At 30.0% G+C, this 57,671-nt stretch carries 62 protein-coding genes, 1 tRNA gene, 1 other RNA gene and 1 pseudogene (1 of these 65 running past the window's edge); 60 read left to right on the plus strand and 5 right to left on the minus strand.

Annotated features, from left to right (window positions below; all coding sequences use genetic code 4):
* The first annotated feature begins 191 nt into the window (after positions 1-191).
* The 24 genes and pseudogenes from P695_RS06430 (at position 192) to P695_RS05810 (ending at position 21,942) form a co-directional block, all read left to right on the plus strand.
* Positions 192-827: pseudogene (locus P695_RS06430) on the plus strand (SAV1803-related protein).
* 185 nt (positions 828-1,012) lie between these two features.
* Complete coding sequence (rpsB, locus tag P695_RS05210) at positions 1,013-1,873, plus strand: 30S ribosomal protein S2 (RefSeq protein ID WP_084331577.1); 861 nt, start codon at positions 1,013-1,015, stop codon at positions 1,871-1,873.
* A 17-nt stretch (positions 1,874-1,890) separates the two neighbouring features.
* Complete coding sequence (gene tsf / locus P695_RS0100770) at positions 1,891-2,790, plus strand: translation elongation factor Ts (RefSeq protein WP_028126419.1); 900 nt, start codon at positions 1,891-1,893, stop codon at positions 2,788-2,790.
* A gap of 1 nt (position 2,791) precedes the next feature.
* A complete protein-coding gene (locus tag P695_RS0100775; protein ID WP_028126420.1) occupies positions 2,792-3,469 on the plus strand; it encodes a hypothetical protein in 678 nt (225 codons plus the stop codon).
* A 179-nt stretch (positions 3,470-3,648) separates the two neighbouring features.
* Positions 3,649-4,362, plus strand: a complete 714-nt coding sequence (gene pyrH, locus P695_RS0100780) for a UMP kinase (protein WP_028126421.1) — start codon at positions 3,649-3,651, stop codon at positions 4,360-4,362.
* 10 nt (positions 4,363-4,372) lie between these two features.
* The gene (gene frr / locus P695_RS0100785; RefSeq protein ID WP_028126422.1) at positions 4,373-4,927 is read left to right on the plus strand and encodes a ribosome recycling factor; all 555 of its coding nucleotides are present in this window, start codon (positions 4,373-4,375) and stop codon (positions 4,925-4,927) included.
* An 87-nt stretch (positions 4,928-5,014) separates the two neighbouring features.
* A complete protein-coding gene (argS, locus tag P695_RS0100790; protein ID WP_035026090.1) occupies positions 5,015-6,673 on the plus strand; it encodes an arginine--tRNA ligase in 1,659 nt (552 codons plus the stop codon).
* 11 nt (positions 6,674-6,684) lie between these two features.
* Positions 6,685-8,208: an MFS cation transporter gene (locus P695_RS0100795; protein ID WP_028126424.1), complete on the plus strand. Its 1,524-nt coding sequence runs from the start codon at positions 6,685-6,687 to the stop codon at positions 8,206-8,208.
* A gap of 100 nt (positions 8,209-8,308) precedes the next feature.
* Positions 8,309-8,572 carry a hypothetical protein gene (locus tag P695_RS0100800; protein WP_028126425.1) on the plus strand — a complete coding sequence of 88 codons (264 nt, stop codon included), beginning with the start codon at positions 8,309-8,311 and terminating at the stop codon, positions 8,570-8,572.
* 272 nt (positions 8,573-8,844) lie between these two features.
* Complete coding sequence (locus P695_RS0100805) at positions 8,845-9,699, plus strand: hypothetical protein (RefSeq protein ID WP_028126426.1); 855 nt, start codon at positions 8,845-8,847, stop codon at positions 9,697-9,699.
* An 18-nt stretch (positions 9,700-9,717) separates the two neighbouring features.
* On the plus strand, positions 9,718-10,548 hold the full coding sequence (locus tag P695_RS05215; RefSeq protein WP_051437273.1) for a segregation/condensation protein A: 831 nt from the start codon (positions 9,718-9,720) through the stop codon (positions 10,546-10,548).
* Positions 10,532-11,170 (plus strand): SMC-Scp complex subunit ScpB, encoded by a 639-nt coding sequence (gene scpB / locus P695_RS0100815; protein ID WP_240005810.1) that lies wholly within the window; start codon positions 10,532-10,534, stop codon positions 11,168-11,170. The genes P695_RS05215 and scpB overlap by 17 nt, the downstream gene beginning before the upstream one ends.
* Complete coding sequence (locus P695_RS0100820; protein WP_035026092.1) at positions 11,170-11,925, plus strand: pseudouridine synthase; 756 nt, start codon at positions 11,170-11,172, stop codon at positions 11,923-11,925. Before scpB ends, P695_RS0100820 begins: the two co-directional genes overlap by 1 nt.
* Before the next feature lie 30 nt (positions 11,926-11,955).
* Positions 11,956-12,570, plus strand: coding sequence for a deoxynucleoside kinase (locus P695_RS0100825; protein ID WP_028126429.1), 615 nt, complete (start codon positions 11,956-11,958; stop codon positions 12,568-12,570).
* Between the two features lie 23 nt (positions 12,571-12,593).
* Positions 12,594-13,205 (plus strand): deoxynucleoside kinase, encoded by a 612-nt coding sequence (locus tag P695_RS0100830; RefSeq protein ID WP_028126430.1) that lies wholly within the window; start codon positions 12,594-12,596, stop codon positions 13,203-13,205.
* A 161-nt stretch (positions 13,206-13,366) separates the two neighbouring features.
* The gene (locus P695_RS0100835; protein WP_028126431.1) at positions 13,367-14,338 is read left to right on the plus strand and encodes an NAD-dependent epimerase/dehydratase family protein; all 972 of its coding nucleotides are present in this window, start codon (positions 13,367-13,369) and stop codon (positions 14,336-14,338) included.
* 21 nt (positions 14,339-14,359) lie between these two features.
* Positions 14,360-15,505 carry an AEC family transporter gene (locus P695_RS0100840; protein ID WP_028126432.1) on the plus strand — a complete coding sequence of 382 codons (1,146 nt, stop codon included), beginning with the start codon at positions 14,360-14,362 and terminating at the stop codon, positions 15,503-15,505.
* 28 nt (positions 15,506-15,533) lie between these two features.
* On the plus strand, positions 15,534-16,529 hold the full coding sequence (locus P695_RS0100845; protein ID WP_028126433.1) for a dihydroxyacetone kinase subunit DhaK: 996 nt from the start codon (positions 15,534-15,536) through the stop codon (positions 16,527-16,529).
* A 159-nt stretch (positions 16,530-16,688) separates the two neighbouring features.
* Positions 16,689-17,684 carry a dihydroxyacetone kinase subunit DhaK gene (gene dhaK, locus P695_RS0100850; protein WP_028126434.1) on the plus strand — a complete coding sequence of 332 codons (996 nt, stop codon included), beginning with the start codon at positions 16,689-16,691 and terminating at the stop codon, positions 17,682-17,684.
* A gap of 2 nt (positions 17,685-17,686) precedes the next feature.
* Positions 17,687-18,283: a dihydroxyacetone kinase subunit DhaL gene (dhaL, locus tag P695_RS0100855; RefSeq protein WP_028126435.1), complete on the plus strand. Its 597-nt coding sequence runs from the start codon at positions 17,687-17,689 to the stop codon at positions 18,281-18,283.
* On the plus strand, positions 18,283-18,681 hold the full coding sequence (locus tag P695_RS0100860; protein ID WP_028126436.1) for a PTS-dependent dihydroxyacetone kinase phosphotransferase subunit DhaM: 399 nt from the start codon (positions 18,283-18,285) through the stop codon (positions 18,679-18,681). The genes dhaL and P695_RS0100860 overlap by 1 nt, the downstream gene beginning before the upstream one ends.
* A gap of 158 nt (positions 18,682-18,839) precedes the next feature.
* Positions 18,840-19,550, plus strand: coding sequence for a YebC/PmpR family DNA-binding transcriptional regulator (locus P695_RS0100865; RefSeq protein ID WP_028126437.1), 711 nt, complete (start codon positions 18,840-18,842; stop codon positions 19,548-19,550).
* A 38-nt stretch (positions 19,551-19,588) separates the two neighbouring features.
* Entirely contained in the window at positions 19,589-20,368 is a 780-nt protein-coding gene (locus P695_RS0100870; RefSeq protein WP_028126438.1) for a hypothetical protein, read from the plus strand.
* 131 nt (positions 20,369-20,499) lie between these two features.
* On the plus strand, positions 20,500-21,942 hold the full coding sequence (locus P695_RS05810) for a BspA family leucine-rich repeat surface protein (RefSeq protein WP_051437275.1): 1,443 nt from the start codon (positions 20,500-20,502) through the stop codon (positions 21,940-21,942).
* Positions 21,943-22,019: 77 nt separating this feature from the next.
* Here the strand turns inward: P695_RS05810 and P695_RS0100880 are convergent, their stop codons facing one another.
* Positions 22,020-22,580, minus strand: a complete 561-nt coding sequence (locus tag P695_RS0100880) for an inorganic diphosphatase (RefSeq protein WP_028126439.1) — start codon at positions 22,578-22,580, stop codon at positions 22,020-22,022.
* An 83-nt stretch (positions 22,581-22,663) separates the two neighbouring features.
* Between P695_RS0100880 and P695_RS0100885 the strand changes: the two genes are divergently transcribed.
* The 7 genes from P695_RS0100885 to P695_RS0100915 are packed head-to-tail and all read left to right on the plus strand — an operon-like array spanning position 22,664 to position 28,241.
* Positions 22,664-23,347 (plus strand): ECF transporter S component, encoded by a 684-nt coding sequence (locus P695_RS0100885; protein WP_028126440.1) that lies wholly within the window; start codon positions 22,664-22,666, stop codon positions 23,345-23,347.
* Positions 23,348-23,403: 56 nt separating this feature from the next.
* Positions 23,404-24,222, plus strand: a complete 819-nt coding sequence (locus P695_RS0100890; RefSeq protein WP_028126441.1) for an ECF transporter S component — start codon at positions 23,404-23,406, stop codon at positions 24,220-24,222.
* A gap of 54 nt (positions 24,223-24,276) precedes the next feature.
* Complete coding sequence (locus P695_RS0100895; RefSeq protein ID WP_028126442.1) at positions 24,277-24,978, plus strand: hypothetical protein; 702 nt, start codon at positions 24,277-24,279, stop codon at positions 24,976-24,978.
* A 10-nt stretch (positions 24,979-24,988) separates the two neighbouring features.
* Positions 24,989-25,663, plus strand: coding sequence for a (d)CMP kinase (gene cmk / locus P695_RS0100900; protein WP_028126443.1), 675 nt, complete (start codon positions 24,989-24,991; stop codon positions 25,661-25,663).
* Entirely contained in the window at positions 25,656-26,966 is a 1,311-nt protein-coding gene (der, locus tag P695_RS0100905) for a ribosome biogenesis GTPase Der (protein WP_028126444.1), read from the plus strand. Before cmk ends, der begins: the two co-directional genes overlap by 8 nt.
* A complete protein-coding gene (locus tag P695_RS0100910) occupies positions 26,966-27,976 on the plus strand; it encodes an NAD(P)H-dependent glycerol-3-phosphate dehydrogenase (RefSeq protein WP_035026095.1) in 1,011 nt (336 codons plus the stop codon). Before der ends, P695_RS0100910 begins: the two co-directional genes overlap by 1 nt.
* Positions 27,969-28,241, plus strand: a complete 273-nt coding sequence (locus P695_RS0100915) for an HU family DNA-binding protein (protein ID WP_028126446.1) — start codon at positions 27,969-27,971, stop codon at positions 28,239-28,241. Before P695_RS0100910 ends, P695_RS0100915 begins: the two co-directional genes overlap by 8 nt.
* 39 nt (positions 28,242-28,280) lie before the next feature.
* Here the strand turns inward: P695_RS0100915 and P695_RS0100920 are convergent, their stop codons facing one another.
* Positions 28,281-28,772: a Holliday junction resolvase RecU gene (locus tag P695_RS0100920; RefSeq protein ID WP_028126447.1), complete on the minus strand. Its 492-nt coding sequence runs from the start codon at positions 28,770-28,772 to the stop codon at positions 28,281-28,283.
* A 50-nt stretch (positions 28,773-28,822) separates the two neighbouring features.
* Here P695_RS0100920 and P695_RS0100925 point away from each other — a divergent pair, with 50 nt between their 5' ends.
* The 10 genes from P695_RS0100925 to ffh all read left to right on the plus strand — a co-directional run bounded on the left by P695_RS0100925 (position 28,823) and on the right by ffh (position 40,112).
* On the plus strand, positions 28,823-29,179 hold the full coding sequence (locus P695_RS0100925; RefSeq protein ID WP_028126448.1) for a DivIVA domain-containing protein: 357 nt from the start codon (positions 28,823-28,825) through the stop codon (positions 29,177-29,179).
* Between the two features lie 108 nt (positions 29,180-29,287).
* Positions 29,288-29,923 carry a type II toxin-antitoxin system death-on-curing family toxin gene (locus P695_RS05815; RefSeq protein WP_051437277.1) on the plus strand — a complete coding sequence of 212 codons (636 nt, stop codon included), beginning with the start codon at positions 29,288-29,290 and terminating at the stop codon, positions 29,921-29,923.
* Between the two features lie 473 nt (positions 29,924-30,396).
* An RNA gene (gene rnpB, locus P695_RS05975) (RNase P RNA component class B) lies at positions 30,397-30,728 on the plus strand.
* Positions 30,729-30,755: 27 nt separating this feature from the next.
* A complete protein-coding gene (locus tag P695_RS0100945) occupies positions 30,756-31,235 on the plus strand; it encodes a CinA family protein (RefSeq protein ID WP_035026097.1) in 480 nt (159 codons plus the stop codon).
* A gap of 22 nt (positions 31,236-31,257) precedes the next feature.
* Complete coding sequence (gene recA, locus P695_RS0100950) at positions 31,258-32,307, plus strand: recombinase RecA (RefSeq protein WP_211227784.1); 1,050 nt, start codon at positions 31,258-31,260, stop codon at positions 32,305-32,307.
* A gap of 810 nt (positions 32,308-33,117) precedes the next feature.
* The gene (locus tag P695_RS0100960) at positions 33,118-34,266 is read left to right on the plus strand and encodes a hypothetical protein (RefSeq protein WP_028126451.1); all 1,149 of its coding nucleotides are present in this window, start codon (positions 33,118-33,120) and stop codon (positions 34,264-34,266) included.
* Positions 34,244-35,068 (plus strand): ABC transporter ATP-binding protein, encoded by an 825-nt coding sequence (locus P695_RS05230; protein ID WP_051437279.1) that lies wholly within the window; start codon positions 34,244-34,246, stop codon positions 35,066-35,068. Before P695_RS0100960 ends, P695_RS05230 begins: the two co-directional genes overlap by 23 nt.
* Before the next feature lie 263 nt (positions 35,069-35,331).
* Entirely contained in the window at positions 35,332-36,825 is a 1,494-nt protein-coding gene (locus tag P695_RS0100970) for an ABC-2 family transporter permease (protein WP_146063673.1), read from the plus strand.
* 347 nt (positions 36,826-37,172) lie between these two features.
* A complete protein-coding gene (gene rny, locus P695_RS0100975; RefSeq protein ID WP_028126453.1) occupies positions 37,173-38,684 on the plus strand; it encodes a ribonuclease Y in 1,512 nt (503 codons plus the stop codon).
* Positions 38,685-38,750: 66 nt separating this feature from the next.
* On the plus strand, positions 38,751-40,112 hold the full coding sequence (gene ffh / locus P695_RS0100980) for a signal recognition particle protein (protein WP_028126454.1): 1,362 nt from the start codon (positions 38,751-38,753) through the stop codon (positions 40,110-40,112).
* 234 nt (positions 40,113-40,346) lie between these two features.
* Here ffh and P695_RS0100985 read toward each other — a convergent pair whose 3' ends face one another.
* From P695_RS0100985 to P695_RS0100995, 3 genes are all read right to left on the minus strand, one after another.
* Complete coding sequence (locus tag P695_RS0100985) at positions 40,347-40,625, minus strand: hypothetical protein (protein ID WP_028126455.1); 279 nt, start codon at positions 40,623-40,625, stop codon at positions 40,347-40,349.
* Between the two features lie 121 nt (positions 40,626-40,746).
* Positions 40,747-41,337, minus strand: a complete 591-nt coding sequence (locus P695_RS0100990) for a hypothetical protein (protein ID WP_028126456.1) — start codon at positions 41,335-41,337, stop codon at positions 40,747-40,749.
* A 208-nt stretch (positions 41,338-41,545) separates the two neighbouring features.
* On the minus strand, positions 41,546-42,076 hold the full coding sequence (locus P695_RS0100995) for a phosphoribosyltransferase (RefSeq protein WP_028126457.1): 531 nt from the start codon (positions 42,074-42,076) through the stop codon (positions 41,546-41,548).
* Between the two features lie 91 nt (positions 42,077-42,167).
* On the opposite strand from P695_RS0100995, the gene P695_RS0101000 reads away from it, so the two are divergent.
* From P695_RS0101000 to obgE, 19 genes are all read left to right on the plus strand, one after another.
* Entirely contained in the window at positions 42,168-42,635 is a 468-nt protein-coding gene (locus P695_RS0101000; RefSeq protein WP_028126458.1) for a 23S rRNA (pseudouridine(1915)-N(3))-methyltransferase RlmH, read from the plus strand.
* A gap of 89 nt (positions 42,636-42,724) precedes the next feature.
* Positions 42,725-43,066, plus strand: a complete 342-nt coding sequence (gene rpsP, locus P695_RS05235) for a 30S ribosomal protein S16 (protein WP_035026100.1) — start codon at positions 42,725-42,727, stop codon at positions 43,064-43,066.
* 9 nt (positions 43,067-43,075) lie between these two features.
* Positions 43,076-43,567, plus strand: coding sequence for a ribosome maturation factor RimM (locus tag P695_RS0101010; protein ID WP_028126459.1), 492 nt, complete (start codon positions 43,076-43,078; stop codon positions 43,565-43,567).
* Positions 43,567-44,289 carry a tRNA (guanosine(37)-N1)-methyltransferase TrmD gene (trmD, locus tag P695_RS0101015; protein WP_028126460.1) on the plus strand — a complete coding sequence of 241 codons (723 nt, stop codon included), beginning with the start codon at positions 43,567-43,569 and terminating at the stop codon, positions 44,287-44,289. The genes P695_RS0101010 and trmD overlap by 1 nt, the downstream gene beginning before the upstream one ends.
* Positions 44,290-44,291: 2 nt before the next feature.
* Positions 44,292-44,708: a 50S ribosomal protein L19 gene (gene rplS, locus P695_RS0101020; RefSeq protein ID WP_028126461.1), complete on the plus strand. Its 417-nt coding sequence runs from the start codon at positions 44,292-44,294 to the stop codon at positions 44,706-44,708.
* A gap of 169 nt (positions 44,709-44,877) precedes the next feature.
* Positions 44,878-45,168: a hypothetical protein gene (locus P695_RS0101025; RefSeq protein WP_028126462.1), complete on the plus strand. Its 291-nt coding sequence runs from the start codon at positions 44,878-44,880 to the stop codon at positions 45,166-45,168.
* 100 nt (positions 45,169-45,268) lie between these two features.
* Positions 45,269-45,586: a lipoprotein gene (locus tag P695_RS05240; RefSeq protein ID WP_035026103.1), complete on the plus strand. Its 318-nt coding sequence runs from the start codon at positions 45,269-45,271 to the stop codon at positions 45,584-45,586.
* 206 nt (positions 45,587-45,792) lie between these two features.
* Positions 45,793-46,716, plus strand: a complete 924-nt coding sequence (ylqF, locus tag P695_RS0101035) for a ribosome biogenesis GTPase YlqF (RefSeq protein ID WP_028126463.1) — start codon at positions 45,793-45,795, stop codon at positions 46,714-46,716.
* Positions 46,706-47,314, plus strand: a complete 609-nt coding sequence (locus P695_RS0101040; RefSeq protein WP_028126464.1) for a ribonuclease HII — start codon at positions 46,706-46,708, stop codon at positions 47,312-47,314. Before ylqF ends, P695_RS0101040 begins: the two co-directional genes overlap by 11 nt.
* A gap of 71 nt (positions 47,315-47,385) precedes the next feature.
* The gene (locus P695_RS0101045) at positions 47,386-47,688 is read left to right on the plus strand and encodes a single-stranded DNA-binding protein (protein ID WP_028126465.1); all 303 of its coding nucleotides are present in this window, start codon (positions 47,386-47,388) and stop codon (positions 47,686-47,688) included.
* A complete protein-coding gene (locus P695_RS0101050; RefSeq protein WP_028126466.1) occupies positions 47,688-48,455 on the plus strand; it encodes a DNA-processing protein DprA in 768 nt (255 codons plus the stop codon). The genes P695_RS0101045 and P695_RS0101050 overlap by 1 nt, the downstream gene beginning before the upstream one ends.
* A 113-nt stretch (positions 48,456-48,568) precedes the next feature.
* Entirely contained in the window at positions 48,569-50,458 is a 1,890-nt protein-coding gene (locus P695_RS0101055; protein ID WP_035026106.1) for an ABC transporter ATP-binding protein, read from the plus strand.
* 12 nt (positions 50,459-50,470) lie between these two features.
* Positions 50,471-52,333: an ABC transporter ATP-binding protein gene (locus tag P695_RS0101060; RefSeq protein WP_028126468.1), complete on the plus strand. Its 1,863-nt coding sequence runs from the start codon at positions 50,471-50,473 to the stop codon at positions 52,331-52,333.
* 1 nt (position 52,334) lies between these two features.
* Complete coding sequence (trmFO, locus tag P695_RS0101065) at positions 52,335-53,651, plus strand: methylenetetrahydrofolate--tRNA-(uracil(54)-C(5))-methyltransferase (FADH(2)-oxidizing) TrmFO (protein ID WP_035026108.1); 1,317 nt, start codon at positions 52,335-52,337, stop codon at positions 53,649-53,651.
* A 77-nt stretch (positions 53,652-53,728) separates the two neighbouring features.
* Positions 53,729-53,805: transfer RNA gene (locus P695_RS0101070), tRNA-Arg, on the plus strand.
* A gap of 59 nt (positions 53,806-53,864) precedes the next feature.
* Positions 53,865-54,590, plus strand: coding sequence for a DUF3196 family protein (locus P695_RS0101075; protein ID WP_028126470.1), 726 nt, complete (start codon positions 53,865-53,867; stop codon positions 54,588-54,590).
* On the plus strand, positions 54,583-54,900 hold the full coding sequence (locus tag P695_RS0101080) for a hypothetical protein (protein ID WP_028126471.1): 318 nt from the start codon (positions 54,583-54,585) through the stop codon (positions 54,898-54,900). The genes P695_RS0101075 and P695_RS0101080 overlap by 8 nt, the downstream gene beginning before the upstream one ends.
* Entirely contained in the window at positions 54,890-56,410 is a 1,521-nt protein-coding gene (locus P695_RS0101085) for an APC family permease (protein ID WP_169728732.1), read from the plus strand. Before P695_RS0101080 ends, P695_RS0101085 begins: the two co-directional genes overlap by 11 nt.
* On the plus strand, positions 56,410-57,671 hold the 5' portion of the coding sequence (obgE, locus tag P695_RS0101090; protein ID WP_028126473.1) for a GTPase ObgE. The gene runs 37 nt beyond the window's last position; only the first 1,262 of its 1,299 coding nucleotides appear in the window; the start codon lies at positions 56,410-56,412; its stop codon lies beyond the right edge, outside the window. Before P695_RS0101085 ends, obgE begins: the two co-directional genes overlap by 1 nt.

Genomic DNA, 57,671 nt, shown 5'->3' on the forward strand with positions numbered 1-57,671 from the left:
ATCCTCAAACAAGACTATCATAACCAATTTTTTTTACTTGACGGTTTCAACGTAGAATACTATCTCTGCTAATATTGTATTTTTTAGCAATAGTAGAAGCATTAGAACTTGATAATTCAGATAATATTTTAATTTTTTCTTCTTTTGTTCATTGTTTTGCCATATAAAAAACATCCTTTCTAAAGTATTTTATTACAAAAAATGTTGTTTTTTTGTGTCTACTTTATTTTAGATGTTCAGTGCTTGGTAATTACTTTTTAGATCAAGAATGAACTAAAAAAAATACAAAAATAACAAGGGGCAAAGATGGTTTAAATATTCACCATTTAGATGAAGACAAAGCTATTATGTTATCAACTTCTGCTTTTGCACAAGAAAACCCCTATGATTGGCAAAAAGCAGAACGATTGGTTTATTGTAATCTTTTAGAGCATCTAGTTTTGCATATAAAAATATTTGAATTGCACATGTGGGCGGCAAGAACTAAAGCTGCTAAGAAAATGAAAGTTAAAAGTGCATAATCTCTTGTTTTGGTTGGGGTGTATGAAAATTGCCATTTGGGAATTGGTGGAATATATACCTTTATTGTTCCTGAATTAAATGATATTTATTCAGGAATCAAATATAAACAGCCATGAAAACAAAAAGTTATTGAAATGGTTTTGCCACATAAAAATGATTATTTAAAATGCATCAAAAGACTAGTTGATTGAAATTTTTCAGAAAACTTATTAACTTCTTTTGTGTACAATCAACCACTAGGTTGGTATAAGAATAAAAATCAAGAGCTTTTCGAAGAGATGAAAAAGCTTGGTGTAAGACACTAAAATTCTCAAAAAAACCTTCCAAAACGAGGGTTTTTTTGAGAATTAAGGTATAATGGTTTTATTGTGTATGACTTACAAACTATATACAAGACACACTTAGGGATTCATTAATCCAGTGCCCGAATTCAATAAAAAGGGTGATTGATGTTCGAACTATTTGGAAGAATAACGAAAGGGGACATTATATGTCACAAATTTTAACAAGAGATGAATTATCTCAAGCAGGTGTTCAATACGGACACCAAACTAAACGTTGAAACCCAAAAATGGCACCATACATTTTTGGTTCAAACAAAAAAAATCATATTATTGATTTACAAAAAACAATGGATCAATTAGCTGTTGCTAATGCTCTAATTGAAGACCTTGCCAAAAAAGATGGAAAAATTTTATTTGTTGGAACTAAAAAAACTGCTAAATTAGCAGTTAAAGAAGCCGCTTTACGTTCAGGAAATTTTTATGTTAATGAACGTTGATTAGGTGGAACTTTAACTAACATGAAAACAATTTCATCAAGAATTAAAGCTTTATGAATGATTGAAAAAGATGAGGCTGATGGAAAATTAGCTTTAAGAACTAAAAAAGAGCAAATTATGATTTTGAAGGAAAAAGCAAAATTAGAAAGAACTCTTGGTGGAATTAAACAAATGCGTAAATTACCAGCAGTCTTAGTTGTTGTTGATCCAAAACAAGACGAAATTGCAGTTAAAGAAGCAAGAAAATTAGGTATTCCCGTGATTGCTTTAGTTGATACAAACATGGACCCAGATACAGTTGATATTCCAGTACCAGCAAATGATGATATGGCTGAATCTGTGAATATTCTAATTAACAACTTTGTTGATACATTTGCAGCAGCGACTAACTTAACACTTGTGCCTTCGGCTTTAAAAGTTGTGGCAACTTTTAAAACAAGAGAAGAAGGAGAAGAAGGTGAAAGAAGACCTTACTTCAAAAAAGATGGTGAATTCAAAAGAGATGGTGAATTCAAAAAACAATGAAAAAAACCAAATCAAGGTTTTCACAAACCAACTAATAAAGAATAATTAAGGAGATATTAAAGATGGCAATTGATGTAAATAAAATTAAAGAATTGCGTGAAATCACTCAAGCAGGGATGATGGACGCTAAAAAAGCTTTAGAAGAAACAAACAATGATATTGATGCTGCAATCATTTGATTAAGAGAAAATGGTTTAGCCAAAGCTGCTAAAAAATCTGATCGAGTGGCTGCTGAAGGAGTAACATTAGCAAAACAAAATGATAAATATGCAATTATTCTTGAAGTCAACTCTGAAACTGATTTTGTTGCTAAGAACAAAGATTTCTTAGCATTAATCGATGAAATCGCTGATGCTTTATTGGCTGCTAATGTCCAAACTGTTGAAGAAGCCCATGGTATTGAAACTGTGAAAGGAATTACAATTAAAGAAGCGCTAATTCATGCCACAGCAACAATTGGTGAAAAAATTGAATTAAGAAGATTTGAACTAATTGAACTTAAACCAAACCACACAGCGGCTTTTTACAACCATGCAAACAGTCGTATTTCAGTTTTATTAGATTTCGAAGGGAATCTTGATAACAATGATGCTTACAATGTGGCAATGCATGTTGCTGCAATGGCACCAAAATACCGTTCAATTAATGAAATTCCAGTCGAATTCAAAGAAGCCGAATTACATGTGATTAGTGAAAATGCTAAAGAAGATCCAAAATTACAAGGAAAACCAGAAAATGTTTTAACTGGAATTTTACAAGGTAAATTATCAAAACGTTTAGCTGATGTTAACTTATTAGATCAACAATTTGTAATTGATGAAAAATTCAAAGTTGGTGAATTCTTAAAATCAAAAAATGTTTCATTAAAAACAATGATTCGTTACGAAGTTGGAGAAGGAATCGAAAAAATTGTCACTGACTTCGCTAGTGAAGTTGCTGCTCAATTAAACGGAGGAAACTAATATGAACTTAACCCAACGCATAGCAAGCTGAAATCCAGATGATGTTTTATCATCAAATGGTCTTGATGGTAACACGCCGCTCTTAATTTTAGGAATCATTTTAATGGTTGCTTCAATTATTATTTTAGGAATGTTTGTTTATTACTTATATCAATTTAAGCAAAGAAAAGCAAAAGTAAAAATTAAAAACCCCATAATGATTTATATTGTGATTGCAATTTTAGCAGTGGTTTTAATTTTAGGAATCATCGGGGTTGTTTTATTCACACAATCTCATGCAATTTTCTATGATCAATTAAAACCAGATACAAATTATGGAGCTGATACTGCAGTAATTGCTTTAATTGTTGTTTATGTGTTTGGATATATTGGTTTATTTGGGGTAATGGTCTTTATTTGATTTGGTTTAAATAAATTTGCCATTTCCTTCACAGATGATGAAATTATGTTTCTTGGTGAAAAAATTGAATATGCAAAAATTACTAAAATTGTTCAAGATAATACTAAAAACGCAGTTTATATTAATTTTGCGCAAGGGAAAAGAAGTTACCGCAGACAAAAATTTAGTCTAAATTCTTCAATTGGGGCTTGAGTTGTGAAACATGCTGATTTAAGTGGACATCCAGTTGAAATTGGTGATGAAGACGAATACTTCAAAACTTTAATCAGAGCAAAATAATCAGGGCATTGCCCTTTTTATTTTCAAAAAATATTTTTGAAAATAAAAATTTAATATCTTGATCACTTGAATAATGATTTTCGAGTACTTGAACGTTGATTAGATGTGTGATGGAATATTAAGTTATATATTTAATATAATGAATAATTGATATAATTAATAAGATGAAAAGGAGTAAAATGAGTTTAAAATACAAAAGAATTTTACTTAAGTTAAGTGGAGAAGCTTTAAAAAGCAATGATGAAATTTATGATAAACAAGCTTTAGAATCTGTCAGCCAACAAATTATTGAACTAACAAAACAAGGTTTAGAAGTTGGGATTGTCATCGGTGGAGGTAATATCTGAAGAGGGAAGTTAGGAACTGATCTCGGTTTACCACAAATTGAAGGTGATTATATGGGGATGATGGCCACATATATGAATGGTTTAGCTTTGGCTGGAACATTAAATCGTCTTGGTTTTACTAAAGTGGAAGTATATGCTTCTTTAGAATTAAAAACTGTCACACTTTCATACAACTTCAAAGAAGCTCGTCAAAAATTACAAGAAGGCTATGTGTTAATTTTTGTGGGAGGAACTGGATTTAGTTACTTCACAACTGATACAGCCTCAACAATTCGAGCAATTGAAATTGATGCTGATGCTTTATTAATGGCTAAAAATGGTGTGGCTGGAGTTTATGACAAAGATCCAAAAACTCACCCCAATGCAAAAATGTATCAAGTTTTAACCCACAAAGAAGTGGCTGATAAAAACTTACGTGTGATGGACTTAACAGCGGCTACTTTAGCAAAAGATGCTAATTTGCAAATTGAAGTGTTTGATATGCAAGGCGAAAATAATATTGTTAAAGTAATGAACAATGAATTAGAATCAACAATAATTAAATAGGAGAGAAAAAATGATTGATATTAAAAAAGTTTTAAATGATGCAGAACAAGAAATGAACAAAACTGTGCAAGCATGAGTTGAGCATTTAGCAAAAGTCAGAACTGGACGTGCTAATGCTAATATGTTGGATGGAGTGATGGTGAATTATTATGGAACACCAACCCCAATCAACCAAACTGGACAAATTACTACTCCAGAACACCACTTAATTGTCGTAAAACCATATGATCGTAACATGGTTGGAGAAATTGTTGGAGCAATTAACAAAGCTGATTTAGGTTTAAATCCAATTGCTGATGCAGAAGTTGTGCGTCTTAAAATTCCAGCCCTAACTGAAGACATTAGAAAAGAACTTGTCAAAAAAGTTTCTAAAGAATTAGAAAGCTACAAAGTCAGAATCAGAAACTCAAGAAGAGATGCGATTGATGTTGTGAAAAAAGATAAAGAATCATCAGAAGATCTAGTTAAAGGAACTGAAAAAGATATTCAAGTTTTAACAGATAAGTTTATTAAAGAGTTAGATGAACTAACTAAAGTAAAAGAAAAAGATTTATTAACAATTTAAGATTGCATTAAAGAATTAAGCATTGTAGAGCAATGTTTTTCTTTATATGAGTTAAAATATTGATATATTTTTAAAAAGGAGGACACAATGAAAATTATTGAAATTTTTAAAAATGATTTAAGTACCATTTTGAAAGGGATGAACATCGATCTTGAACCAATTGTTGAAATCAACAAAGGTAAAGATAATGGTCATTTTTCCACAACGGTTGCTTTAATGTCAGCCAAGCAGGTTGGTAAAAATCCCATTGAATTAGCAAAAACAATTACTGCTAAATTAGGTGAAAAAGATTATTATTCATCAATTAAAATTGCTGGACCTGGTTTTATTAATGTTGAAATCAAACCAGAAGTTTTATCAACAATTATTTTGAACATTATGCATGAGAAAGATAGCTATGGTCAAAATGAAAACAAAAACTATATTATTAATTTAGAAGAAGTTTCTGCTAACCCAACTGGATGATTACATCTTGGTCATGCAAGAAATGCTGTGACTGGAGATACATTAAGACGCATTTGAGAGAAAGATGGTTATGAAGTGCAAACCGAATACTATACTAACGATGCTGGTAACCAAGTCAATGTTTTAGCTGTGACTGTTTTTGTGTACTACTTAAATATGATTGGTGTCGAAGCTGAATTACCAAGTGTTGCTTATAAAGGTGATGCTTATGATGATGTGGCTGCTAGTTTTGTTAGTGAATATGGTGATAAATTCAAAGACATCAAATTTACTGATAATCAAATTTTGGATCCTCAAGTGCATGATATTTTTAGATATAAATCTGTTGCATATTTTATGGAAATCATTAAAGACCAACTAAAACAAATTGGTCTAGAAATTGCTCACTATTCTAGTGAGCAAGAAATGTATGACCATCATGAGATTGAAAAAACATTAGCATTATATAAAGAAAAAAATGCGACATATGAAAAAGATGGCGCAGTTTGATTAAGAACTACTGATTTTGGTGATGATAAAGACCGTGTTTTAGTTAAATCTGATGGAACTTATACTTACATCGTGCCTGATTTAGCAACTCACCGCATCCGTATTGAAAGAACCAAAGCTGATAAATTAATTAACGTTTGAGGTGGAGATCATCATGGTTATATTAACCGTATGCGTGCTGGTTTAGCACTTTTAGGGGCAAAACCAGATATCTTAGATATTGAAATGGTCCAAATGGTGCGTTTAGTCAAAGATGGCCAAGAATTTAAAATGTCTAAACGTAAAGGAACAGCTGTTTGAATGATTGATTTACTAGAAATGGTTGGTAAAGATGCTTTAAGGTATATGTTAGCTTCAAAATCAAGTTCAGCACATATGGAATTAGACATTGGTTTAGTCCAAGAAAAAACTAGTGCTAACCCAGTTTACTACGCTCAATATGCCACAGCGAGATGTAATTCAATTTTAAATCAAGCCAAAGAAAAAAACATTGAACCTAAAATTGGGAAGACTCATTTATTGAATCATGAAAAAGAAATTCAATTATTAGTCACTTTAGATAATTTCTCTGAACTTGTCCGTATTGCTTCAAAAAACAAAGCACCACAATTAATTTGTGATTACATTCAACTGATTGCTAAACAATTCCATTCATACTATTCTGAGATTAAAATTATTAATGAAAATGAATTAGAACTAACCCAATATCGTTTAGGATTTATTCAAAGTATTTTACAAGTTTTTAAAAATACTTTTGATTTAATTGGTCTTGAAGTTGTCAGCAAAATGTAACAGGAGCATCAATGCATTTATTTAATTGAGATTTGTATATTATCAATCCAATTTTCATTTTTATTGGGATTTTCCTCTTGTTTTTACTTGCTAAAAAAGAAAAAGAAAATAAGTTTTGGTGATTATTTTATATTGAAACATTAGCTATTTGAATCGTTAATGGTTTTTTGATGCGTAATAATCTTGTCCAAATGGGTATCGGAACAATGAATATGTCGATTACTGCAATTGCTGTATTTACAATTTTTGTTAGTGCTTTTCTTATTGGTATGATTTTAAAACCATTAGCAATTTGGTTGACTCATAAAGCACAAAATCGTCGTATTTGAATGTGAATGGGGATCATGACCACGTTAGTGGCTTTGATTTTAGCAACAATCTTTATGAACAAACAAACACCACTTGTCGTCTTGGTCATTTCCACTTTATTTATTGGTTTTTCTATTTCCACCCAAACTTTATACTTCTTACTACCCAACGAACAGTTTTACTACCGTTTATTCCCTATTTTTACAAGTTTAAAAATGGGGATGGTGACCAGTTTAGGAGCTTATATTGGTTTATTCTTGTTTTCCATTAATGGTGCGATTTCTGGTTATCAAGAAGTAAACACGCATAATTTCCCTAACATTAATTATGCTGTTGTGATTACCATTCTCTTCTTATTAATTGGTGTTTCCTTTGCAATGTCTTTTTTTAATTTAGAAAGAACTAAATTTATTAATTCTTTTGATCAAACAATTAATAAACAACTCCAACCTTATAGATTTAAAGTGCTTATTTTAATTGTGCTTGCTGCTTTTTGGTTAGGGGTTATGTCTGGTTTAATTCAAAACCAATTACTTGATTTTATGATCGCTTCTTCTTTAAAACAAACTAATTATAGTGATTCATTTATTTATAGTATGGTCTCATTTAATAAAGATGCCTTCCTTGTACCTGGTTTCTTATTTGGTTATTTCATTTATCGCGTCATTTTCAAAAAAATGACTGTTGTGCAAACTTTAACTATTTTATTTGTGGTTTCAGGTATTGCGGCTGTTTTAGCCAGTTTTACTAACTATTTAGAAGTGATGGTTTTTGCCAACATTATTTTTGGAATTACTATTTCGATTACCTTCTATTTATTAATTGGTTATTCAATGATGTGAAATTATCGTAACAAAGCTGTTTTAGTCACTGGTTTTGTTGTTTCAGCTAACATGTTAGGAATCTTTTTAATGGAAACAATGTGAACTATTTTGAAATCAACTTATTTTGTTGATTCATTTGCTTTATTTTCAATTCACAACATTTTGCATGCCAATCCCGCCACGATTGCGATCTTCTTAGACAAGATTAATCATGTGCTAACAATTGTTTATGCTGTTGTCTTTACCTTAATTGTTTTCTACTGTATTTTTATTGTTACTTGAGCAAAACAATTTATGGCTGAAATGAATGATATTCAAAAAGGAACTTTAAAAATGGCAACTATTGAGAAAAAAATCATGGTTGGTAAAATGAAAAACAAAGTGCTTGAGTTCAATGATTAATTAACAATGATGTATTAATCCCCAATTTTTAGGCCAAGCTATTTGCTAATAGCTTGGCATTTTAATATAATTTATTTACAAAATATAGAAAGGGTAAAAAATGAAATTACAAAGATTTATCGCTTCTTTTTTAAATACAGCCTTAGTTTTGGTGAACATTGTTTTATTATTGATTGAAATGCCATTACTTGGTGAAATGATAGTGAATGTTCCTTTACCAGAAGGACGTCGTAAAAAAGTTCTTTTTGGACTAATTACATTTGCATGTTTCTTCTTTATTATTCCTTGAATTATTAACATTGTTTTTTGATTTCAAGAAGAAGCTTCAGTGCCAACAAGAATATTTAATAAATTTGTTAAATAATTTTTCAACATTTTGAGAAAATGTTAGAAAAAACTCGATTAACAATCGAGTTTTTTTGCCCTTTTTTGATTAAAAAAGATAGTAAATTAAATCGAAGAAAAAATAAAAACAAAGGCAATGATCACCTTAGTTTGTTATTTGTTGGATTTCTTTGTTGATGATCTGATATAAAATCAATTCTTGAAGAATATTAGATCAATTAGTCAAATAACCCAAGGGTATTATCAGCTAATGCATATCCTTATTTTTAGATAAAAGGTTATAATTAAAATATGAATAAAGAGACACCCAAACTAATCGAACAATTGGAAATAATAGTGCACTATTTAAAAACTAAAAAATATCAAGAAGTGGAAATTTTAAGAATTAAAAAAGCTTTAAGTTCAATCGTTGATTTTTTAATTATTAATTCTAATGATTTTGTTTTTTTATTGGATCAAGAAGATAAAAGAAATGGTTTAAATTTAAATTTTAATGTGAATGCTAAAAACAAAAACTTAATGTCATTTCATGAGGTGACAAAAATCCTTTATTATTTAAAAACTATTTTTGCGATGTTATTAAGTTACTTGCCTGATTTCTTCAATTACTACATTTATTCAGAAGTAAAATACATGTTAATGTTTTATGTGAAAGAAACATTAGATGATCCGAAAATTGAAGCAGTTAACAAAAGACATAAGATTTCAGATACTTATTACCATAAGCAAAGTGCATTGTTTAAATATATTTACTCAATTTATGATAAATTATTATATGTTAACTTACATGTAACACAAAAGTTTGAATTAAATAATTTAACCGAACAAAAACATTATCAATTTAGTGCTGATTTTTTAAAATCATCATTACCATTAATTAAAGATGGAATCATGGCTCGCAAAATGGAAGTTTTTTTAAAAGCTTTAGATCGCAGTAGTGCATTTCACTACATTCGAATTTTAAGAAATAACGTCGAACATAACTTTATTAATCCAGAGTTGCGATTCAATTATGCACTACAAACACAATTACTCTTTATTATGTTAATGAAAATTGTTATTGAAATTGAGTTTCATTTTAAACGTGATAGTGATATCTATGAATTATTAACAACAAATCATACTAAAAATAGTAAAATCAAATAAGCAGAAAAAGGTGAGAGAATGCAACATTGAGACGAAATAAGAATAGGAAGTTTTTCTGGTCCGCTAGACTTGTTATTAACAATGGTGAGAGAAAAGAAAATTAATATTATGGATATTAATTTAATCGAATTAGCTGATCAATATGTCGACTATATTCAAAAACAGCAATCATTAGATATTGAGATTGCTAGTGAATATTTAACGATGGCAGCCCAATTGATTGAAATGAAGTCACATTTATTACTGCCAAAAGAAGAAGAATTTATCGAAGAAAATAATTTATATGAAGATTTCTTATACCAGTTAACACAATATGACCAAATTAGAAGTGTGGCTGATTACTTTCTTAAAAAACAAGAAGAGTTCTTTTTATCATTTTCCAAAAATAAATCTAAAACTAAATTTTCAATAGCTGCTGCTCAAGCCAATGAAGATGAATTATTAGTAGAACCATTAACAATGGATATGGACATGTTTGCCCAAATTTTTAAAGACATCATGACGCGTTCGACACTAGAACATGATAACCTCTTAGAAGATTACGATGATTATTTTAATACAATTACAACTGATGTAATTTCTCCCCAAGAAATTACTCACATGATTTTAATGATTATGCGAACAGACCCCAAAAAACGTTGAAGATTAGAAGAATTAATTTCTAAAGATATTTTAAATTTAAAAAATCTGATCTCAACATTTTTAGCAGTACTTGATATTGTCAGATATCAAGTTGCAACCATTCAACAAGAAGAGAAAACTTTATATGTTGAATTTACTCAAGAAGCTTTGGATGACCAAAGCATTATCGAAGGATTGGAGAATAGAAATTATGATGCACAAGAATAAATTAATGGCGATTATTGAAGGATTGCTTTTCCTTTATGGAGATGAAGGAATTGCTTTAACTGATTTAGAAAATGTTTTAGAAAACGAAAAGCCATCAGAGATTAAAGGTGCAATTAAAGCTTTAGAAGAGAAATATTATGAAGATGAAAGTTCAGCTTTCTCAATTCAAAAATTTAGTACTAATAAATACCGTTTACAAACTAAAACTACTTTACATGAATGATTTGCGAAATTAGAAGATATTAATATTCAAACTAAGCTTTCGATGTCAGCGATTGAAGTTTTATCAATTGTTGCTTATAAAGGGCCAATTTCGAAAGCTGAAATTGATAATATTCGTGGTGTTGATTCCACTTATCAAATTTATAAATTAAAAGATCGTCATTTAATTCGTAGTGTTGGGAAAACTGAAGGAACTCGAGCCAACCTTTATGCAATTACTGAAAACTTCTTTAAATTATTTAATTTAAATGGTGGTAAAGAATTACTACCCCAAATTTCAGATGATGAGCTTGCTCATGAAGTGGAAGTTAAAAAAGAACACCATAAAAGTTCTGGTTCAAGTATTTTTGCAACTGATGATGACAATCAGAATATGGAAGAATTGTTTGGTGATCACTAATGAGCACCAAACAAGAACGTTTGCAAAAAGTGATTGCGAATCGTGGCGGGGCTTCTCGACGTGCAACTGAAAAATTAATTGCCGCTGGGCAAGTCAAAGTTAATGGTATTGTGATCACTGAATTAGGCACAAAAGTGGATGTTGATGCCAAAATTGAAATTAATGGCCAAGAAATGCTGAATAACAAAGAAAAATACTATTTCTTGTTCAATAAGCCGCGCAGAGTCATTTCAACGATGTATGACCCTAAAAAACGCAAAATTGTCGCTGATTTCTTTCAAGATGTTGATGCCAGAGTTTATCCAGTCGGAAGATTGGATTATGACGTCTCTGGTTTACTAATTATGACCAATGATGGTGACTTTGCTAATTTTGTGATGCATCCCCGATATGAGTTTTTAAAAACTTACCAAGCACTTTGTGATGGGGTGGTTTCCAAACACCAAATTCGGAGTTTATTAAATGGTGTGATCATTGATGAAGATTATAAAACTAGTGCAGTTTTAGCTAAAATGGCTAATTACAATAAAGAACGCAACCAATCAATTATTGAGTTAACAATTGCTGAAGGTAAAAAGCACCATGTTAAAAAAATGTTAGCTGCTGCTGAGATTAATTTATTAAAGTTAAAAAGAACCCAAATTGAGTTTTTAACTGATGAAGGCTTAGAAGTTGGGGCATACCGTAAGCTGACTCCACATGAAGTGAAACGTTTTTATGGAATTTATCATTCTGTCAAAAGAAAAGGTGACTAATTGTGGTAATTTTTATAAAAGGTGAACAACATGAGAATTGCAATTTTTGGCACTGTTGGTGCTGGTAAAACAACTATTAGTCACGCGTTAGCTGCTAAATATGGCTATTTGCTTTTTCCAGAACCAATTGAGCAAAATCCTTATTTTGCTGCACATTATCATGATATGGCCAAAGATGCTTTTAAAATGCAAATTTACATGTTGACTGCACGGAGCCAACAATTAAATGAAGCGCAAGATTTACAAAACGTGATTTTTGACCGCACTATTTTAGAAAATTTGATTTTTGTGGAAACCAATCATAAATTAGGTTATATTAATGATATTGACTTTAAAACTTATGTTGATTTTTATCAAACAGTCATCATGGCTAAAATTAGTGCCACTAATCCTTTTGATTTAGTCGTTTATTTAAAAGTTTCGACTAAAAAAGCATTAGCACGAATTAAAAATCGTAATCGAGCATTTGAACTAAATCTTTCCGATCAATATTGAGAAATATTAAATAGCAATTACGACAAGCATTTCACAATCTTAAAAAACAAATTTAATTTTGTAGTTATTGATGCTGATGTTGATGATGTTAATGTGCAATTAGCACAAATTGCTTGTGCCATGCAAAACATTAAGTCAAAAAATAATTAAAGAGAGAACAAGAGGAATAAATAATGAGAATCGCCATTTTCGGAACTGTTGGAGCAGGTAAATCAACAGTTTCTCAAGCAATTTCTGACAAATATGGGTATGAAATTTTCCCAGAACCAATCGCGCAAAATCCTTATTTTGATGATTATTATCGTGATATGAAAGCACATGTGTTTAAAATGCAAATTTATATGTTGACTGCCCGCAGTCAACAATTAACTGCAGCTAAAGTTTTAGAAAACGTGATCTTTGACCGCACAATTTTAGAAGATCCAATTTTTGTGAAAGTTAATCATGACCTAGGAACAATGAATGATGTTGATTTTAAAACATATAATGATTTTTATGAGCAAGTGATTATTCCATCATTGGCTAATCGAACTGAATTTGACTTAGTGGTTTATTTAAAAGTCACAACTGACAAAGCCATTGAACGCATTAATGAACGCGGGATTAAAGCTGAAATTGATACACCAAGAAGCTATTGAGAAACTTTAAATAAGCGTTATGATGATTATTTTAATTTAAGAAGTAAACATTTTAAATTTTTAGTTGTTGATGCCAACACTGATGATTTAAATTCAAAAATGCAACTTATCTTTAATAAAATTGATGAAGTTAAAGCTGAAAAATAATGAAAAAAAGTACTTTCGTGGTCATGAAAGTACTTTTTTTTTTTTTTTTGTAAGAGGTCTCGACTTTCGTTTAAAAAACATAAATACAATGGGTAAGAGAGATTATATTCTCTTTAATAGCCTAAAAAATTATAAATTAGTAAATTCTGAAAGGTAGAAAAATGAAAAAAGTTCTAATTACAGGAGCAAACGGTCAAGTCGGAAATGAAATGACTGCAAGATTGAGAAAAGATTTAGGAAGAGACAATGTCATTGCCACTGATCTAAAAATTAAAGAAGGTAGTGCCAACGCCACAGAAGGAATTTTTGAAGAATTAGATGTTAGTGATGCTAAACGTTTTAGAGAATTAGCTCACAAATACCAAGTTGATGCGATTATTCATTTAGCTTCTTTATTGTCTGTGAGTTCAGAAAAAGATCCAGTTTTCGCATGACAACTTAACACAGGTTCAATTATTAACGGATTAGAAATTGCTAAAGAACTAAAAGCACAATTCTTTTTCCCATCATCAGTTGCTGCTTATGGGGTTGATGCAATGCCACGTTTTAATACACCACAAGATACATTTATGCATCCCATTACAGTTTATGGAGCAAGTAAATATGCTGGGGAAATGTTAGCTAATTACTACCACTGAAAACATGGAGTAGATGCTCGTTCTGTGCGTTTTGGAAGATTAGTTTCATACAAAGTGAGACCTGGTCAAGGAGCTACAGATTATGCTGTTGCCATTTATTTTGATGCCGTTTTAAAAAGTAGTTATGAATGTTACTTGCGTCCAGACACAATGTTGGACTTTACATATGTTGATGATGCAATTGATCAAGTTGTTAAATTTTTAAATACACCTGCAAGTCAATTAAAACACTTTAATGGATTTAATTTAACAACTTTCTATGCCACTCCAGAAGATATCGCTAATTCAATTAAAAAAATTATGCCAGATTTTAAAATCACTTATAAATTAGACCCAGTTCGTCAAGAAATTGCTGACTCATGGCCACAACATATGGATGATAGTTGAGCAAGAGAAGAATGAGGATTAAATCCAAAAATTGGTTTAGATGAAATGACTGAAATTATGTTAACTAATTTAAAAATCAAATTAAAAGCTGAAGGAGAAATAAAATAATCTCTATTTTATAAAATTATTATGACATTTGATAAATTAATCGATGCGACATTTAAAAACTTCGCATTTTGATCAGTCTTAATTGCCGCCTTACTCATCATTGGTATTGGATATTTTATTGAAAAGAAAAAAATTATTCCTAGTGGCTGAGAAAAAGTTCTAAGTAGATTAGACTTGGTTATTGCTATTCCAGCATTAGCTTTAAATAGTTTTTTTGTTGATAAAGAAGGGCGTGATATTGGAGAAATTCTAATTATCATTCTTGCTGGATTTGTGTTTTACTTACCGATGACTTTTTTAGCAAAATATTTTTTCTTAAAATCTAATATGTCACGACAATTGAGTTTAAGTATGGTAGTGGTTCTACCAGCTGGTTTATTCTTTGGGTTTCCAATTTTAAATGCAGCATTTCCAGGGCCTAAAGACGAAGCGACTATTAAAATCATTACTGGTGTATTTCAAATTTCGTTTTGGATTTTCTTAGCAACAGCTGCTCAACACGTTTTCACCAAACCAATTGTGGAAAAAACCGATGATTTAGCGGTTGCAGAAAAAAGAAAATATAAATTAACTTGAAATTGGAAAGGTATTAAACCTTATATTTCCAATCCTGTTTTAGGAGCATCATTAATTGGTTTCATTTTATGAGTTATGCAGTTTATTCCCGGAATTGCTTTTGTTCCTAGTTTAACCGATCCTAATAAACTGGTTTCAATCACTAGATTTGATCAATATATTCCTGGATTTGGTAAAGTTTTATCACTAGTTTCTACACTAGCAGCACCACTTGCTTGATTGGCAATTGGGGTAACTGTTGGTAAAGTGGCTTGAAAAGTTGCTTTAAAACAAAAAATTGTTTGATATGTAGTTGCATTAAAAAACTTTATTGTACCATTCATCTTTTTCTTAATTATGGCCTTTTTTGCTTGAATTGGAAAAGTTAGTGGTGGCTACCCAATTTCATTAATGGCCTATATGGCCGTGATGTCAATTGTTGCATCTCCAACAGCTACTGCGCTGATTAGTTATGCAATTTTGAATAAACGAGAACCTGAGTTGGTTTCACAAAGTATTTCATTTTCAATAATGCTTTCATTTATTAGTTTGCCAATTTGAATGGTATTTGGAACAATGTTAGCAATTCAAATGAATGTTTTTGTCGGGTAACCACTTTAAAAATAAATAAGGAGAAAAAATGAAAAAATTTATTAACAAAATTGAAGATATTGTAACCGAAATGATCGAAGGACAAGTGTTAGCTAGTCCTGAAATTTTGCAACATATTCCCAATACAAAAGTTATTGCTCGTAAAAATATTAACAAAAATAAAGTAGCAATTATTTCTGGAGGAGGTTCAGGACATGAACCTAGTCATGGCGGATTTGTTGGTGTTGGAATGTTAGATGCTGCTGTTTTTGGTGAAGTCTTTACTTCACCAGGACCAGATCGTATTTTAGATGCTATTCAAAATGTTGTGGGAGAACCTGGTGGTTTGTTACTTGTAAAAAACTATACTGGCGATGCAATGAATTTTGGTATGGCTTTAGATTTAGGAAAAAACCTTGGATTCAATTTGGAAAAAGTGATGATTACTGATGATATTGCTTTAGAAGGTGCAAATCTATCGACTGGTAAACGTGGTATTATTGGTACATTATTTGTGCAAAAAATTGCCGGGGCAGCTGCTGAGGCTGGTTTGAATTTACTAGAAATCAAACGTATTGCTCAAAAAGCGGTTGATCATACTGCATCGTTTGGTATTAGTTTAAGCGGTTCAATTGTTCCTGCTAATGGTAAACCCGGTTTCATTGTTCCAGAAGGAGAAATGGAAGTTGGTTTAGGAAATCATGGAGAACCAGGATTAAGACGTGAACAACAAAAATCTGCAGATGAATGTGCTGAAATGATTATGAAGAATATTGAACAATATTTAAAACTTCAAAAAGGGGATGAGGTTGCCTTAATTGTCAATGGATTGGGTGGCACTCCAATGATGGAATTAAATATTCTTGCTCGCCAAGCAATAAAAATTTTACAAGCAAAAAATATTAAAATTCACAAAACATTTGTTGGTAGTTTTATTACAGCAATTGATATGAAAGGGTTTTCATTTTCAGTTATTAAATTAGATGCTGAGTTAAAAAAATTCTTAAATGCACCAGTTGTCACTAGCTCAATGGTTGGAAATTAATTTCAAAACTTCACATAAAGATGTTTTAAAAGTATTCATTTTCAAATAATTCTTTGTTTTAAAACTTTTTATTAGGTTTTAAAACAAGTTGAAAAATTGGAATGAATATTTTTATAAGATAAAATTATTTTGACTAATGAGTCTAAAAAAGAGGATAAAATGAAAAAATTTATTAACAAAATTGATGACATTGTCATTGAAATGATCGAAGGATTAGTTCTAGCAAATCCAAATATCTTAAAACACACCCCAAATTCTAAATTTGTTACTCGTAAAGAAATTAACAAAGAAAAAGTTGCTTTGATTTCTGGAGGGGGTTCTGGACACGAACCTGCTCATGCTGGTTTTGTTGGCACAGGAATGCTTGATGCTGCTATTTTTGGCGAAATTTTTACTTCACCAGGACCAGATCTTATTTTGGAGACTATTCAAAATGTTGTTGGAAAAGCTGGTGGTTTACTAATTGTTAAAAATTATACTGGAGATGTAATGAATTTTGCAATTGCTGCAGAGATGGCAAAAGATTTGGGTTACAACATTGAAACCGTGATTGTGAATGATGACATTGCTTTAGAAGGTTCGAATTCATCAACTGGTAAGCGTGGAATTATTGGAACTATTTTTGTTCATAAAATTGCCGGAGCTGCTGCTGAGGCTGGTATGAATTTACAAGAAGTAAAAGAGATTGCTCAAACAGCTATTAACAACATTGCTTCATTTGGAATTAGTTTAAGTGGATGTGTTGTACCTGCTAATGGTCAACCAGGATTTATCATTCCTAATGGAGAAATGGAAGTTGGCTTAGGAATCCATGGTGAACCTGGTTTATATCGTGAAAAACAACTTTCTGCAGATGAATCTGCAGAAATGGTGATCAATAAAATCAAAAAAAGTTTAAAACTTAAAGCTGGTGATGAAGTGGCTTTGATTGTTAATGGTCTTGGTGCAACACCAATGATGGAATTAAATATTCTGGCTCGTCAAGCAATTAAAAATTTACAAGCAAGTGAAATTAAAATTAGTAAAACTTTGGTTGGTAATTTTATGACTGCCATTGATATGGTTGGTTTTTCATTTTCAGTGATTAAGTTAGACGATAAGTTAAAAAAATTTTTAAATGCACCAGTTATAACGTGTGCGATGGTTGGAGTGTAAAAATGAATTATATAAATGTTATTAAAGAAATATTCTTTAAGTTAAACGAAAACAAAGTTTTACTAAATAGTCTTGATCAAGCGATTGGAGACGGGGATCATGGCACAAACATGGTGCGAGGTTTTCAAGCAGTAGTTGATGATGCAGAGATCTTAAAAGATTTAGAACCAAAAATTTTCTTTCAAAAAGTTGCATTAATTTTAATGTCTAAAATTGGGGGTACTTCAGGTCCTTTGGTTGGAACTTTTTTCATTGCATTATCTAAAAATTGAACAGGTGTAACACAAACCGAAATTGCTAATGCTTTTAGCCAGGGTGCTAAAAGTTTGCAACAATTTGGTAAAGCTGAATTAGGTGAAAAAACAATGGTCGATGCTTTGAATCCGGCTATTGATGCGTTAAATCAAAATATAAACTTACCAATCCAAGATTTTTTTAAACAAGGATATTTAGCAGCTGAAAATGGAATGTTAAAAACTAAAGACATGCTCGCTAAAAAAGGAAGAGCATCATATCTTGGCGAAAGATCTATTGGCCATATTGATCCAGGTGCAATGTCTATTAAGTTAATTTTTGAAGCACTTGCTGAGGTTGCTTAATGGTTGATATTTTAGTAGTGTCTCATTCTGAGAATTTAGCAAAAGCTGCAATTGAGTTCTTGAGCGAAATGAAATATGAAAATTTTCAATTAGATTATTGTGCAGGCATAATTGATGGTGATCAAAAAGCATTTGGTTCTGACCCAATGCTAATCGCTGCAAAAATTGAAAAAATTTATACTAAAAATGATATTTTAATCATTTGTGATATTGGTTCTTCATATATGAATAGTGAAATGGCATTATCATTTTTGATCAATGAAATTTCCCCACATGTTTTAATTCATCATGGACCTTTTTTTGAAAGTTTATTGATTGGGATTGTAAGTAATGATGAAAAAATGACAGCTCAACAACTAAGTGAAAAAATCAGTTTTGATTTAAAAGAAACCAATTAATTCCATAAATAATGAAATATAAACCAAATTAATTAAAAAAATTTAATTAATTTGGTTTTTCAATGTTGACCTTTCATATCAAATGGATTTTAAAAAACAAAAAGGAGTTTTTCTTATATAATAAATAAAGATTAAAGATTAATTAAAGGAGAATAAATATGGGAAGAGCGCATGAGGTTCGTGCCGCCTCAATGGCTAAAACTGCTGCAAAAAAAGCAGCAGCAAATGGAAGAGCTGCTAAAGAAATTTATATGGCAGCAAAAGCTGGAGGTGGAGATCCAACTGCTAATCTAGCGTTACGTTCATTAATTGATAAAGCAAAACAAAATCAAATACCAAGTGAAGTTATTCAAAGAGCGATTAAACGTGCTCAAGGCGGGGATGCTGAGAACTATGTTGCTAATCGTTATGAAGCATTAGGACCTGGGGGATGTGCTTTGATTATTGATGCCTTAACTTCAAATGTCAATCGAGCAGCAGCCAACATTCGTGAAGTATTAAATAAAAATCATGGGAATCCAGAAGGCAAAGTTGCTTTTGGTTTTAAAGATAGTTCAATCTTTGCTTTTGAAGGGAAAACAATTGATGATGTCCTAGAAGCATTAATGCTAGCTGAAGTGGAAGTTGATGATGTTGAAGAAGAAGATGGTGTAATTATTGTTTATGCTCCATTCAAAGAGTTTTTTAATGTAAAAAAAGCTTTAGATGCTTTTGGGGTTAAAGATTACTTAATGGCTGAAACCCAAATGATTTCAATTAATGAAAATATTAAGTTGTCTGATGAGCATCATCAACAACTAAAAATGCTTTTAGATAAACTTGATGAATTAGAAGATGTCCAAAATATTTATCATAATGTTGATTTGTAAAAACACAAAAATGTGTTTTTTTATTTTATAATTTACTTATGCAACAAGTTCAATATTTAAATTTAGTGCTTTGAATTATCGACACAACCTTTATTGCTATCCTGGGTGTCGCCTATCTTTTTTATATTCGTTTTTATAATAATTGAAATATTCCACAAATTAATAGTGCCAATGATGTGATTAGTAATGAGAGCATCAAAACAGTGATTAATACTTTTTTAAAAGAATATAAACTTGAAGATTATGAAGTAGTTTTCACTGATCACCATTCACATTTCAAACCTTTTTCCAATCTCAAAAAACATAAAAAACAAATTTTAATTAGTAAGCATCTTTTTGTTTCAGTTGGTTATGAATTAGATTATATTGTTTCTAAAATTTGATTAAGTGCTCAAGAAATCAAAAAAAATCCGCGTGCCATTTTTTATAAAATTAGTATTAAATGAATGAATTGAACTTTAATGATTATTGCGATTTTAGCTTATCTTTTACAAACTGTGATTAGCTTTTATTTAATGGTTGTGAATGATTTGACTGGGATTTCTAACTTTTTTGCGTTCTTATTAACAAGTTCAATCGGTACAATTTTATTATTAGCAACTTTCGTTTTTTTTCTTTTTAATTATTTATTATCATGAAAATTAAAAGAACAAATGGAGTTGGCATATAACAAAGACACAGTCATGATTTTTAAAAATACCCTATCCGAATATTATTTTGATTTTATTGCCGCTAGAGAAATGGCTACTAACATTCGTTCCCCACTAATTAATTTCGGTAAAAAAACAACAAAGTGATTTGGTCCCTTTGTGATCTAAAAAGTATTGGAAAAATTAATAAAAAAATGATTTTTTTTAGAACTTTTTATTAAGTAATTATATGATTTGACAAAAAAATGTAATAAATATATCATAACCAAGTTGATAAAAACATCTATTTGGGAGAAAAAATGAAAAAAATATTAAGTCTATTATTTAGCCTTGCAGTATTTAGTCCAAGTGCTTTACTTGTTGTTTCTTGTGGAAAAAATATTAATAATTCTGAGAAACAATTAATTGCTGTTTCTTCAATCGAAGGTGAATTAACAACAATTCTTACATCACAATCAGAACAATGAGATTTAAACCAATTACAAAACCAAATTGATACTCAATTTGGAGATGGTGAAATTACTGTGAGAAGAGTACCACAATCTCAAACTAAAAATTTTGATAGCCAAGAAATTAAAGATAGTTTAATTTTTAAAGGTAATGCTGATATTAGTAATAGTTATGTTTATTTTGATGAGATTTCACTTGATCATACTTACACAATTAAAGAAGATACTACTATTTATTTTGATGATGAAATGATTCAAAAATTTAATGAGATTTTAAATTCGGAAGACTACTTATATCAACCTTGAACAGTCGAAGCTTTCCAAGCTGAACTTATTAAACAAGGGATATGCGATGAAAATGTAAAAATAACTAAAACTGATTATGATTGACTTGAAGGAGATGAACAAAAAGAAGCGACATTTACAATTCAAGGTCTTGGAAACATAGATAATCTGGATGTATATGGTGGTTCAGTTTCAATAAAACATAAGTATACTCACAAAATTTTAATAGATATTAATAAGATTGTTGAAATTGTTTCTGATGATTTTATTCATGAATATATGTTTCAATCACTTGAAACTTCAATTATTCAAACAGAGTTGAATGAAAATCACGGAGAAAACCAAATAATTGTTAATGAACCAGTAAGAAACTCAGAAACTATTGATGATTCTAAGATTATAATTCATACTGATACATATGAATTGAATGGGCAAGCAAAACCAACAAATTCATTACTTTATTATGGCACTAGAACTTTAACACATCACTGAATTGAAAATATTGAAGATCCTTCATTTGCAAAAACCAAAACAATTTATCAAGCAAAAGGTAAAGTAGAAATTACAGAGAGCCAAAATTTTAGTGAAATTAAGGCAGACATAATTTATAAATTGGGAATTCACCAAAAAGGTAATGATTTTGGAACTTTAATTGGTGTTAAAGCTAAAATTGTTCCTTCAACTCTACCTAAAGAAATTACTAATATCAGTCAAATGTTTCAAGGTAATCAATATCGAGAGATTAAGGGAATTGAAAACTGAGATACAAGAAATGTTAAAAATATGACTTCAGTGTTTGAAGATGCTGATTTGTTTAATGGAAATATTACCAATTGAAGTGTTTCTAAGGTAACTAGCATTTCTAAAATGTTTAAAAATGCTAAAGTCTTTAATCAAGATTTATCAAAATGAAGAATTTTTACTTCTAAAGTTGATACATCTGAGTATGATGCTGGACTATCATTTAATAGCTGAGCACAAAAAAACAGACCAAGATTCCTACCATAATTTTGGTATTTTATATTTTTGTAATAATTACTAAAAAGTTATTTAGATATTAAAAAACAGAACGTTTGTTCTGTTTTTTAACCTTGTCCTAAACCTTTGGCTTTTCATTCTTCGAGAATCAAATCTCTTTGCCCAAGTGCTAAACGGTCTTTATATTCGATGAATCTTTCTTTACATTCTTCTAATTCATGTAAAGCTTCTTGTTGGTTTCCTCAACCATTAATCAGAACTGTTTTCTTTTGTAATGCTTTATATTGAAGGAAAAAGTTTTCAATTTCATCACGTAAATGTTGGGGAACATCTTCTAATTTTTCATATGCTTTAAATCTTGGGTCATCATTAAAAACGCCAAATAATTTAGTATCAATTTCACCAGCATCAATCATTTTGATTGAACCTAAGATACGTACATTAACTTCCACTCCTGGAAGGGTTGGGTAAGTACATAGACTAATGACATCTAATGGATCTCCATCTCAGTCTAAAGTATTTTCAACCATTCCATATTCACCAGGATAAAAGTTTGCACCATATAAAACACGGTCTAATTTAATTTTCCCAGTCACACCATCAACTTCATATTTATTTGATGAACCTTTAGGAATTTCTACTATCATTGGGATAACATTTTTACTCATTTTATTTTTCCTCTTCTTTTATTTACTATTTTATATTAATTTCTTTAAAATATACATATTGGAAAGTTGATATTTAGAAATTGATGAAAAAAGATTATAAAGATTACCAAAGCCAGCAAAATGTGATTTGAGGATATAAATTAGATACAGCTGAAATTAATAAACGTAATCGCAAAATAATTATTCGTAATTATTTTGCTTTACCAGTGAAAAAGATTTCTTTAATTGCGATGATTCTTGCTTTAAATGTGGTGGTTTCGATTTTTTCTAAATTTGTTAACTTTCACTTTTGGTTCTTTGTTTTAGAAGTTTCGTTTTTTACAATTTTAATTTTTCTCTTCTTTTCGAACTTGTTTTATACAATCATTTTTATTCAAATTGCCACCTGGTTTCGTGTTTTATTTGGAGATGAATGAGTTGGACTGTTGGCAATGGATTTAATTGATTGCTTTTTCATAACACTGACAGCTACCATTTTATTTTGAGCAAAATTTGTCATGGTCAGATTACAAACTTCCAATATCTTAAGTAAAATCTTTTGGGTGCAAATTCCACTCTTAATTTTAATTATTTTGATTACTGCTGGTTTTGGAACTTTATTAAACTGATGATTTTTATTATCAGCTTATAAAGTTCCAGTCGAAACTCGAGCTGGTTATTTACCAATCATTTTTGGTTTAAATATTGCTAAATATGCGATTAATGTTTTTATTTTCATTTTGATTTATAAACCAGTTTTATTATTAATTAAAAACTATCGCCTCTAACCATTGCAAAATTTTTATTCTTATTTATAATTTTTATAAATAGAGGCTAAGTTAAAATGAAAAATAATCCAGATGAAACTAAAAAAGATTTACAATCTGAAGAATCACAAGTAGAACATTCAGAAAACAGAGATCATTATCATGACCAAAAACACTTTGATGTTAAAGGAAATGTTGACTATATTACGAGAGATGAATTTAAAATGAGAAATCATTTTAAATACTCACGTAAAAATCTCATTTTAAAAATTTCTATGACCAGTGTGTTTTTAGCATTGTCTGTTGTTGCTGCTGCTATTGATATGGGATTAGAAATCTTAGCTGTCCCAATTGGTCAGCTAAGATTACCAACACGTTTTTTTGATATGATTATTATCTTTTTATCACTACCAATTGTTGGCCCTGTTTTTGCAATGTTAATTGCTTTTGTTGAACCTTGAATTCATTTGCTAATCGATCCCCATCATCTACCATTACAAATTTTAGTTGATAGCATCACTAATCTAATTGTTGTTTTCACTACTTGATTTGTCTTCTATATTCTTTTTAAAAACTCACCAATTCATAAAGAACCAAATAAGAAAAAAGATTTACTTAAAAGAACCCCTCCATTAGTCATCATGCTCTTTGTTGCTTCAATCATTGCTACAGCTCTCTTTGTCTTTGTATTATATATTCAAGATAAAAATATGGTGGTTGATGATCACGCTCGTCATGACCATGGTCATGAAGAAGGACAAATCACTTGGGATAATTTTAATTGAACCGTTATTGGAGTTGTTTTAGGAATGAACTTCTTAAGGTTTGCAATTGCTTACACTGTCTTCTTTTTAGTTGAGATTAGAATGCGCCCAATTAACCATAGATATCGTTAAAACCATTATTTTAAAGTGGTTTTTTAGTATAATTAATAAGTTAAAGGGGAATTTATGTCAGATCAATTTATATCACGTAATGAAATTCATAAAGAAACCATTGCCTCAACGAATAAAGAAATTGAAATTTTAAAAGTTCAAACCCAAAATAATCGTTATTTAACTTCAATCACTGATTCTTTAAACACAATTGATAAAGAACATTTTTCTGCAGTTTTAGCAGAAATCAATCAAACTCTCCAATTAGTGAATTTTTATATTGAAAATGACAATTCTAAAAAAATTATTAACCCTGAGAATCAACAAATTTTAGAAGATTATTTAAATATTTTAGTTAAGTCTGAACAAGTTAATGAGAGTGATTTGAATAATTTTTTAAAAGCTAAAACAGAAGGTAAAATTTCCCAAGACGTTTTAACCTCTTTATCTTTGCAAAATCTTTTAGACCGCATGAAAATGATTACTGAAGAAAGAAGTCATCGTTTAGAAGAATGATCAAGACAAAATATTCATGATCGCACAATTGCTTCTAACCCCTTTGCTGATTCACGAACTTTAGAGAATCTAATTGAAAAAAATAAAGATGTTGAAATTGCAACTTTAGTCAAAGAAACCAAAGCACAAATGCATGATCGTGTTTCACGGTTAAATAACGAAAAAAATAAATATAAAATTAAATATAAATGGTTTTTAATTTTGGTACCAATTTTATTTATTGGGATGATTTTAGCCTTGGCTTTACCATTTATTTTTTAGAAAGGAATGTATGAGAAAATTAATTATTGCCGTTGATGGCACTGCTGGTTCTGGCAAAACCGAAACAATGCAACAAGTTGCTCAAAAAATTAATTATCATTTTATTGACACTGGATTAATGTATCGAGCTTTTACATTACTTGGTTTAAAAAGAAAGATTAATTTTAATAACCGTCAAGAAATCATTGCATTAATTCCTGATTTCAATTATGAAATCAGGAATAATCTTGTTTTTTTAAATGGTGAAAATGTTAATGACCAATTACAAACTAGTGATGTTTTAAAAGAAATTAACAAAGTAACAGTGATTGGTGAAATTAGAGCAATGATGGTTGTCAAACAACGCCAAATTAGTAATGTCCCGGGCACAATTGCCATTGGGCGTGATATCACGAGTGTGGTGTTAACGAATGCTGATTTGAAAATTTATTTAGATTGTTCTTCACAAATTAGAGCAGTCAGAAGATATGTTCAAAATCTGAAAAATAATATTTTAGACATGAGTGTCGAACAAATTGAAAAGATGATTATTGAACGTGATTTCAATGATAAAAATCGTCAAGATGGTCCTTTAACAATTGTTAAAGATGCTTGAGTGATTGACAATTCAAACTTAACTTTAGATCAAACTGTTGATTTAATTGTTGAAAGAATCAAACAAATAGAAAGAGGTCAACATGGCTAAAAAAGGAATTGTGGCGATTGTTGGTCGCCCAAATGTCGGAAAATCATCACTTTTTAATCGTGTTATTCGTGAGAAAAAATCGATTGTTGAAGATATACCTGGTGTGACTCGTGATCGGATTTATGGTGATGCGGAATGATTAACCCGTGAATTCATGGTCATTGATACTGGAGGAATTACTTTAAAAGACCAAGTATTTGCTAAAGAAGTAAAAATTCAAGCTGAAATTGCGATGCAAGAAGCTGATGTAATTGTTTTTGTTTTAAACTTTAAAGAAGGTTTAACTAATGAAGATAAAATGGTGGCCAGAATTTTATATAAAACACATAAACCAATCATTTTAGCAGTCAATAAATATGATAAAAAAGGTTCTGAAAATGATATGTTTGAATTTATGTCATTAGGATTAGGTAACCCAATTATGATTTCTTCAACACACGGAATTGGAATTGGAGATTTGCTAGATGGCATTGTTCACCAATTACCTAAATATGAAGTACCAGCTAAAAATGACATTCCTAAAATTGCAATTATTGGTAAACCGAATGTCGGAAAATCATCATTAATTAATTCTTTAGTGGGTGAAGAACGGATGATTGTTTCTGATATTGCAGGTACCACTCTTGATTCGGTGGATACACCAATCCAATATAATAATAAAAAATATGTTTTGATTGACACTGCTGGAATTCGAAAAAAAGGTAAAATTTATGAAGGGATAGAAAAATATAGTTTTTTAAGAAGTCTTGGTTCAATTAATCATGCTGATGTTGTTGTTTTAATGGTTGATGGCACCCAAACGATTACTGACCAAGACACCAATATTGGTGGTTTAGCATTTGAAGAACGCAAACCAATCATTATTGTGGTAAATAAATGAGATTTAGTGCAAAACAAAGAAAAAGCGATTTTACAAAAAGAAGAAGAAATCAGAAGTTATTTTAAATATTTACAATATGCTAAAATTCTCTTTATTTCTGCTCATGATAAAACGAGAATTGGAAAAATTTATGAAGCTGTTGATAGTATTAATGAAGCTTTAAAGAAAAAAATCAAAACATCAGTTTTTAATGAAATTTTAAACCGTGCGCAACTCTTGAACCCAGCCCCAGATCATAACGGGGGAAGATTAAAAATTTATTATGGATCACAAGTTGAAGCATATTTACCAACGTTTGTGATGTTTGTTAATAATCCTAGTTATGTCCACTTCTCATATAAACGCTTTTTAGAAAACCAAATTCGTTTACAATTTGGTTTTGAAGGTGTACCAATTACTTTACTATTTAGGGAGAGAAAATAATGAAAAAACAAATTACAATTATTGGAACAGGTGCTTATGGAACTTGTTTAGCTAATGTTTTAGCCGACAACGGGCATGATGTTGTGATGTATGGAATTATGGAACAACAAGTTGATGATATTCAAATTCGTCACCAAAATGCAACGTTTTTTGGTGATTTAAAAATTAACAAAAATATTAAAGCAACCACTGATTTATCAGCAGCTTTAGCCAAGACAGAAATTTTAATTTTAGGAGTGCCAACAAAAGCTTTAAAACCTGTGATTCAACAAATTATTGCTTTGTTGAATCACAAAGTGATTGTGGTGAATACTGCTAAAGGATTAGAAGAAGAAAGTTTGGGCTTATTGTCAACTCTTGTGAAAAAAGAATTTGCCCAATCTAATTTATTAGAAACTTATGCTGCGATTTATGGACCATCAATTGCTAGTGAAGTTGCCAATCGTAAACCAACTGGCGTGATGATGGTGAGTGATGATTTAAAAGTTAGTCGCGAGTTAGCAAAAATCTTCAGAAATGAATATTTTGCTGTTGAACCTTGAGATGATCTTGCCGGTTGTGAAATTGCTGCAGCTTTAAAAAATTCCATTGCTATTGGAGCTGGAATTTTAGATGGTATGGAAATTGGTGATAATGCTCGTGCATCACTAATTACAGTGGGTGTGCAAGAAATGTATGCAATTGCCAAAACATTTAATGCCAAAATTGAAAGTTTCTTAAATTTTGCTGGATTAGGGGATTTAATTCTAACTGCCACCTCACCAAAATCTCGTAATTATTCATTAGGAAAGCTAATTGCTGTGGAAAATAATCCAAAACAAACACTAGAAAATCATAAATTAACAGTTGAGGGTGTAAATGCTACGAAAATTGCTTATAATATGTGTATTGAGTTGAATATTAGTTCAGAAATTTTTAAAAATTTATATGAAATTCTATTTAATTACAAACGACCAATTATTTTGGTCAACAATTTTTTAAGAACAAAAGAGGAGAAAACAAATGACTAAAAAAGAATTAGTTGAAGCAGTGATTAACGCTGAAAATTTATCAAAAGCACAAAGTGAGAGAATTATCACATTGATGTTTGAAGAAATTGCTAAAGGATTAAAAAATGGAGAAGAAGTTGCGATTGCTAACTTTGGAAAATTCTCAGTTTCTAAACGTGAAGCACGTCAAGGAATCAACCCATTAACAAAAGAAAAAATTACCATTGCAGCATCAAATTCAGCTAAATTTAAACAAGCTAAACAATTAAAAGAATCTTTAAATTAAGCGTCATGATAATAAAAAAGTTACCTTTGGGTAACTTTTTTATTTTTTGAGAATAGCTTTGTCTAAACAATTTAAATAGTCTAACTTTAATTGACTATTGAGATTAATTTGTTGAGCATTAATTTCAAATCACTCATGAGCGATGTGCTGTTGATTGGCTTCAACTCATTTTTTTAAGAGTAAATAATCCACATAATAAAAAGCATCGTATTTACCAAAATAAATAATCAAAAAAGTAATTCCTTGGTTTTGAATAATCTGATTCATTTTAATCAGTTGATTTGTCCGAATCATTTTTCAGTCAAAATAATCTTTATAAGTTTCTTTGGCTTCAAATTCAAAATAAAAACCTTGGTAATTACCAATATAATCACAAGCTTCATGTCTTAAAAATGAATGATCATTGGCTTTTGTCACAATTCAATTTGTTGGAATTTTAATGACTAAACACTCGTTATCATTTTTAAATTTTTCATGAGTAATATTTAAAATTGTTTCTAAAAACATTCCTTGTTGGTTTAATGGTTGCATAATCCCCCCTTATTAGATTAGAAAAATGTTAAAATATTTTTGGTGAAAATATGAAAAAAATAAAAAATTTTACAATTGAAGATCTACAAACGTATGAATTTCCAATTGAATTACAAGGTTATAAAATGGAAGATGTAAATGTTTTGTTGGATGAAATCCAACAAGATTACATTGCTTTTCAATCAGAAATTGACGAATTAGCTCAAGATTTGAGTCAAACACAAGCAGAGTTAAAACGGACTAAAGAGGAAAATGTTAATTTAAAAGAACAAAACAAAGACTTTTTAACCACGCATAATAAACAAATCAAAGAGAACTTATCGAATTCTGATATTTATGCACGGATTTCTAATTTAGAATCAGCGATGAATAAAATTTTGAACCATTTAGAAAATAATAAAAAATAACCTTTTGAAACAATCATTTCTACTGAAATGATTGTTTTCATTTTTAAAGCTAGTTATTTTTGACATAATATTTTTTATAATTAATATGACTAAGGAGCTTTTAAAAAAATGAAAACATATAAATGAATCATCGCTAATGATAAAGATATCCAATTGTTTCGAGAATGTCTGGTCAAAACACCCTATTTAGATTTTATGAATCCAAAAGATTTTGATAAATTATGAAGTAAAGACTATATACCTATTTTAATTCACAAAACAGCTAAAATAGATATCAAAATTCAACCAAAAATATATCAATTAGTTTTTAATGAAGAATTGGCTAATGGTTTAACTAAATTTTGTATTAATGCGAATAAATTTGCACCATTATTCGGTTCGCCAAATTCTAGTTATTTTGAAAAACAAAAAGGAGAGGCAAGTGCAACAATTTCTTCACTGGTGCAAAAATGAAGTTATCATCCAAATCTTTCTATTCTTGATGTTGCTGCAGAATTAATGTATGATTTAGCAACAAAACATAAGTTTGCAGATGGTAACAAGAGAACTGCTTTGATTACTACTTTGTTTTTTCTTAAAGCATGTGGTTTATATCTTTTAAAACAAAATCCTAATGATTGAGATGAATTTACTGCTGGAATAGTGGTTGATCATTCATCTGGTGTGGATGGTGAAACTTTAAAAGAGAGAATTAGAAATGCATTAAAAAATGGAATAACTATTTCTTTTAAATGAGGTGAATAGTTTAAAATTTGAATATAAATATGTTATATTAACTATATAAAAATGAAATTGGAGATAAAATGTATGAAAAAAACAAGAACATTAACATATAAAGATATGATGGACTCTCTTGAAGATGCAAAAAAAACAATTTTAAATGATCCAGGAATGGTTGATGCTCTAAAAAGATTGGCCGATAAATAATTATTGAATTTCAAAAGTATGTGATGAACATACTTTTTTATTTGAAAATAAAAATAATTTCCAAGAATGCTTGCAAAATTAGGAAATTTATTCAATACTATTATTGAGGTTAGGGTTTCCTTTCCTCAAAGTTTATTGTTCTCATATTTGAAGTATATTTATTTAATCCAAATAAATATAACTTATTGAAAAGCGACCTTCCTTAAGGAACGCAATTAATAAAAATATTTTCTCAACTCCCATCTTAAAAAGATGGGATTTTTAATAAAAAAGTATACAATTAAAAAGAGATTTTGATAGTCGACCGCTATATCTGAAAAAAGATATAGAGGAAACTCCACGCTTGCACAATCTGCGATGATTGTAGTGATTATGCTAAATGAAAAAATAAATTTAGGCATCAAATGATGACGGCAAAACTAACCTAAGGGTAACTATGGAATGGTTTGAGGTGCCACAGAGACGAGTAAAGGGAAACCTGGAAATGGAACGCGGTAAACCCCATAAGCAAGAAACTCAAATTTTGGTAGAGGAACTTAACGACAAGAATTGAATTGAAGTTAGGATCGAAAGATAGATAGATGGTCGACACAGGAAACTGGACAGAACGTGGGTTATGCAAAATCTCGTATTTTTTAATAGGTTATTTATGGAAAAATTAGGAAAACAAATTATTGAAATTTTAAAAGCACAAAATTTAAAATTAGCTAGTGTAGAATCATTTACTGGTGGCATGTTTGCCAATGAATTGACAAACATTCCAGGCGCTAGTGAAGTCTTTTATGGTGGATATGTTGCTTATTCTAATGAATTTAAAATCAAACACTTAAAGGTGAAAAAATGAATTATTAAAAAATATGGTGTTGTCAGTCAAGAAGTGGCTGAAGAAATGGTGAAACAATTAATTAAACAAACTAAAGCACATGTTGGGGTGAGTTTTACTGGTAATGCTGGGCCAACAACAAACAATCAAGAACAAGTTGGGGTTGGTTATATTTGTGTGTGATATTTAGGTTCAATGACCAGTTTTAAGGTCGTTGAACCTGAATTAAGCCGTATTGAGTTCAAAATTAACGCAATTTCTGTCGCTTTTTCAGAAATATTGCAAAAAATCCAAAAAAATTTCTAATCTAATAGTGGAGGAAGAAAAAATGGAATTAATTAAAAATCCAGGAGAAACAAAAATGACATCTAAAAATAAGAATGTTTGAGAAGACGAAAATTTAAAAGATGTCTTAAAAGAAATTGAGAAACAATTCGGACAAGGAACAATCATGAAACTTGGCGATGATAATCAAAACTTAAAAGTTGAAGCTATTTCAACGGGGAGTTTTCTGATTGACAACGCGATTGGAATTGGTGGTTTTCCAAAAGGTAGAATTATCGAAATTTATGGACCTGAATCATCAGGGAAAACAACACTTGCTTTACATGCAATTGTGGAAGCGCAAAAATTGCATGGGAATGTGGCATTTATTGACACTGAACATTCCTTAGACCCGAAGTATGCAAAAAATATCGGGGTGGATATTCACAACTTATTAGTTAGTCAACCAGACAATGGCGAACAAGCTTTAGATATTTTAGAAATGCTTGTGCGTTCAAATGCAATGAGTGTGGTTGTCTTAGATTCAGTGGCTGCTTTAACGCCAAAAGCAGAAATGGAGGGTGATATGGGTGACCAATCAATTGGTTTACAAGCAAGATTGATGTCGAAAGCTTTACGGAAGTTAAACGGGATTATTGCTAAAACCAACACAATTGTCATCTTTATTAACCAACTAAGAGAAAAAATCGGGATTACTTTTGGTAATCCAGAAGTGACAACTGGAGGAAGAGCGTTACGTTTCTATTCTTCAGTGCGTTTAGAAGTTAGAAAAGGCGAATCAATTAATGAGAATGGTGAAATTGTGGCTAACAAAGTCAAAGTCAAAGTTGTCAAAAATAAAGTTGCTCCCCCATTTAAAATGGCTGTCATTACAATTAACTACAATCAAGGAATTGATCGAATGACAGAAATCATTGAATTAGCTGTGACTTATGAGATTTTGAAAAAAGCCGGAGTTTGGTATTCATTTGGTGATCAAAAAATTGGTCAAGGTAAAAGCGCTGTTGAACAATGGCTGAAACAAAACCCAGAAACTGCTCAAGACATTGAAAATCAGATTATTTTGAAGGTCAAAACAGACAATCAAGACTAAAAATTAAAAAACTGTAAGATTTCCTCTTTCGGGGCATATAATTTCAATCAAAAAAAATGATTGAAATTATAGTAACGGAAGAGGTTTTATTATGTAGAAGTTGAATGGTAACGATAGCATTTTATATCCCAAACAAATAATTTCTAATTAGAGATTCTTTAAACTTTTTTTGTTTTCTAAGATAGTTTATAATCAGTGATCAAGGTAAACTAGAACATTGTTGTATTCAAAATGAATGTTACTGAATACTAAGTGAAAATTTAAAGATTATGGGGAAGCTTGGAGCAAAACAAATAATTAAAGAGTTAGATTTAAGTGTTTTAAAAGTTTGCACACAAATGGATTCTTAGAGTTTAAAAAAGATGATGGACTTCACATTAAAACATATAAAGAAATGAGATTTTTGAAAAAGTCACTTTTAAAAGTTGATCAGTCAGGTGTATTGAAAATTAGTTCCATTATTGTTTTGAATAATGATTTGAATTTAATTACACCAATATAGAAAAATATGAATTTGTGGGGCTCAAACCAAGGATGTTGAGAGTTGATAAATTAACTGATACTAGGCTTATGAAAAATTTTTGCAGTATATTAAAATAAAAAGCATTCAAACAAAATTATGTCTATGCTCTTTTTGAAAAATATTGACTCAATTGAATATGCTAAAATGTGCATGCTTTAAAATGATACATTTAATAGACATTATCTTTGGTTTTTGGGAAAATAGAAAATTTTATTTTTTTCGAAACAATGTAAAATAAGTATTAAGGTTTATTTTCAAAATATTAATAAACTTATGAAAGGAAAAAAATGACTAAATTATTTTTAGCAATGTTGTCTATGTCTGGAGCTTCTCCGGTTTTAGCAAGAGCAAACACCGTAACACAAAAAAACAATAATGTATTACCAAATAATCCTATTTTAGAAACAAAACAACATTTAACAAATTTAAATGAAAATGATAAAGTAAATTTAACGCAAATTAAATCAGAGTCAGTATCTATTGAATTAGGAAATTTAACAGGACAAAACCCCATTGAATTAAAAGAATACATTCTTTTAGAAATAGGAACCCAAAATTCTAAAAATTCAGAAATTATGGATGCTATGATAGATATTATTTACAATGAAAATCAATGAAAAATATTAGGAATTCAATTTGAAATACCACCCAAACATAAGGAAATAAAATATAAAGCAAAATTTATGGCTAATAAAAAAAATCCATCTTTTACTGGAGTTTTGTCTATTGATGTCACATTAACTAATTCAGGTAGTCCTAATGATTTATTAAATCACATTCAGACCAAACATTTAGAAGAAATTCAAAATCCAACAAGTAGGTTAATTTTAGACAAGGTTAAAGAATGTAATTCAAATTTAGATATAAATGAAGTAGAAGTAATTAATGCTAACTATAAAAATGCTTTAATTAAAGCAAAAGATAACTCTAAAAAATATGAAGGTCAGGTAAAAGTTACATTTAATTCTAACATTATTATAAATATTAAAGATATTGCAGAAAATGGTAAAACAGAAACTAAATATGCAAAAGTTGAAGCATATAATTCTACTCAGAATGATCAAGATGACTTAACTTTTACATACAAACCTGAATTTGGGACATCAGCATTATTGAATGCTTATAAAGGGGCAAAATTTAAATTTTCAGGAAAGGGATATGTTTATGATTCATCTAATGAAAAAGCAATTGATGATTCAATAGAAATTCTTTGAAATCAAAAAGAAATGACCCTAAAAAATGATGAATACCCAGGGAGTGTAAATTGAAATAAATATTCATCTAATATATCAAATTCAATTAATCATGGAGAAAATAATGTAATTTGAAAAGTAAAAGTAAGTGCAACAGCATATGCATCATGAATTAATGCCTATTGATCATATGCCGGAATTCAAATAAAGGTTGATTCAATTGAGTTACTTCCAGCAAACTAATGAGCCAGTAATTGAATTTAAAGAGATAACAAAATTATTTAAAGAAGGAAGAGGTATTCGAGACATCTCTTTTGATATAACAAAAGAAAATAATATTGTTGGTCTAATAGGCAATAATGGAGCTGGTAAAACAACTCTATTGAAGACACTTTTTAAAGAATATACTGCACAAAATGGTGAAATTTTAATTAATGGTGAACCATTAGAAAATAAACATTTGAAAAAAATGGCTTTTTTCCCTGATCAAAATAATTTTCCTAAACATTTCAATATTATAGAATTTGCAAAATTCTCAGCTGAATTAAAAGGAATAAAACCTAAAGATTATGTTGATAAATTAGAAAAATTAATTAGATTTTTAAAATTAGAAAACTTCAGAAAAAGTAAATTTACTAAACTTTCTGCCGGACAACAAAAACGAGCATTATTGTTAAGTGTTTTAATAACTAATCCAAAAATCATTGCTTTAGATGAACCAACAGCTAATTTAGATGTTGATGCAAGGATAGAATTTCAAGAAATATTAAAAACGTTAGCAAATGATTTAAAAATTTCAATTATTATTACAAGTCATATTATTGATGAAATGGAGAATTTAATTAATAAAGTGGTTTTGATTAAAGATGGGGTGATTGTTTATGATAATAATTACTCTCTTGTCAAAGACGGAAAATTAGAAGTATTATATAAAGATTATGTTACTTATCAAAAACAACAAATTAAAGTCGATAAACAAAAAGCAGGGAACAAATCTAATGTAGCTTCATTAGTTGATATTTTACGAAATGAGGATGATGATTAATTATGCAATTAACAATATTTAAATATTTTTATCGATCAACTTTAAAATCTAAATTTTTGTGGATTAGTTCCATTTTATTTGGGTTAGCTTTTTTGATTGTATTAGCAATTTTCACATTTGCGTTACAAGGAAATTCGAGTGTTTTAACTCAATGGTCTTCTTTAGAAATGATTCTTTTATTTTTAATAGCAATAGCTCAAATAACAGCATTAAACCTTTATATTTTTTCTAAATATTTTTCAAATTCTATAAAAGATGGGACTATGAGTCTGGAAATTAGAAGTGGTATTTCTAAAACTAGAATATTTTTCGAAAGAATACTTTTATCAAAAGCATGAACAATTGGAATATATATCTTTTTTACAATGATTGTTTTAATTTTTGCTTTAACAGCTTCTTCTCTAGTTTATTCAACCTTTCTTATGAACTTATCAGTTGGTTTCATCATAGTATTCTTGTATGATTTATTTTTAACAGCAGTATTAGCTACTTTGTCAACTTTTGGTTTCAATCTCGCTCTAGGAATGTTTGGCGTTTTAATTTTTTTATTAAGTGCCATAACACCATTAGTTCCATCAATTGGGCAAATGATTGATAAAACATGAACTAGCCAATATACAACTTCTGGAGAAGCATATAAAAATTATGAATCATATATAATTGCAAACGATGTGAGAACTTTAGCCAATAAATATCCTAAAGGATTTACTGAAAAAATGTTAAATTCATACTCCGATTTAAAAGGTTCTATTTTATTAAAAGAGGATTCTTCTATAAGTAACCCAAATGATGAATATAAACCCATCGAGGAACAAAAAAAAATTTATGATATTGCTATTTCGGGTCTTTTAACAGAGTTTAAAGAAGGAATTTTGCGAAAAGAGGGCGAATACAAATCTAGTGATTCATTTAATAAATCCGCAATTTTTGAACACTTATCAGCAATTAAAGACATTTTTCCCAAACAAGTTTATGACTCATCTAATGACTATGGAGAAAAAATTTGGGAAAAAAGTTTCTATCACACAATTACCCCTAAGATACCTAATTCAAAATTTGATTTTGCCTTTGATTCAGAGTATGGTTTTAATAACTTATTTAAAAAATTAAATGAAAATGAACAAGATCAAGAAAAGAAAGAATTTTATAAAATTATTGATAGGATTATTAAAAATTCCTTTGTAATATTTAATGGTGACCACCTGTTTTTAGATACGAGAACTTGAGATAAATGAAATATAATTATTGCTAAAAATGGCGACAATTGTAAAGATGAAAATAAGTGACTAGAACAAGTAAGTATTACAGTTGGAGCTAGAATGTATCAAACAGCTTTTATTAAAGCGATTAATTCAGCAATTAACTTACCTTATCCAGTTAATTCAAATAATACTGAACAGAATTTAAGCACTTACTATTACAAAGCAAAAATTGATTTATACATGAATCCTTGAACTATGTTTAATAAAATACTGAGTGCTAATTATTATGGTGATGTTCTTATCGGAAATAGAATAGAACAAGAAGCATTTAATAAATCATGAGTAGATAAAGAAGTAATTCTCGAACTTGACAATGAAAAGCCAAATAAAGAAGAGATATTTAATAATTTAAAGACTTCCAATTTTGTAAAACTCGAGATTAAAAATAAAGTCTTTCATCCAATTATTGCCATTGTTGTTTACACTTTAATATTAATTTTAATAACTTTTGGATCGTTTTTCATTTTTAAATTAAAAATGAAAAAAGCCTCTTAAAATAGTACTTTATAATTGGTAAAAATTAATTATAGAAGATAATTATAGATGAATATAAGATTGGAGTATGTTAAGGACACAACTTTAATTTTGAGACATTGTTATCTACCTATTGACAGTTTTTTATAGTATTTTTTTTATTAGCTATGCAAAAATTCTCCTTATATAATTCATGATATGTTTTTTATCATTTTGCATACTTAGGGAATTATATTCATTAGTGAATTTAACTCGCTTTTTTCTGTTAATTTTACTCGAGAATCACAAATTTCCCCTTTTTTATATTATTATATAATAAGCATATGAAAGTATGTGTCCACACTTTTCGAATAGAAAAGAGTAATTAAATGACTGAATTAATTATAATTGGTTTACTACTACTAGTGATAGTTGCATTGATTGGTTGACTCCTTTGAATGTATCTTTCGCAAAGTAGAAAAAAAACTATTGAAACTATTAAAAAAGAAGCAAAACAAGAACGTAAAACGATTGTTGCCACTGCTTATAAAGATATCAGTGGGATGAAAATCGCTTTCCAACGTGAAAGAGATCAAAAAATTCATGAAATAGAATTAACTAAAACTCGTCTGGCAACAGAGTGCGAAGCTTTAGAAAAAGATCAAGAAATTCTAAAAATTAGACAAGAGAGATTAAATGGTTATGAAATTGCTTTAGAAAAACGAAGCAAAGAATATGACCATAAAATTTCTGAAGTTATTGATGCTTTAGAATCTATTTCTGGATATTCCAAAGAAGAAGCAAAACAATATTTGCTGCAACAAGTTCAACAACGAAGCAAACAAGAAGTAAATACTTTTTTAAAAAATGTTGAATTGGAATCTCACAGCAAAGCTAAAACTATTGCAACAGCAATTTTAGTGGAAGCGATGGAAAAATCAGCCACAAATATTGTGGCTGAAAAAACAACAAACATTGTGCGTTTACCAAATGATGATGTTAAAGGTCGTATCATTGGTAAAGATGGTCGCAATATTAAAGCATTTGAACAATTTGGAGGGGTTGAAATCATTATTGATGAGACTCCTGAAATTGTGACAGTTTCATCTTTTAACCCAGTTAGAAGAGAAATTGCAACGAAAACTTTAGAAAAATTAATTCTTGATGGTCGTATTCAACCATCAAGAATTGAACAAGAATTAATCAACCAAGCTAAAGAAATTGAACAAATTATTGAAGAAACTGGACAAAAAGTTGTTCATGAATTAGGAATTTTGAATATCGATATGCAGTTGGTTAAATTAATTGGAAAATTAAAATATCGTACCAGTTATGGGCAAAGTGTTTTACTCCATTCCCTTGAAGTTGCAAAAATGGCTGGTGTCATTGCTGCAGAATTAGGATTAGATGTGAAAGATGCGATACGTGCTGGACTCCTTCATGATATAGGAAAAGCTGTGGATTTTGAAAATGAAGGTAGTCACACTGCACTAGGTGTCGAGAGAGCAACACTTTATGGAGAAAACGAAGTTGTAATTAATGCGATTGCTGCTCACCACGAAGAAGTGCCTAAAAATTCAGTAATTGCTGTCATTGTGGCAATTGCTGATACAATGAGTGCAGCAAGACCTGGTGCTCGTAACAACACTATTGATGAGTTCTTTAAGCGTATGAACACATTAGAAAAAGAGATTAATAAACTTCCTGGGGTTGATAAAACTTATGCTTTACAATCTGGAAGACAAATTAGGGTGATTGTTGATCCCAACCAAATTGGGGATAATGATATGGCTAATTTAATTGAAGAAGTTAAAGAAAATGTCTTGAGTAATGTGATTATTCCTGGTGAAATCACTGTCACAGTGATTCGGGAAACTCGCGAAATTAAAATTATTAAGTAAAACCAAGTCTTACCAAGGCTTGGTTTTTATTTGGTATAATAAAGTTTAGAAATAAAGGAGACTATTATGGGATTTGGTGATTTTTTATCAAAACGCATGAAGCGTTCAATTGAAAAAAACATTCAGAAATCAACTTTAACCAATGATAATATTGCCGACACTTTAAAAGAAATTCGTTTAGCTTTATTAGAAGCTGACGTCAATGTTGATGTCGTAAAAGAATTGATTTCAAGAATTAAAACAAAAGCTGAAGGTGGCTATATTCAAGAGGGTGTCAAAGCACACCAACAAATGGTGAAATTAGTTCATGAAGAATTAATTGAAATTTTAGGAAGAGAATTAGCTCCTTTAGACTTAGCTAAAAAACCAACAGTGATTATGATGGTGGGGTTACAAGGTTCTGGAAAAACCACCACAGCCAATAAACTGGCTAATTTAGTGCGTAAGAAAAATAGTAAAAATCCTTTATTAGTTGGATTAGATATTTATCGACCAGGAGCGATTGATCAACTTGTTGAACTAGGTCAACAATCAAACATTCCGGTTTTTGAAAAAGGAAAACAAGACCCAATTAAAACTGCTCTTGAAGCAATTGGATATGCTGAAAAAAACCACCATGATGTGGTGATTTTAGATACTGCTGGGCGTTTACAAATTGATAAAAATTTAATGGATGAATTAAATGAATTACGTAAGCAAACTTCGCCAAGTGAAATTCTTTTAGTTGTTGATGGAATGATTGGGCAAGAAATTATTAATGTCACTAATGAATTTAATAAATTATTAAAACTAACTGGAGTTGTGGTTACTAAATTAGATGGAGATGCGCGTGGGGGAGCAACTTTATCAATTAGTTATATGACAAAACTACCAATCAAATTCATTGGAGAAGGAGAAGGTGTCAAAGCACTAGCTCCATTCTATCCAAAGAGAATGGCCGACCGTTTACTTGGAATGGGTGATATTGAAACCCTTTATGAAAAAGCAATTGAAAATATTGATGAACGTTCAATTCAAAAAACTATGAAAAGAATGTTTATGGGTCAATATGATATGGAAGATTTACGTAATCAATTAGCCCAACTTGCCAAAATGGATAGTCTTGGTGGGATTATGAAAATGCTTGGCGGACAAAACAAAGTGAGTGATGAAAAATTAGCTGACGTCCAACGTAAATTAGTTGTGTTTTCAATTTTGATGGACTCAATGACTTTAAAAGAACGTCGTGATCCACGTTTATTAAAAGCACTAACACGTAAAAACCGTATCATTAAAGGTTCTGGACGTAATGAAAAAGAATTCAATGAATTAGTGAATAACTTTGAAAAAGGAAAAAAACAAGTGATGGAAATGACTAAGATGATGAAGTCTGGCAAAATGCCTAATTTCCCCGGCATGGGCGGGGGAAAAGGATTTGGTTCTTTTTAATACAAACAAAAAAGTAGACCGAACCCATAAGAATAGAAATTGAATAAAAAGAATGCGACAACTTATTTTTACTCATTTAGAGTAAAAATAAGTTGTTCTTTCGATGATTATTCCAATCGAAAATATATTGTACATTCCATAGTTTAACAAACTCTATAAAACTTGATGCAAATTGCTCTAGAGAATCATAAACATTTCCAAAAAATAAGAAAAATTTATTTTTAACTCAGCCATTTAATGATTCTGTTGGAACATTGGGGCATTGTGTTTGAAACCGGCATTTAACATTGAATTGTACTGGTCAATTTCTCTTTTATTAGCAAAAGCTGTTCATAGATCTGATGGCACAATCATTTTTTTGATTGTTATTTTCAGCATATTTTTGCATTTGTAAACCAATTGTGGACCAGAGTTTAAATTATATTTTCAAACTAATTCTTTTGAACTAATTCAACTAAGATATTCTTCAACAACTTCGATTTTTGAATCTTCACGATAGTGTTTATCTTTCATGTTTTTTTCTTTCTTGCGAAAGAATCATTATTGTTCTAAAAGTAAACTTACGTTATCTTATGCTTCTAGTAAAGATGTAATATCTTCTGGTATTTTTCCATCTAATAATTTGGAATTAAATTTAATCATTCTGTAAATCCTCATCATTAAAAATTTTTAAAATATTTTTTTTAAAATGTTCTAATGAGCCATTATTGTCAATGATATTTGTTGCTATTTTTTTCACTTCCAAAACTCCTTTAGAGATCTTGAATGCATCTTTATTTTTAGTTTGTTCTAAAACATTTTCTATTGTAATATTTGAATTTATTGTTTTAATTTTTTCAAATTCTCTTTGTGCTCTTTTGTTGATATCAGCATCAATATAAATAATTTTAGTATTAAATCTAGAATCATGTAAAAAAGATGTAGCTAAATTTGCCCTATATAAGGATTCTAATGAAATAGACTCACATTTGTTAGCTAGCATAAAATCATAAATATAATTACGAAATTTTAAGCACATCTCACTTTCATTAGAATACATATATTTTATTGCGTCTTCCATTTCAATTTTATTTGTAATAGAGATACCTTCTAATTGAGCAATCATTTTTTCAAAATAAATTATTTTTAATCTAAAAATACCATTTTTTGTAGCTCATTCACCGGCTTGAGATTTCCCACATTCACTTAATCCAGATAAAAAAAATATTTTTTTCTTTTTTTGCATTTTTATCTCTTTTCTTGTTTTTCAACATTATAAAGTCTTATTAAGACATTTATATTTTACAACAACGAAATTTTATTATTAATTAACAAATAACAATAATAAAATAAATTAGTAGATCAAGTATTAGATCTTATAATAAGATAAAAAAACTTTAAAACAAAAAATGAGTTTTTATCGAACCCATTTTTTGTTTTAAATGTTTTTAGTATTAATCTTCAACTGTATAAATTTGATCTAATTGACGGTAATTATCATCGAATTCTAATCCATAACCAACAATAAATTTATTTGGTACATTAAATAAAGATTGGTATGGATATTGGAAATCGGGATGAGTTCCTTCTTTGTCTAATAAAGTAATTAAACTTAAGCTTTTTGGTTTTAAACTTAAGAGATAATCATAAATTGCTGTTAATGTTAAACCTGAATCAATAATATCTTCAATCACAATTACATCGTGATCGGTCACGATTGGTTTGTTAACTTTTTTATAAAAAGTGATTTCTCTTGTTGATTGTTGGCCAACATAACTCGCAGCACAAATGGCATCAACTCTAATTCTCATATCCAATTGTTTTAGAAGGTCTGCGTAAAATAGCACTCCTCCATTCATAATTACAAGCACACTTAGTTCTTTATCTTTGTACTGAGCATTCAATTGGTCAGCCAAAGCTTTAATTCTTGCTTGAATTTCTTCTTTGGTTAATAGAATTTTTAAGTTGTGTCTAAATTTCATCATTTTTTTGTTTTCCTCGCTATACTTAGGTTATTGTAAACTATAAATTTAAAAGTGAGTTAATTTTGCTTATAATTTTAAAAAGAGGTTTTTAATGAATATCAATATAATATGTTTTGGCAAAATGGATGATAAAAATAGCTTAGCTTTATTGCTTAATTATCAAAACAAAATTAAATTTTATAGCAAATTAAATTTTGTCGAATTGAAAGAAGAAATTAATCTTGATCTCAAATCAGCACAAGTTAAAAATGAAAAATTACTCGAAGAAAAGTTAAACAATTTTAAAAATACGACAATCATTTTAGCGGACATTCAAGGGGTTGACGTCACTAGTGAACAGTTGGCAAAAATGATTGAAACTAATAAAGATTTCCAAGGAGCAAATTTAACTTTTATTATTGGACCAAGTGATGGTTTTAGTGATGAATTTAAAAATAAATATCCTCATAAAATTAGTTTTGGCAAGATTACTTTACCCCACCAACTTTTTCGAATTATTTTATTAGAACAAATCTTTCGAAGTTTCAAAATTATCAATCATGAAAAATATCATAAATAATGAAGTGTTAAGTAAAAAACCTTTACACTTCTATTTTTTTTATGTATACTTAACAAGTATTTAATTACAAGAAGAAGAGGAGGACAATAATGGTTAAATTAAGATTAAAAAGAATCGGGAAAAAACGTGCACCATTCTACAGAATAGTAGCAGCTGATGCTCGTGTTAACCGTAACGGCCAATACATTGAACTAGTTGGAACATTTGATCCATTAAAAGATGAAGTTAAAATTAATGATGAATTAGTTTTAAAATGATTAAAAAATGGAGCTCAACCAACTGATACTGTGCGTGACTTGTTTAGTAAACAAGGAATCATGAAAGCTTATCATGAAGAAAGAGTTGCTCTTGCTAAAACAAATAAAGATAGCAAACCAGCCCAAGCTGCACCAAAAAAAGCTGCACCCAAAAAAGCTGCAGCTAAAAAATAACGAGGAATTATGCAAGAAAAGTTAATGCGAATTGGTGAGGTTGTGAATACTGTTGGGATTAAGGGAATGGTGAAAGTTCTCCTTGATTCTAATTTAGAGGTTAATGACTTAGCTAATTTGAAATTATGCTTTTATCAAACAAGTGCAAAAAGTTTTATCCCATTGCAAATTAAAACCTTGGAATTAAAAAAGAATACTTTATTAATAGCTTTTCATGATTTGAATCATATTAATGATGTTCAAAAATTCAAAAACTTAATTTTATATGTTCCTTTAGCTAATCAAGCATTTAGTTTGATGCCAATCTGAACTGAATATAAAATTACCTCTGAACTTGGGGAGGGGAAGATTATTGATTGAATGAACAATTCAATCCAAAATTTAATTAAAATCCAAATCCAAGATCACCAGTTTTGAGTTCCAATGGTGGATGAATATGTTGTTTGCCAAAATGATGAAACTAAAATCATTCAATTAAAAAACATTAAGGGGTTGATGTAATGAAATATTCAATTATTACATTGTTTCCAAAAACAATTCAAGCTTATATCGAAGAATCAATTATTAAAAAAGCTTTAGAGCGCAACTTAATTGCAGTGGAAATTATTGATTTAAGAGATTATACAACCTTAGCACACAATCAAGTTGATGATTATCAATTTGGCGGTGGCAAAGGGATGGTTTTAATGGTCGAACCAATTGTTCGTGCTATTGAAGCTGTGAAAACTAAAAATTCGTGAGTTGTTTTGACAACTCCCCAAGGTCAAACTTGGCAACAAACTTTGGCTAAACAATTTGCCAAACAATATGAACACTTAATTATTATTTGTGGTCATTATGAAGGGTTTGATGAACGAGTTTTAGAATATGTTGATCAAGAAGTTTCCATTGGTGATTATGTTTTAACAGGAGGAGAAATTGCAGCATTAGTGATAGTTGATAGTATCACACGTTCAATTCCTCATGTGATTAAAGAAGAATCATTTGCCCAAGATAGTTTTGAAAACAACCTTTTAGATTATCCGGTTTATACTAAACCTGTCGAATTTAGAGGAAGTAAAGTTCCTGATGTCCTATTAAGTGGACATCATGCCAACATTCAAAAGTTTAAAGATGAACAACAAGTCATTAACACTTGGAAAAAAAGACCAGATTTAATTGATGAAAAGCAATTAAATCAATATCAAAAAGAAATATTAAATAAACTAAAGAAAGGAGAATAGTTATGAGTACAAAACAAACAAAAGTAACTAAATCAAAATATGATGTTGTTAATAACCAATTAAGAACAGACTTACCAGACTTTAACTCAGGAGACACAATTTGTGTTGATGTAAAAATTAAAGAAGGGGAAAAATTCCGTATTCAATCATTTGAAGGATTGGTAATTAAAACTCAAGGATCAGGAATTTCATTTTCAGCAGTTGTGCGTAAAATGAGTAACGGAATTTTTGTTGAACGTACATTCCCATTACACTCACCAATTATTGATAAAGTAACCATTATCAAAAAAGGACGTGTGCGTCGTTCAAGAATTTACTACATCCGTAACCTATCTGGAAAAGCTGCGCGTATTAAGGAAATTTTACCAACTTCAGCAAAAGTTAAAAAAGTTGAAAAACCAACTAAGAACAAAAAATAATTTAATTTATCAAACATTGAGCATCACTAAGCAGTGATGCTTTTTGTATGCTAGAAAAGCTACCTGGTCTTTTTGCATTTTTTCTTTTTTATCATTAAATTGGTTTTTTGATCAAAAATGATTAAAAAACCACTAAAATAAAGATAGAGAAAACATTAAGAAGGAAAAAATGAAAAAAATGTTAATCCTATTAAGTGGTTTTACAATCACGATGATGACGGCATCAACTGTTGTTGCTTGTAATCAACCTTCTAAAATGAGTGCTCTCAATGAACAGATTAAAGAAGCTGAAAAACTTTTAGCAATTAATAGCGGAAAATCTGAATCAGCAAAAACAAATTTTCAAAACGAAATTAATAAAGCTAAAAAAATTAGTGAGAAAAAAGATGCTACTGACCAAGAAATTGAAGATGCTAAAATTGCATTAGGGGTAGCCAGATTGACTTTTGAAAATGCTTAAAGTGAATTAGAAGTGTTTATTCAATAAAGTATTAGATGACCAACAGCATAAACTTTAAAATTGTTCGATGATTAAAAAATAATCAGAAAGAAGACAAAATATGAAAAAATTTTTAACTATCTTAGGTGGGGTTGGTTTAATGGCAACAACAGCAACATCTGTTGTTGCCTGCAACAAAAATTCTGCATTAAATGATTTAAAAAATGAAATGAAAAAAGCAGAACAATTATTAAAAGAACAACCAAATAAACCACAAGAATTGCGTGCTGCATTGGCATTGGCGGTTGCTATGGGTCAAGTGATTTTGGAAACAAAAAATGTTAGTGATGAAGTTATTGAAAAGACTATCACAACAATCAAATTAGCTATGGAAGTTTTAAAAATAACACCTGATGAAAGCGTTACCCCTCAAACTTAAAAGAAATTAAGTGTTGCTTGATTTTTCAACCAAAGCGATTACCTTATTTTAATCCCCTCCTTTTTTAGTAGGAATTTTTGAATTTAATTAAGGATAAAACTGATGATTTCAAGTTGAAAAAGGCATAGCATTTAGCAGACTCAATAACAAAAGGTGCTTCTTTTGTATAAAAATTGTTATAATTAATATTATTTAAAAAGGATATTATGAGTGCAGAATTTAATTGATTCCCCGGACATATGAATAAAGCTTTGAAAGATATTGAAGCAAAAATTCCTGTTGTTGATTTAGTGATTGAAGTGGTTGATGCTCGTGCTCCATTTTCATCACAAAATTTAACTTTTCGCAAATTATTAGAAAACAAACCAGTGTTATACGTTATTTCTAAAGCGGATGTCGCTGATCCTAAGGTTACCAAACAATGAATTAACTATTTTAGTAAAGAAGGGCGCTTAACCCATATTTTAGATTACAAAAATAAGAATATTGTTAAAATTTTAATTGAATTAATTAATGTGGCTACTGCTGAAAAACAAGCTAAAGATAAAAGAAAAGGTTTAGTCAATTCATTGATTAATGTTTTAGTGATTGGGATTCCTAATGTTGGTAAATCAACATTTATTAATAAAATCATTCGTGACAAATCAGTTAAAGTGGGAAACAAACCAGGTGTGACACGCGGCATTCAAACTTTACACTTAAATCAAAATATTACTTTAATGGATACAGCTGGGGTGCTACCTTCACGTTTGAACAATGAACTTGTGGCTGCGCATTTATGCGCGATTAATTCTATTAAAGAAGGGGTCTTTCCTTTAGAACGAGTGGCTGGTTTATTAATGAAAAATATTTATGACCATCATTATCAAGTGATTCAAGAGTTTTATAAAATTAAAGCAGATATTAAACCACCAGTTTCTTTTGAAAAAATCTATTTGATTTTTGAACAAATTGCTAAAGCTAAAAAATGATTATTAAGAACTGATTTACTTGATATTGAACGCGCTATGGTCAATTTTTTAGCCGATTTGGCTAATGGTAAATTAAATCTCTCATTAGAAACTCCTGAAGATCTCGAAGAACTTACCTTAAATCCTTCTAGTCATGAAAGTGCGAAAAATGAAAAGTAGAATTTTATTTGACCAGCAAATTCGTCAAGATTATCAAGTTGAAATCATTTCAGGAAGTGATGAAGCTGGAAGAGGGGCGATGGCTGGACCAATTGTGGTGGCTAGTGTTATTTTGCCCCTGGATTATGAAAATGGCGAAATTAAAGATTCTAAACAGCTTAGCGCATTAAAACGCAAGCAACTTTTTGAAGAAATTCAAAAAGTTGCTTTGAGTTTTGCTATTGAAATTATCCCAGCAAACCAAGTTGATGAATTAAATCCGAAACAAGCGAGTGTTGTCGGGATGATTAATTCAATTCAAAAATTGCAAATCACTCCCGAATTAAGTTTAATTGATGGTGAAAAAATTAAGCATCCGACAATTAATGCTTTACAACTGATTAAGGGTGATAATTTAAGTCAAAATATTGCTGCAGCTTCAATTTTAGCGAAAGTGACTCGCGATTTAATCATGCAAGAACTCGATCAAAAGCATCCCGGATATGCATGGAGTCAGAACAAAGGTTATGTGACAAAAAGACATCAAGAATGCTTAAAAAGTCTTGGAATTAGCCCAGAACACCGAAAAACATACTCTCCAGTGAAGAAATTTTTATAAATTTTGCAAAAAATGAAAAATTTCACAACTTTTTTTCTAATCTATAGTGGGTAGCACCCAAGGAGAAAAAAATGAATAATGTAAATATTATCGGACAAATTGAAGGAGATGCACAAATTGCATACACTTCACCAGACGGTACTCGCAAACTATATAAATTTGTTTTAAAAGTACCAAGACCATTCAAAAAGAATGATAGTGTGATTGAAGACTTAATCAATATTAAGTGTTGATCATCAAAAGTTGAAGATGAAGATAATCTTCATGACCAAGCTTATGTGGGAGTAGAAGGGCGTATTCAATCATTTGGCAATGATGAATATAAAACTCCCGTCAATGAAGTAATTGCTTTAAAGATTTTGTATTTAGAATAATGGATAAAGTTTTATTATACTTCTCATTAAAATACCAAGGTAATTGAGAAAAAATTTATGAAGCATTGGAACGCAAAGAAAAAATTCCCAATGCCGATTTAGAAAATGTTGAAAGTAGGATTGAGTGTAGTTATCTCACAATTATTAATACACTCTATCCAAGTAATTTAAAACATACCCATAAACCACCCTTCTTGTTATATACATATGGGAACGTGTCTTTATTACAAAACCACTACCAAATTATTGGGGTTAGTGGCGATCAAAATTTTGATGAATATGGTTCTAAAAATACCAAAGATTTAATTAAAGATTTGACCAATGAAAAAAGAACCATTTTAACTGGTAGTGCAAGTGGCATTGAACACGAAGTTGTGAAAATGGTTTTAGAAAATAAAGCTAAATTAATTATTGTGGCTGAAGAAGGGATTAAAAACTTCTTAACCACCCATCAAGAATTAATCAAAGCATTAGAACAAAATACTGATTTGTTGATTATTTCTGAAACTTATGAAAATGATCAGTTAGATCATTTAACTAATGAACACGCTTCACGTTTAAAGGTTGGTTTAATGAAAGTGTTAGTTTATATTCAAATTTCCACATTGGATAAAAATTATCAAATGAGTGAATATGCTTTAAACGAAGGCAAAGATATTTTTGTGGTTCCTGAACCAGTTAAATCAAGATTTAAAGGAAATAATATGCTTATTCGTCAAGGGGCTAAAATCGTCGAAAGTGGTAAAGATATCTTAAATGAAATTTAGTTAATCAACAAAAAAAGTGCAATGCCACTTTTTTTGTTTTCAAAATTTCATTTTTTTTCCTCACCATTTGAACCTTAAAAATGTTAAAATTAAATAATGAGTGAGGTAAAAAAATGATAAAAAAAGCAAAAAAAATTGAAGATAACATTTTCGAAATGCAAAAATCTCAAGAACAAATTGCTGCTGAAAAAGCTGAAGAATTAAGAGAACAAGAAGGTTCATTTCTTAAGATGACTGCTAAAGTTGTCATGCGTTATAAATTAAAATCTTGAATCGTTCTGATAACCGTTATCATTTCATCACTATCTGTTGCCCTAACCCCTTTAGTCACTCAAGAACTAATGAAAGTTGCTCAATTAGTGACTAGTCTTCAAGGTATATCTAATGCGACTGGTAGTTGAGGAATGACTTGAGAAGCATTAATTGGTTTACAAGTTGGTTTCATTGTCACAAACATTGTTGCTAGTTTCTTTGCCCAATATATTTCTGGGATGCTAGGGAAACAAATGGAAGTGGATTTAAGGAATCAAGCTGTTGAAAAATTAATTGAAGAAGATATGTCTTATTACTCTGATAAAAAAATTGGAGAAATTTTAACTAAAATTGTTTCTGACACACAAATTATTGGTGAACAAATTTCAATCATCATTATTACTGCTTTAAATTCAATTTTAACTTTTGTAGTGGCTTTAGTTTCAATGTTTATTGTTGATTGATCATTAACTTTAGTTTCTTTAGCTTTGTTTGCGATTATGATTACTGCAATGGGATTAACCTTAGTCCCTTTAAGAAAAAAAATGACTAAAGTACGTCGAGAAGTAACTGAGTTAAATGGAGATGTTATTGACCGTATTAACACTATTAAATTAATTAAAGCGATGGGAACTGAAAGGTATGAATCAAAAAGAGTAGAAAAACTTCATGAAACATACTATCGTGATTTTAAAAATATGAACTACTTTTTAGCATTGTTGATTGCCTTTTTATTTGTTGGTGTTTCATCAGTCCAAGTAATTGTGACATTAGCTGCTGGATTTCTTTATCAATCTAATCCTTTAAAATTAATTTCTTTAATTCCAACGTTTATTATTTCTGTCGGAATTTTAATTGGTCCAATTATGCAAATGATTCGAGTCATGATTGGAGTGGTGCAAGTTGCAACTGCTTCCAAACGTTTACATGCTATTTTAACTACTCCAGTTAGATTTAACAATCACTATAAAGATCAGGCAGGAATCAACATTGATCATTTAGATGGGGATATTGTTTTTAAAAACTTAGAATTTAGATATCCAGAAAAACCAGAAAAAGTTATTTTACCTAAATTTAATTTCACCTTTAAAAAAGGTGAATCATATGCCTTTGTTGGTGAAACTGGTTCAGGAAAATCTTCAATTGCTAAATTGTTATTAAGATTTTATGACCCAAGTCAAGGTGCTGTTTTAATTAACGGGAAAACTGATTTAAAAGATGTTAACTTATTTTCTTATTTAAAACATGTTGGTTATGTTGAACAAGAACCAGCAATTATTTTAGGAAATGTTTATGACAACATTCGTTATGGAAGTTTTGAAGCCACTGATGAAGAAATTGTGAAAGCCGCTAAAAAAGCTAACTTACACAACTTAATTATCACTTGACCAGAAGGTTACAACACCACTCTTGGAGAACGAGGATTCATGCTGTCTGGTGGGCAAAAACAAAGATTAGTTATTGCAAGAATTTTCTTAAAAAATCCACAAGTTTTAATTTTAGATGAAGCAACTTCTGCTTTAGACAACATTGTTGAAAAGGAAATTCAAGCTGAATTAAATAAATTGATGAAAGGGCGTACATCATTTACAATTGCGCACCGTTTATCAACAATTAAAAATGTCGATCACATTTTAGTTTTAGAACCAGGTAAAGGAATTGTTCAACAAGGAACTTATCAAGAATTGAAAAAAGTTGAAGGTCGATTCAAACGCTTGTATGAAGCTGGAAAATTAATAGAAAAACAATAGAAAGGGGTAATTATGCAAAAAACAGAAAAAAAGAAATTTAAAAATCCGCTGAAATTCGAGAGTGAATTTGCTTTTAGTTGGAAAAAAATGGGTTCATTTTTTGCCATCACGATGCAAACTGCTAAAAAGAACCCATTGCTTTTTATTACGATGTGTTTTACAACTTCATTAAATGCTGTGATTGCCACAGTTTTACCATTATTTGCCTCAAGAGCAGTTACTTTATTAATTACTCCTCCTGAACAAGTGCATAACTTACCATCTAAAATAACTGATTTTTTAGGAATGGAGATGATCTGAACTAGTTGAATTATTGTGGCTGCCGTCTTCTTTGTCATTATGTTATTTTCTGAATATATTACTGATTACACCATTGGTTTATTTTCTTTGAAAATTGAAATCAATGAACGTATTAGAATTGTGCAATCACTTGTCAAACAAGATGTCGATTTCTATTTTGACCATGTTTCAGGGAATATTTTGACAAGATTTGTTGCTGATACCCAAAACTTAGCGCAAGGAATCCAACAATTTTTAAGTAACTTAATTTATTGTTTTGCCGCCTTTATTGCTGCCGCTGTCATCTTATTTTCTGAAGGTTATTACTTTATTGGTGGCATTTCAATTGGGTATGTTTTATTTGTTTTAATTATTGCCTCATTTATCTTTGTCTTTTTCCGTCGAGCAATGATTAGACAATTTGATTTTAAACGTGAAGTTGATGCAGATATTACAGACCGTATTAATAACATCACTTTAATTAAATCAACTGGAACAGAAAGTTATGAAGTGAACCGTATTGAAGAAAAAAACCATCAATATAATTTAAAAGGAAATCGTGGGGTGTTGTTGTCAACAATTTTAAACCTTTGATTAACAGCCACTATTACTTTCCTAACCACTTTGATTACTATTGTAGCGATTGTGGGAAGCATTCAAAAAACTGTGAATGCTAACTTACTCCAAGAATTAACAACTGGATTACCAATGGCCTCAACAATGGCTTTATCAATTATTATGTTAGTCCCATCACTACGTGCTGCTACTCGTGCTTCTAATGCTGCTAATCGCATTGGTGAATTAACTGAACCAGTCCCACATATTCAACCAAATCATGATGGTCCAAAAATTAAAGCTATCAATTCCATTGAATTTAAAAATGTTGATTTTGCTTATCCTAAAAAAATTGACAAAATCATTATTCCAAATTTAAATTTTAAATTTGAAAAAGGGAAATCGTATGCTTTTGTCGGTGAAACTGGTTCTGGTAAATCAACGATTGGAAGAATGCTTTTAAGATACTATGAACCAAAAACTGGTGAAATTATTATTAATGGTCAACACCAATTAAAAGATGTTAATCTGCCATCATATTTAGACCATATTGGTTATGTTGAACAAGATCCGCAAATTTTTTATGGAAACTTTATTGAAAATATTAAGTATGGACGTTTTGCTGATACTAAAGAACAAGTGATTGAAGCTGCTAAAAAAGCAGATTTACATGATTTTATTATGTCATTACCAGAAGGTTATGAAACACTAATCGGACAACGTGGATTCTTGTTAAGTGGTGGTCAAAAACAACGTTTAGTTATTGCTAGAGTGTTTTTAAGAGATCCAGATTTAATTATTTTAGATGAAGCAACTTCAGCTTTAGATAATATTGTCGAAAAAGAAATTCAAGCTCAATTAGATAAATTAGTCGTTGGTAAAACATCAATTACAATTGCACACCGTTTATCAACAATTAAAAATGTTGATCAAATTATTGTTTTAGGAATGGGTAAAGGTGTTGTGCAGGTTGGAACATTTGCTGAATTAATTAAGAAACCTGGTCATTTTAAAAATCTTTATGAAGCAGGAACGATTTAACATGAAACAAGTTCAAATCATCGGGGCTGGATTAGCAGGTTGCGAAGCAAGTTATTATCTTGCTAATAAGGGTTACTCAGTAACTCTTTTTGAATCTAAAAATATCAAACCAAACCCTGTCCAAGTTTCTAAGGGTTTTGCTGAATTAGTTTGTTCTAATTCTTTACGTAGTAATGAATTAACTAATGCTGTTGGTACTTTAAAAGCAGAAATGCGTTTATTAAATTCTTTAATTATTCAAGCTGCTGAATTTGCTCAAGTACCAGCTGGAGCATCTTTAGCTGTCGATCGGGTTAAATTTTCTGAATTTATCACCAGCAAAGTTAAGCAACACCCGAACATTAAAGTTGTTGAACAAGAAGTTGTTGACTTTGACCTTACAATTCCCACAATTATTGCCTCAGGCCCATTAACTACCCCAGATTTACAAACCCAAATTCAAAAATTATTAGACAATGACGATTTTTACTTTTTTGATGCAGTCGCCCCAATCATCAAAAAAGAATCAATTAATATGGAGATTGCCTTTCGTAAAAATCGTTATGAAAAAGGTGATACTTCTGATTACATTAATTGTCCAATGAACAAAACACAATATGATCAATTTTATGATGCTTTAATTCATGGTGAAGTGGCGATTAGCCATTTAGCTGGTGAACAAGAATTAAAATATTTTGAAGGCTGTATGCCTGTGGAAGCTATGGCTAAACGTGGCCCAAAAACACTTTTATTTGGTCCAATGAAACCAAAAGGGTTAAGAAATCTTGATGGAACTAACAATTATGCTGTGGTCCAATTAAGACAAGATGATGCCAAAGATAGTCTTTACAATCTTGTTGGTTTTCAAACCAATTTAAAATGACCAGAACAAAAAAGAATTTTTCAAATGATTCCTGGTTTAGAAAATGCTGAGTTTGTGCGATATGGGGTCATGCATAAAAACAATTTTATTAATTCACCCAAACTCCTTAATTTAGGTTTACAACTAAAAACTAATCCCAAAATCTTTTTTGCTGGGCAAATTACTGGGGTCGAAGGTTATGTTGAATCAAGTGTTGTTGGTTTGATTGCGGCAATTAATTTGGATCGTTTTACCCAAGGCCTAGAATTATTATCCCCTCCCTCAACAACAGTATCGGGAGCTTTAATTCATTATATTAACAATGCTTCGCCGATAGATTTTCAACCAATGAAAGCTAATTGAGGGATTGTTGATGAGCTAGAAAACTTCAATAAACAAGATGGTAAAGTGCAGAAAAAAACCTTACTCTCGGAAAGAGCAATTAGCGAGATTAAGAAATATATTTCCCAAATTTAGTTTTTCTGTCATTAAATTTAAATTTGTTTATTAAATTTACTATTAAAATATGGTATAACCTATATGTAAATTTATTTGCCCATGTAGCTCAGTTGGATAGAGCACGCGCCTTCTAAGCGTGAGGTCGGAAGTTCGAGCCTTCTCGTGGGCACCAATAGAAATCCAATCATGCTTAGGCATGATTTATTTTTTTATGAGAAAGGAATTTGAATAATGTTTTATGAAGAACTAAAAAGTGAAATTGAAAAATTATGTGTCGAAAAAAAATACGACCAAGCTTTAGTCTTAATTAATTCAGAATTACAAATGCCTTATGTGCCTCAAGACTTTGAACAATATTTAATTACTTTAAAAAAGGAAATTTCGCTGCATCTAATTGATACTAAACATCAAAAACAATATGACTTAAACGAAATTGTTGGATTATTACATGATGAACAAGACCTAGTTAGTCAAGCACTTGCTATCAAAGCTTTAGAACACATTAATGCGCGTGCAATTTTAAAAGAAATTGAACAGTACTTAATGAATTTAAACATGCCTGATGAAAATAAAACTTTAATTTTATTTGCACTATATTCACAACAAATTGACCAAGAATTAAAAATGCAAAAACATAACGGAAGTTATTTGATTAAACCAACTGAACTAAAAATCCAAGCCTTTAATGAGGATTTTGACAATGTGGCGATGACTATTGAACAAATTATTGGGGTTGAAAATCCAAGTATTTCGCAAATTGCTTGCTCTTCTGCTTTGATTTATATGTTAGTTAATTTTCCTGCCCCCCACCAAGTTTCTTTAAATAATTTAACAGCCGCCATGATTTTGCAAGCTTATCATTTTTTAGGGTTAGAATTATCTTATGAACAACTCCAAACAATGATTACTTTTGATGTGGAAGTTGTTAAATTAATTTTAGGAGGGAAAAATGAATAAAGTTAATTTCAATGCTCAGGCATATGAAAAATTTTATGATTTTAAAGATGTGATGGTCCAAGCTTTTGGCATTGGCTGTTCATTATGTGGAACCGAAGAAATTGAATATGTTTATCAAAATCACCCACCAACAATTGGAAATTTAATTAAAAATCAAGCTAAAAATTTAACTGATCAAGAAGTTGATCAGTTAATTGAAAAACCTTTATTGAATTGACAAACATTTGATGAAACTAATGCTAATCAAATGATTCCAACATTTTTATGTGTCAATTGTTTTGACATAGAAAGCGATTATGATGAAAAATAAGAAACGTCTTTTTGAATTCTTAACGATTTTCACAGCTGTTGTTGGTACAATGGTTGGGGCTGGAATTTATGTCAAAAATGACAACGGTAATGGTCATGTTTTAGGAAATGTGCAAAACCCAATTATGGCCATTATTTTATGAGGCATCATGGCTGTGGTTTTAGTTTTTACAATCATTGTGTTTTTAGAAATTGCTAGTTCGACAACTAAAGATGGTAATGGCACACTGGCCAATTGAGCAAGAAAATTTTGAAATCGTCGTATTGCTAGTGGGGTGAGCATCTTTTTTACTTTTATTTATTTACCAATGAACTATGCCTTTTTTTCGACTTTAATTGTCCAATATTTAATGCAAGCAGCAGGAGTGGAATTAAATCTCACTCAAAAATATATTTTATATTTAATTGTTCCAGCGATTTTCATTTTATTTATGGGAGCGATTAACTCATATGCCAGAACTGTTGGAAAACATATCCAAATTTTTGGCACCTTTTTTAAATTTATTCCTTTATTCTTAGTTTTTGTCGCTTTTATTGTTCCTGATACTACTTGAGGTGTTTTATTTGGTACTCATCAAGATATTGGTACAGGTAATTCGTGATCGACCAGTTTTGAAAATTTAAATGGGGTTAAAGTTTTATCTGGGTTTGCCCCCATCTTATTTGCTTTTAATGGTTTTATTTATGCTGCTAATATGCAATCTGAAACTGAACATCGTGATGTCGTTGCCAAAGGAATTCTCTTTGGTGTCCTTTTCACGGGAATTTTTTATGTCTTAATTGCTTTTGCTTTATTTACAGGTTCTAAAGATGGTAGTGTGGTGAGTTTTTTTACTTATTTATTTTCCGGATTTAATGATCTTGCAACTGTCAGTTCCACAACCAAAAATATGGCTGTTTTATTTTCTAATTTAATTTTAGTTTCTGTGACTTTTTTAGGTGTTAATTCTTATACGTTAACTGGAACAAATAATATTTATACTGATACTCAAAAAGGGATTTTGTGGTCGAATTCTAAATTTATTCGTCGTGCTCATGCAGGAATGATCCAAGCTGGCATTGGTTTAATCTATTTATTTGTCTGAATTCCTGTGTCTTTAGCTAAAGGTCAACAACCAGGTTATATGTTGGACCAAATGTCCAATTTTGGTGCCACAATTTGTTTTACGATTTATACAATGCTCGTTGTTTTAGCGATGGTCAATCGTAAAACAAATAAAGTTGAAGTAAGTAAAATGAAGAATGGTTTATTTTGAATTTCAGCTATCATTGCCACGACAATGCTTTCCTTGATTATTGCTTTTCAAATTTATGATTATTTCTCTTCTAGTGAAATCATTAAACCAATTATGGCTGGAGTTGTTCTTGGTGTGTTTGTTGTTGTTTGAATCACAAATGAAATTTTGATTTGTAAAAAACCAATTAATCTTGAGCAAATTGAACTTTTAAAAATCAAGTCTGAAGCAAAAGAAAGTATAATAATTAAAAGAAGACGTAAAGAGGTAAAATAATGAAATTTATTGATAGTGCTAAATTTTTAGTTAAAGCCGGAAAAGGTGGAGATGGTGCTGTTAGTTTTTTACATGAATTGTATGTAGAAAATGGTGGTCCTAATGGCGGAGATGGTGGAAATGGCGGGGATGTCATTTTCATTGGTGATAGTGGTAAGCATTCATTGTTAGATCTTAAAGTGCAAAAAATTTATAAAGCTCAAGATGGGAATAAAGGTGGCATCAAAAATATGCATGGTGCTGCTGGAGATGACAAAGTCATTAAAGTGCCGGTGGGAACTGTTTTAATTGATGAAGCAACAGGTAACATTTTAACTGATATTGATGCTCATGATAAAAAAGTGATTGTTGCTAAAGGTGGACATGGTGGTAAAGGAAATGCTCGTTTTGCTAATTCACGTAACAAAGCTCCCACTATTTTTGAAGCTGGAGAACTTGGTCAAGAATTTAATGTACGTGCTGAATTAAAAGTGTTAGCTGATGTTGGTTTTGTTGGTTTACCAAATGCTGGTAAATCAACATTACTACGTGCCATTTCTAACTCAAAACCAGAAGTGGCAGACTACCCATTTACCACTTTAAATCCCCAACTTGGGGTGGCAAAAGCACAAAGTGGACAAACATTTATAGTGGCTGATTTACCTGGTTTAATTGAAGGGGCAAGTTTAGGTAAAGGACTTGGCCATGAATTTTTAAAACATATTGAACGTTGTCGTATCATTTGTCATGTGATTGATTGATCAGGAAATTATGGTCAAGAAAGTATTATTAAAAACTACGAATTAATTCGTAAAGAATTATTGGATTACAATATGAATCTAGACAAACGTACTGAAATTATTGTTGCCAACAAAATGGACATTGATGAAGCGCAAATCAATATGATGGATGAAGAAATTTTAAAATATTTTAAAGACAAAAAATTGGTGCAAGTTTCTGGATTGACACGCCAAAATACCAACCAATTATTAAACATCATTGCTGAAGAATTAAAAACAGCTCAAATGATTCCTCTATGAGAAATGAGTGAAAACCAAAATCCTGGGGTTAAGGTTTATACCCTTGATGAACCAGTTGTGGACATTCAAATCTTTAATCGTGGGAATGGTCGATGAGAAGTTGCTGGGGATACTGTTTTTAGAATTTACCAAAAAACCCCAATTGCCACTCATGATAACTTATTACTCTTTAATGAAAAAATGAAAAAAATTGGTGTTTATGAACAACTAAGAAATCGCGGTGCTAAAAAAGGTGATTTAGT

The organism is Williamsoniiplasma lucivorax ATCC 49196, from assembly GCF_000518285.1.
In the GTDB taxonomy this organism is placed as follows: domain Bacteria; phylum Bacillota_I; class Bacilli_A; order Mycoplasmatales; family Mycoplasmataceae; genus Williamsoniiplasma; species Williamsoniiplasma lucivorax.